Here is a 57,671-nt window from a genome sequence, read left to right as displayed (position 1 = left end):
AGTCACGATCGGAAGGAGCATGAGAATGCTTTCGATCCGAAGGACATAACCTAATACATAGCGAACGATCGCTGTATTCATAAAACGAACCTCGATAAAACGAAAACGGTATCAAATCCAAAGCCCTAGAAACTTGTGTATGCTTGCAGGGTTTTCATATAATCCGGGGCTTGGCTTCAATGGTAAAGCTGCCTATTCTGCAAGAATGTCATCCAGATCATTAAAGCAGGTATGGGTGGTTACAACCATGACGGTATCGCCAACCTGGATCTGATCAGAACCGCTGGGAAGAATAATCTCACCGCCCCGATTAATAAAGGCAATCATGAGAGAGTCCTTTAACTTCAGATCAGAGAGAGGAGCCATGGTTGCTTTGGACTCGGAATCCACTCGGAATTCGATGGCCTCGACCTTCTGGTCGTACATATGGTAGAGGGTCTCGATATTCGAACTATTGGAAGCACGTTTTGCCCGTGCATATGCAATAATGGCTTCTGAAGTGATATAGCGCGGATAGATAATGGATCCCAGATCCAGGTCGTTGATGACATCGTGGAAGTTGGAACGATTGACTTTGGTGATGACCTTGGTATCACTGACTCTTCTTGCGAATAAGGTCAGAAGAATATTCTGCTCATCGATCCCGGTCAGGGAGACAAAGGAATCCACCGATTCGATCCCCTCTTCCCGAAGCAGTTCTTCATCGGTGCCGTCGCCGTTAATAATGACAGCCTCCGGCAGCACCTCAGAGAGACGTTCGCATCGATTGGAATCCTTCTCTATGATCTTCACACTGACCCCCATATGGATCAGCTGCTTGGCAAGATAGTAAGTGCTCTTGCCTCCACCGATAATCATGCAGTCCTTTACGGTTGCATTGTTGATATTTAAAGCCTTGAGGAAGGATCTTCGATCACGGCGGGGCAGGACGAAGGAGACTACATCGCCTGCCTGGATCCGGAAGTTACCGTTTGGAATCGTGACATTTGCATTTCTCTCAATTGCGGTCACAAGCAGTCTCGTCTTACCGGGCCTGGACTGGGCAAATTCCGCCAGGGTGACCCCATCCAGAATACTGTTCTGAGGGATCCGGTATTTGACAAGCTCTGCCTGACCATGGGCAAAGGAGTTGACGTTCAAAGCACTGGGGAGATAGAAGAGTCTGGCCATCTCACGGGCAGACTCGAGTTCCGGATTGATGATCATGGACAGACCCAGTTTGTCGCGGAGATAGCTGATCTCATTGCTGTAATCCGGGTCCCGGACACGGGCGATGACAGAACAGTTACCTACTCTCTTGGCAACGGTACAGGTCAAAAGATTCAATTCATCCGAATCCGTAACAGCAATCAGAAGATCGGCATCGACAATATCAGCCTGAGCCTGGGCTGCATAGGTAGCACCATTTCCAACGATTCCCATGACATCATACATATTCGTGAGAGCTTCGATTTTCGATGCTTCCCGGTCAATGACAGTGATCTCATTGCCCTCCTGGGACAAGCGTTCTGCCAGGGTGCGGCCGACTTTGCCTGCTCCGACAATGATCACCTTCAAAGGTGGTTTGTCATGGTTCTTGTTGATTCCAAACATGATAGTTCCTCCTGAGGAAGAATAATAATTTCTATGAAATATAGACCGGCATACAATCGGAATACAGTAGAAATGGAAAGCCCCGACATTCGAGAAGAATTGCCGGTACTTTCCATTCTGCCTTTTCAAAAACTGGTCTTTTAAAACGTACTCACAGAGAATACGAAAAAAAGGAAGAAGCCTTAGAATCCGTGGTCTCTTAAAATACGGATACAATCTGCAAGATGAGAGGCCAGACTGACGCGCCCGGATTCTTCTTCAATGGTGATATCCTGATATTTCTCATAGAGCCTGGTGCGCTCTTGATAGAGATCCTTCAGTGTCTGATCCGGCCGGTGCACAACACCGCGGGCATCCAGATCGCCGATCCGGCGCTGGCATTCTTCGTAAGAGATCTTGAGGTAGACGATGGTTCCGATCTCTTTGAAGTGACGCATGGCATCCGCCCCATAGATCACGGATCCGCCGGTTGCCACGATGGTATGGTCTACATTTAAACCGGCATTGACTTCATTCTCGATCCGATTGAAGCCGTCGATTCCGTGGTCTCGGATCAACTCGGACAAAAGGTGACCGGTTTTCTCCTGGATGACCAGGTCACTATCGATAAAACGATAGTTCAAAGCCTTGGCCAGGAGAACGCCGAGCGTACTTTTGCCGCACGCAGGCATACCGATCAGGATGATATTGTTGGTCTTGTCTGCCTTTCCTGTCTCCAATGTGTTCTCTCCTATTTGGTACCGAAGATCCGGTCGCCGGCATCGCCGAGACCCGGACAGATATAAGCGTTCTCATTGAGTTCGCGATCCAGCTGGCCGACATAGAACTGCACATCCGGATGATCCGCGGAGATCTTCTTTAAGCCCTCAGGAGCTGCGATGATGCACATGAATTTGATCTTCTTGCCGCCGTGCTGCTTGATCAGGTTCAGGGCATCAGAGCCGGAACCGCCGGTTGCCAGCATAGGATCAACGACCAGAATGGTACGAAGCTCGATGGGATTGGGCAGCTTGCAGTAGTATTCGTGAGGCTCATGGGTCTCCGGGTCACGATACATGCCGATGTGTCCGACTTTGGCAGTCGGAACCAGATGCAGAACGCCGTCCACCATGCCAAGTCCGGCACGAAGGATCGGAACAATGGCAAGCTTCTTACCGGCAAGTACAGGTGTCATGCATTTCTCAATCGGAGTCTCCACTTCGATTTCCTTGGTCGGGAGGTCGCGGAGTGCCTCATACCCCTCTAGCATGGCGATCTCACTGACCAGAGCACGAAATTCGTTGGTACCGGTATTCTTATCCCGAAGCATGGAAATCTTGTGCTTGATCAGGGGATGTTCAAGAATATGTACGTTTTCTCCAAAATCCATAATAACCCTCTTTCTATCGAGTCCCGAAGAACCCACTCTAAATAGTCATCGCTATTGTAGTCAAAGGTATTCCAGAAGTCAATAAGGCCACCCCCGAAGGGATGGCCTTATCCAGGTACATGATCAATTTTCTTAATTTTCGCGCTTCAATTCGGAAACTTCTTCCTCATTAAAATCATAATCCTTATTCGGCAGGATGGCATTTAATACGATGCCGAAAATGGAGGCCAGGGCCAGGGAAGTCAGTGTGATGGTGACCTTCCCGATGGTGAAGGTGATGCCTTCGGAGAAGCCAAGACCGGTGACAAGGATCACTGCAGCTACGATCAGGTTCCGGGAATTCTTGAAGTCCACCCGATTCTCTACAACATTTCGAACACCGATGGCGGAGATCATTCCATAGAGGATGAAGGAGATACCGCCGATGATGGCAGAAGGCATGGTACCAATGAGCTCCGCAACCTTCGGGAAGAAGGAGAGAATGACAGCATAGATGGCTGCGATCCGGATGACCCGGGGATCATGAACCTTGGAAAGCTCCAGGACACCGGTATTTTCGCCATAGGTGGTATTGGCAGGACCGCCGATCAGACCGGCCATAGCAGTTGCAAGACCATCACCGAGAAGGGTACGGTTTAAGCCGGGATCTGTGATGAAGTCCTTGCCGCAGGTAGCGGAGATCGCAGAGATATCACCGATGTGTTCCATCATGGTCGCAATGGCGATCGGGGCCATGACGAAGATTGCGGTCGGATCAAATTTGCAGATCTGGAAAGGCTGGAAACTGACAATGGAGGCTTTGGCAATCTCACCGAATTCGATAATGGAGGAGCCGTCGGCATTGGTCATTCCCAAGAGCTGGAAAATGACTGCGCAGAGATAGGAGATGACGACGCCCATCAGGATCGGTATGATCTTGAACATGCCCTTGCCCCAGACATTGAAGATGACAACGGTTGCAAGCGCAATCAGGGCAAGAATCCAGTTGGTCTTGGCATTGCTGATGGCAGAGGGAGCAAGAGAAAGACCGATACAGATGATGATCGGGCCGGTGACGACCGGAGGCAGATATCGCATGACCTTCTTTACACCGACCAGCTTAATGACCAGAGCCAGAACCAGGTAGAGGAGTCCGGCCACAACGATGCCACCGCAGGCATAGGGGAGTTTCTCTCCCATGGTCATATTCTTATAGATACCGGTCTTCAGATTCGCTACGGTTGCAAATCCGCCAAGGAAGGCGAAGGAAGAACCGAGGAAAGCGGGAACTTTTCCCTTGGTCAAAAGATGAAACAGCAGGGTGCCCATACCTGCGCAGAAGAGGGTGACCTGGATATTGAGGCCCTCTCCCTTGAAATAGTTGTTGACCAGAATCGGGACGAGAATTGTCGCACCGAACATGGCGAACATGTGCTGCAGGCCCAGAAGAAGCATCTTCGGATAGCCCAGAACACGGGCATCATCGATTACATTTTTGTTCATAATACACTCCCATCTTACTACTTGTATGTGCCATTTGGCATGACTCCAATCGCTTAGTATACACGATACAAAGGTAAAATGAAATGCAGACCGGTAGAATTGGAAAATTCCCTATTTATTAAAGTGGATGGAAGAGCCACAAGGATGCCGAATGTGTCTTGGAAGCCTTGTGAATTAAAGTGGATGGAAGAACCACAAGGATGCCGAATGTGTCTTGGAAGCCTTGTGAAAAAGACGGCCTGTGTTTATAATAAGAAAAGTCAAACCGACAGATTACTAGAAAGCAGGGAATCATGCAGCAGGAGAAAGTCATCGTTATAGATTTCGGCGGCCAGTACAACCAGCTTGTCGCCCGCCGGGTCCGCGAAAATAATGTTTACTGCGAGATCTATTCTTATCGGACGCCTCTGGAAGAGATCCGTAAGATGAAGCCTCGGGGAATTATTCTGACCGGCGGCCCCAACAGCGTCTTCGAGGAGGGCAGCGCAACTGCTCCCAAGGAACTGTTCGAGCTTGGAATCCCTGTTTTGGGCCTCTGCTACGGCGCCCAGCTGATGATGCATGTCCTCGGCGGAAATGTAGACCACGCCCCGGAGCGCGAGTATGGGAAGACGCGGATCTCAGTGGATGATCCGACAAGTCCTCTTTTTGCAGGCGTGCCGGAAAGTTCCATTGTCTGGATGAGCCATAATGACTACATTAGTAAGGTCGCTCCCGGTTTTCATATCACAGCCCATACCGCAAATTGTCCGGTGGCAGCAGCAGAAAATCCGGAAAAGAAACTCTATGCTTTTCAGTATCATCCGGAAGTACTTCACAGTGAATTTGGTAAGGAAATGCTTAAGAACTTCGTATTAAATGTATGCGGATGTTCCGGTGACTGGAGGATGGAGGATTTCGCAGAGAGGACGATCAGCGAGCTTCGTGAGAAGATCGGAGACGGTAAAGTCCTTCTGGCCTTGTCCGGCGGTGTCGACTCTTCTGTTGCGGCAGGCCTTCTTTCCCGGGCCATCGGAAAGCAGCTGACCTGTGTTTTCGTAGACCACGGTCTTCTCCGAAAGGATGAGGGCGACCAGGTTGAGGCTGTCTTTGGTGAAGGCGGTCAGTTTGATCTGAACTTTATCCGGGTCAATGCCAAGGAACGTTATTATCAGAAACTCGCCGGTGTGACCGAGCCGGAGAAAAAACGAAAGATCATTGGTGAGGAATTTATTCGTGTCTTCGAAGAAGAAGCGAAGAAGATCGGCCGGGTCGACTATCTGGCTCAGGGCACCATCTATCCGGATGTTGTAGAATCCGGCCTGGGCGGGGAATCCGCCACCATAAAGTCCCATCATAATGTGGGCGGTCTGCCGGAACATGTTGATTTTAAGGAGATCATTGAGCCGCTCCGGAATCTCTTTAAGGATGAAGTTCGTCGGGTTGGTCTGCATTTGGGAATACCGGAAGAACTTGTGATGCGACAGCCCTTCCCGGGGCCGGGCCTTGGCATCCGGATCATCGGAGAGGTCACGGCGGAGAAGGTCAAGATCGTTCAGGACGCCGATGCCATTTTCCGCGAGGAGATGAAGAAAGCCGGTTTGAACAAGACCGCCGGCCAGTATTTCGCAGCACTGACCAATATGCGCTCTGTCGGCGTCATGGGTGACGAGCGGACCTATGACTATGCAATCGCGCTTCGCGCCGTCAATACTGTCGATTTCATGACGGCGGACATCGTTGAGATCCCTTATGAGGTGCTGAAGACAGTGACCAGTCGGATCATCAATGAAGTGAGCCATGTAAACAGGGTACTCTATGATATTACAAGTAAGCCGCCGGGAACAATTGAGCTGGAGTAACGGGTGAGTAGTTCCAAGTAGTTTGCAATTGCATAGAAAACCAGTAAGATCAAGGGCTGAGAGCATTTGCTCCCAGCTCTTTTTTGTAATGATTCTAATAGTGATTCTAAATTGATTCTATAAATGGCTTCCTTAAACCACACATTGCGTGCATGGAGCGGACATGATATAATCAAGAAAACGCAATGCGAGGAGAATGAAATGGATATTGCAAAGGTGATTAAAGAATTACGTGAGGGTGTGAAAATGAATCGAAAAGAATTCTCAGAGCACACTGGGATTTCGGTTCGAACACTTGAGGATTGGGAGGCTGGTCGTCGTACTCCTCCGGAGTACATACCAAGACTTATAGCATATCAGCTGAAATATGAGGAATTGGTGGGGAAAGGTGTTAAATATGGAGGGGCAAGTGGCGAAAACGGAGCAGATTCAGACAACGGATAATATACCGTTGAAAGTGGAAACTATAGATATTAGGAGTCAAATTCATATCGTACGTGGGAAGCAGGTTATGCTGGATAGTGATCTTGCTATGTTATACAAGGTCGAAACAGGAGCTCTGAACCGTGCGGTTAAGCGCAATAAGAAACGATTTCCTGAAGACTTTTGTTTCCAACTGTCGGAGGAAGAGTTTTTGAGATGCCAAAATGGCATCTCAAAGGATGATGACCCAGATGGACGCGGTGGCAGACGATAAAATGAACGAATTTGAGTTGTATACAATGATGTTTTTTTGGATAGATAATTATTATGCTGACTCTACCGATGACAGAATCAATAATTTGATAGGAGAAATGAATCCTTTTTTGTGGCAAGATATAGGTTCCGCTGATCCGGCTAATTATGATGAGTTTTGCCGATACATGAAAGGAAAAACCATAACTCTCGATAATAGCTTTGAATTAGCAAAAACCTTTGCAAAGACAATAGATTATGTTGATGTAACAGAGGCCTTTGAAGAATCTGATTATGACAAATGGAAGAATGGGTGCAAGAGATATATTGCCGAGGAACATAAGGGCGGTGAAGCCAGAGAAATCTGACAAAAGTCAGTTGCTTAAAATAGAACAATAGAATCACAATCCTTGATGAGTGATTCTAAAATGATTCTATTTTTCTGGAAAGCACAAGAAATATAGGGTGCTTTGGGGAAGATAAAAAAATAGAAACGCTGAATTTACCAGTATTTCACACGAGAAAAAGAGTTGAAACTGGGGAGCTGGAGTGACAAAGTGATAAATAATGTATCCGCAAGCCCTTGATTTTGCAGGGCTTGCGGATTTTTTATGCTCTTTTGTGACACCATTTTGATGTAAATCATGATCTTAGACACAGTCATGTGTCTTTATTAATTCATATGGGCTTTTCAGCAGTTGCTATCGGAAAGCGTGTTGGACACCAAAGTGAGAGGATTACATATTACTATGCACATCTTTTTCCCGGCGTGCAGGAGGAGATTGCAGATAGACTAGAAAAGGAAAGAATACAAGGGTGAACGTACTTTCCACGATAATTCAACTGCCACGTTGTGTTATGTGACGAGGAGAAATTGTGATATTAAATGGTTTACATACTGGAGATTTCGTGATATTCCTGATTATCTAAAAGGGAAGATAAAACTTCCTCAGAATGATGCTCAGATTAAACACATATTTGAAGAAAGGGAGGGGCACCTTGCGGATACTCCTGAAAATCGAGAGTTGTTGGTAAATCTTGCGAATGATTCTAACGCCTATATGGGTAAGGACAAATATGGGAATGATTGGAATGTCAAGATGAATGAAAACGGAACACAGGACTGGGTAAGAAGCCTGAATCAGACAATCAATGAAGGAGGAAGAAATCTAACGCCGAAAATATGGGATAGGGAGACTGGACTATATAGAAATCCAACAAAGAGGAAATAGATATGAATAGTTTTGAATTATTTACTATGATTTTTTTTACATTAGATGCATACTGGGACGAGCATAAAGGCGAAGAATTGGGAAATTTCTTAAGTGGCATGAACCCATTTTTGTTCGAGGGAGAAGGCTCTGCTATTTCAAATGTATATTCGGAATTTTGTGCTTTTTTGGATGATATGCCTATTACAAAAGAAAATAGCTACAGTATTGCGAAAGAATATGTTTATAGTTTGGATAAGGACTATGTCACAAGCGCTTTTGAGTGGATTGATAAGAAAAAATGGGATGACAGTTGTGAAGATTATCTGGCAGAACCACATAAGGGAGGCGAGGCAAGGAAATAATTGTAGTTATAGTATCACTGGAGACAGTATCGAAATTTGTCAACCTTATCAGGATTTAAAAATACTTTATCGATATTATCCCAGTTACGGATTGCACGACTATTCCAACGCTCTGGATGAGCTGTTTCTGCGAGAGCTTTTTCCTTTCGCTGAAGCTCCTTCCTGCGATATCTAAAATGATATCACACATAACTTCAAGCTTCACTGACATCTATTCTGGCACACGGGGGTATATTGAAGCGTTGAAACAATAAAAAGGATTTATTGAGTAGAGAATTGACAAAACGATTAATAAGGTGTATCTTTAAAGCAGAAGTACTAATGGAGAACAGAAGTAAATGATAGCGGAATGGCATGATAAAGAGGCCGAAAAAATATGGAATATGAATTTCTCGACGAAGCTGCCTCATGACATTCAGAAGACAGCGAGAAGAAAGCTTGTAATGATTCACTCGGCTGCAAGCATTAATGATTTGAGAATACCGCCTTCTAATCATCTTGAAGCATTCAAAGGCAATCGTGAAGGTCAGCATAGCATTAGAATAAACGATCAGTATAGAATATGTTTCCATTGGAATAACGGAAACGTAATTATTGAAGAAATTGGTGATTATCACTAAGGAGGTGACCTATATGATAGATTTAGGACCTGTATCACCTGGAGAAATATTACAGGAGGAGTTTTTGGAACCAATGAATGTAACAGCATATAGACTTGCCAAGGAGGTTCATATTCCTCAGTCGAGAATCAGTGATATTCTAAACGGAAAGAGAGGAATTACAGCTGACACTGCTATGAGATTCGCAATGTACTTTGGAACAACTCCTCAGTTTTGGCTTAACATTCAGAATCAGTATGATCTTGATATGCTTAAGGTAACAGGTAAGATTGTTGATATGTCAGATATCAGGCCTTACAATCTTATGCAAGGTTAATGGTTGCAAAAAATCGTAAAAAGCAAACGAATTGACGGACTGGCGGGGATTTTTCTATGTCCGATGGGTACGATTTAGGTGCAGATTATACAGACTGGAGGAGCGAGGATGCGGTACAGAAAGGAGATTAGATTAAGAGACGGCTATCAATGCCTGCTGAGAAGCGCATCCACTTCTGACGCGGAAGAGATTCTGGTACACTTCAACAAAACACATGGAGAGACGGAATATCTGCTGTCATACCCGGATGAAAAGAATATCACTATCGGCGAGGAAGCTGATTTTCTTCAGAACAAGGAATGCAGTCCTTTTGAAGCAGAAATCTGTGCCATCGTTGATGACAGAATCGTCGGCACGGCGGGGGTATATGCAATTGGGTTGAGAGAAAAAATCAGGCACCGCGCGTCGTGCGGGATCAGTATAGAAAAGGACTACTGGGGACTTGGAATTGGCAGGGCATTGATGACCGCGTGCATCGAATGTGCGAAACAGGCGGGATACAGCCAACTTGAACTGGAAGCGGTATCTGACAACGAGCGGGCAATTGGACTGTACAGAAGTCTTGGCTTCCTTGAATATGGACGCAACCCCAGAGGATTCAGGACAAGAGATTCCCAATGGCAGGAGTTGGTGCTGATGCGCCTGGAACTGGACTGATTCAGATGCCTTTTTCCAGAAGTTGGATCAAGCATGTTGAGGCGGCCCTGCGCATTCAAAGCAAGCGCATACAGAAGCATAGTCTTTCAAAGAAGTAAGCGGTAAATTAGGGGTGCCTCAGGAAGACACCTCATCAAAAGGAAAGTTTTATAAAACGATAGTTGCAGGGCATGTCGGTACAGGAACCAGGGATCTAGCAAATGATCGCTCATACCATGATGTTTATTATGATGGAGAGAGTCATTATTATATTGATAAAATTTCTAATCGGTAGAAAAGAAATATAATGCCGAAATATCGGGGGAGGGGGTAGAATCAAATAAACTTTACTTTACTGCAATATCAGGAAGAGCCCCGTGAGCAATCAGTACGGACTACCCAGGGGCTTTTCGTGATTGACAATGTAACTGCTTCAGGAAGCGGCAATCAAAGAAGCTTACTGCGTCTTTCCACACCGCGCCCTCCAGCGTGCAATCCCGTTCAGGATGCGTTCATCTTTAAGCGGCGAATAGTATGGATCAGCAATCATGTTTATGAGCTTTGCATGTGTCAGAATATTGATGGCCAGACTTTCAAAGAGTTCGCCGGCCTCGTCCCAGTATTGATCCATATCAACCCGGTAATAAAGATAACTGATGAAATCAATGGGGTCAGGGATTGGTTTATCACCGGCCTCATAATAAACATAAAGATTGACAAAATTAATTACTTTTGCCGGAGTATCGCAATAGCTGTGGAGATACTGTTTCCAAATGGGATAGATGTTCGCCCAGTCGTAGGCATCAAATAATTCCCAGGATGCTTTCAGGTGATCTTCATGATCCTCCGGATCAAAGGATTCATCCGTGAAAGTGCAATGAAAAAGATATTCCGTATAATCTTGAATCGATTTCTTCATTTTCAACGACCTCGTTTCTTTTTGAATACTGATTTTGGCAGCTTGCTAAACGCCTTGTCTGCGGCATCCATAGATTTTTTGTTGGGTTTATAATGACCACTTTGATTGTCATAAGATGCGATTTTGCCTCCCTGGATGTGGACAATACCTGCCATCTGAACCTGTGGATCGCGGCCGCCGATCAGAGTGGGATGCGGAGTCGGCGCTCCATTCCTACCGTTTTTGTTCCGCCTGCCAACAATGATATTACCATTCGTATCAATGACATAAGGCATATCGATATTGGTGTTCTTATTTCCAATGTAATTTCTATTGATTATATCATTAATGTTTTTTGCGGTCGGGTTCTTATCATAATGTCCGTCATGGTAAACGCCATTCGCGATATCTCGTGCATGCATATCTGAAGCGACATAATATGTCTGTGCATATGGCTGAGATCCACCGCCACTGCGGAGAAGGCTGGGGGACGGGCGTGAGTGCCAATGTTCCTCACGGTGGCACTCACGATGAAGGAAAAATAAGAGAATCCTATGAATCTGGCATTCTCTCAATGGTGAAGTCAAATAACAGAATTACCCGGAAAGAAATGGCGGAAAAGTTATCAATCAGTCTCCGTACTCTTCAAAGGATAATTAACGAAATGGATGAATTACATTACGTTGGAAGCGGAAATCACGGACATTGGGAGATCAAGCATGATCAATATTGACTTCGCGCAAGGTGACTGATGGGGCGACTGATTCAGACAAAGAAGCAAGTGGGTACAAGTGGATGCACCAGCCGCGAAGTAGTGTGAACTAAGAACAGCCGTGAGTACATTTTGAGTACACTTTGAATGCGATATAAATTAATGTGATCCCAATGCGTGATAAAACCGAGAAAAAGTAGTGGAGCAGCTAGATAAATTACGCAGATTTCTTTAGGGAGACTCGAGCTGGAATAAGAACGTAATAAGCCGTGAGACCTTTGAAATAACGGGTTTCACGGCTTTTGCTTTTTCTCAAAGTACTGTTGCCGTACTGTCTGATTAAAGCAACAATTGTGATGACATAGCATCTTGACATTGCTTGAATATGGAAGTAACATAACGTATATACGGATGTTGTACGAAAGAACGTATAAATGCAGAAAGATAGAGAGGAGGGCAAAAGTTATGGTGTGTCCGGAGATTTCTTCTAGAGAATTGATAGAAAAATTTGATTCAGATGATTTTTATAAGGTTTATGGAAATCCTGTCAAATGTAAAATATTTGATACAGATAGAATTCTTATGTCTTTTGATTTGTATGAGCGACTGTTCGGTAAGGTCGATTTAGATAAAGAGAATACAATAGAAATGGATGATTTTATCAGAGCGTTAGTATTGCAAAGGCTTCATGAAAACCCAGTTAGTGTAACAGATACGGAGGATGGGTATTCACTTTCTATGGAAAGCGAAGTTTACGATTTCTTAAATCGAAATGCATTGAAAGATTTTGGAATTACACTTGAGAAACTCGCCTCTTATTTCTTTGAGTGGATAGTTGCTTGCCCGGAGGAGTTTAAGTTATGGATAGCAGAAAGTGTAATGGAAAAGGGAGCGGAAAATGACAATAAGTGAACGCATTTTTAAATTGATTGAAGAACGTGAAATTACCCAGATGGACTTTTCGAAAGCTACAGGAATAGCACAGAGTACTATTAGTGATTGGAAACGAAAGAAAACGAACCCGTCTGCGGATAAAATAATGATTATTTGTAAGGTGTTAAATGTAACGCCATATGAATTGTTGCAGGACACGGTTCAATCTGTAGAGGAGTTGGATTATCGAGTGGTTACAAAAGGCACAGAGGAATATGATCTTTTGATTGAAATGGAAAGTCTTAAGAAATCGCAAAAAGATAGATTGTTGGGGTATATAGAGGCTTTAAAACAATCGGTCTGATGGCGTTGGAACTAGCCGAATTAATTGAAAAGATATTATCAGGAATTAAGCCGGATAGACAGTTTGTGGAAGAAATTAAAAAATGCGGAAAAAAGTAATATGCGCGGGAGGTGTTTTTAGTGAGGGAAAGTGAGATTATACTATTTGAAACATCTGATAAGGAAGTGACTTTGTCTGTGCCGATGGATGGAGATACGGTATGGCTTTCGCAAGCGCAGATGACAGAATTATTTAATGTGGATAGAACAGTAATTACGAGGCATGTAAATAATATTTTTAAGGAGAAAGAATTGATTCGAGAAAGAAATGTGCAAAAAATGCACATTGCAAATGCGGATCGACCAGTCCACTTTTATTCATTAGATGTCATCATATCTGTAGGTTATCGCGTTAAATCAAAACGAGGTATCGAATTTCGCCAATGGGCAAGTAAAATCTTAAAGCAGTACATGATTGATGGCTATGCAATAAATGAGAAACGCTTACATGCATTGCAAAAGACAGTTGATATTCAAACCAGAATGCTGGCGGATGCGTTAAATGTTGAGGAAAAAGATGTACTTCGTGCGGTTAATTTATATACAGACAGTTTGAATTTGTTAGACCAGTACGATCATCAAGCGATAGTAAAGCCTACGGGGGCAAAACCTATTTATAGGATTACCTATGACGACTGTATGAAAATGGTTTCGCACATGAAGGATTCATTTGAGACTGATGTGTTTGGAGTGGAAAAAGAAAAGGGAAAAGTAAACGGTATCATTTCCGCTATTTATCAAAGCGCATTTGGAGAAGATGCTTATCCTTCCATAGAAGAAAAGGCTTCAAATCTTTTATACTTTATGATCAAAGATCATCCGTTTGCGGATGGGTGTAAAAGAATAGCGGCTTCTTTGTTTTTGGAATTTTTGGAGAGAAATGATGCATTACTTAGAGACGGCAATAAACGTATTGGTGACGGAGAACTAGTCGCTATTACACTTATGATTGCAGAATCTAATCCAGAGGAAAAGGATGTTATGGTAAAGCTGGTTATGAATTTACTTAACATGTGATTTGATTAGAAGAGGGTGCTATATTTCTTTTATGTAGATCAGCGCATTATATTAACCAACGGGTTTGTCAAGAAAACGCAGAAAATACCACCAAGAGAGATTGAGCGCGCAAAGAAATACCGCGCAGATTATCTTAGTAGAAGGGAGGATCGGAAATGAGCGTGAAATTTGATGATTTTCTCAAGGAACAACTTCAGGATCCTGAATTCAAGAAAGAATATGAGGCTCTCCAGCCAGAGCGTGCCATCATTCAGGCAATTATTGATGCCAGGCAACAGTCCGGCTTAACGCAGAAGGAATTATCTGAACGGACAGGAATTACACAGAGTGACATCAGTAAGCTTGAAAGAGGCAATGCCAATCCGTCGATCCGTACATTACAGAGACTTGCTGCTGGGATGGGCATGAAGCTACGGTTGGAATTCCTTCCAGATGCTGCAAGAGTCGTATCTAAAGGGTGACCATTCTGGAGAGAATTGAAACATCGAGGAAATGGCTCTGGATACACTTTGAATACACCAGTAGCGCGGCGATATAGAATAAGTGCAAAAGCGCATCAAAATGATACGTTTTCATATGAAAAATCGCATATTTCAGGAGTTGCGGAACGAAGGAAGCTGAGATGAAATGATAAGCGAGAGGCTGTAGACCCTTATATTTAGTGGATTTACAGCCTCTCTTTCTGTGCGGTATCAATATTGTCGGCGACGACCTGCTCCTGCTATCGCCCCTTATGATATTTGCCCCATATGATGAATGGATTGTTGAAAATGAGTCAAGTCCAAATTTGTGTGTAAATTGATTCCCTTTTAGGTGCCGGTAGCACCGGGGGATGCCTTGCATCCCTTGGCTGCCACAAGCTCTCTTGATGGCGCCTGAAAGAGTGCTATGTCTTAGGCTGCCCGGAGTTTTTGTTGTTCCGCTGCCACGGAACATCCGGGAACACCTTGCTGATGGCGTTCTGGATGCCTTCATGGGTATCCACTGTAATCATCAGGAGATCCTTGAGACCGCGATTTTTCAGGCTCTGGAGGAAAGTATTCCAAGTAGGCTTCGATTCGTTATCGAACACGCCGAAGCCGAGAATTTCATGGTGTCCGTTCTGGTTTGTCCCATAGGCGATCAGAGCGGCTTCACTTCGGGAATAATTCTCGAAGACAAGAGTCTTGAACGGGACATTGCGATGCCTGGGCACCGTTCATGTGATCCGCCCTATCCGGGCCTTAAGTTCACGCTCCCGTGTGCCGTTGCGGCTGTCTGTACGCTCCTCTGAACGTTCATAGGGCTCTGCCTTCAGTTGGCAGTGGATTCCGCCATCAATATGCTGTTAAGACTGCTCTTCAGCAGCTCACGGAAAGCCTGTTCGTGATCTTTTGAAAGAAGTTGTAGAATTTCTTCCTGATTCAATGTAATATTGAGTTGAGCCATTGGTTTTCCTTTCGGTACTATGTTGAATGTCGCGATTCTCATTATACCTGAGGGCTGAGCCATTGGCTCTTTTGAATTATTGAATTTACACCATTATATGGACTCTATCAAGAAAAGGTGGAGATATGCAAGTGTTGATATTTAATATCGTTTATGCAGGTGTCATGATATTGATGGGCATCTATGTAAGAAAAACTAAGAATAAAGATATGGCTTTGTCATTTTTAACAGGAGATTATTCTGATCTAAATGCTAATAAAGTTTGTAAGATTATTGGAAAACGTTTTATTATTTTTGGAGTTTTATTGGGGTTGCTAATACCGGTAAGTTTATGGAAAAGTAAAGTTTCTTTTTTTTGTATTCTGTTCTTTACAATAATGTTAGTGGCATATGAAAATTGGGATTTTATAAAGAATAGGAATAAATACAAATAAGAAAGAATGGATTAGTGTATCGCTTGTGATGCATGGAGTTACCAATAATATCTATAAAATGTCTATTAAAATTCCAAAATAGTTGTAGATTGGGTGGAATAATTAGAGGAGTTATACTATATATTATGAATTAAATTATATAGACTCAATATATAGTGGTCAGTATAGAGCTGGAATAAATATTGGAAGTCCGGAACCCGGCATAAACACTGGGTGTTCGGACTTTTTCTATGCCTCGTGAGTACATTTTTCCAAAAAAGATTCGGCGTTTACCGACCACCCTTTTTGCCTGAAAACGGAACCACCTATTTACCTCCGTCTGTGAAGGTGAATAATTCCTCGACAGTAACGTCAAATACTCTTGCGATATCCATTGCCTTGAAAATTATAATTCGCAGTATGGAAATGACGATCAGCGAAATCATAATAACCCAGCCCATGAAAGATGCAGTATTAGCTACATGCCCCAATGTGCCGCCAATAAATGCAGTCAAAACCATTGTTGCTGCAAATATTTTCAGACAGATGGAGTCACATCTTTTTAAAAGGATTACAGGAAGTTGCAAATTATAAGAGCGCAAAAAGACATTATTATATGCGGGTTACGCGATTAACCTATTGTGGAATGAGCTTTTGTTAAATACTATGAAATAAAAGCGTAAAGGAGAAACCCCATGTCAGATAAAAGATTTTTACAAGATGTGCTGCGCATCTCTATACCGGTGGCATTACAATCCATGCTGCAGTCTTCCTTTTCCATGGTCGATCAGATCATGGTCGGTCAGCTTGGAAATAAAAGTGTTGCTGCGGTTGAAATTGCCGGAAAGCCCAGTTTTATTTATGCGTTTGTCATTGGAGCAATCAGTACGATCACAGGAATCATGATCTCGCAGTACATTGGCAACCACAACAGAGAAGCAGAGGAAAAGAGCATCTGTATCAATTTTCTGGTGATGATATTAACCGGGCTTACCTTTCTATCTGTTTTCAGCCTTTTCCAGAATCCGTTCGTGGGAATGTTTACGGAAGAAGAGCAGGTAATCGCAGAGGGCAGCACTTATCTCGGGATTATCTCATGGACATTCATTCCGCTGGGGATCTGTAACATTCTGGGGACGGCACTGCGATGCCGGGACAAATCAACCTGGCCGCTTTATATCGGCATTTTTTCTGCTTTGCTCAATACAGTTTTAAACTACTGCTTTATATTTGGAAATTTTGGCGCGCCGCGTCTTGGAATAGCAGGCGCCGCATATGCGAGTGTCATATCCCAGGCAGCAGGAGCACTGATTTCCATCCTGTGTTTTTGCAGATTATATGGGCGGATTCGTATTTCGTTAAGCCTTGGAAAGGCAGGATATTCGCAGTACTTTCTGATGCTTCTGCCGATTGTTTTGAATGAGTTTTTCTGGTCCGTGGGACAAAGCGTATACACATATGTTTATGGGCATATGGGGACTAATGAACTGGCAGGAATGTCGTTGACGGGCGCTGTTCAAGGCCTGACCATGGGAGCATTAAGCGGCCTGTCTCAGGCAGCCGGGATTCTGATCGGCAAAAGGCTGGGCAGCAGGGAATATGATGCTGCTTATGAGGATTCCAAAAAGCTATGCGGTCTTGGAGTGGTCGGATCACTGGTCTTCACGCTGTTATTGATTTTGATCAGAAATCCGTATGTTCAGCTGTTCAACGTATCAGGAGATGTTCGCACAATTGGCGCAGATATTATGGCAGCATTTGCGATCCTGATGCCTGTGAAGGTACAGAATATGATACTGGGAGGCGGAATCATCCGAAGCGGCGGAAAAACAAAGTATGTCATGATGATTGACATGATGGGAACCTGGCTGATCGGCGTACCTCTGGCACTGCTTACAGGACTGTATTTAAAGCTGCCGGTTATCTGGGTCTACTTTGTTTTATCGCAGGAAGAACTGGTCCGTCTGATCGTATCTGTTATTATGTTCAGAAGCAGAAAATGGATGCATACGCTACAATAACTGGTGATGAATATGTGGGATGAAAAGAAGATCCGGATTATTGATATTGCGGATGAATTGGGCGTCAGTACAGCGACGGTTTCCAATGTTATCCACGGCAAAACAAAAAAGATATCCGACGCAACTGTCAGACGGGTGCAGGAAAAACTCGTTGAAAGGGGATATATTCCGAATATGGCCGCGACGCTCCTTTCGCAGAACAATTCGAGGATTGTCGGAGTGGTCGTAAATAATCATCCGAAATATGAAGGACATGTTCTGGAAGACCCGTTCGTCAGCAGCGCGGTCAATGCGTTATCCGATGCGCTGGAAAGCCATGGGTATTTTTTAATGCTGAAGAAGACAAACAATATTATGGATATTGTCCCCTTCGCATCCATGTGGAATATGGATGGAATGGTAATCATGGGTTTCTGCGAAGATGAGTATCAGAAACTTCGTGACCGCATCAGAATACCATTTGTTGTATATGACGGCTTTTTTCAGAATAACAGAAACATCTGCAATCTGATGCTGGATGATTATGACGGAGGAAGGCAGGTCGGCGCGTTCTTCAGGGAAAACGGCAGAGAGAAGATATTATTTATCGCGGATAACCGGCTGAAACCGGATTTTGACAGATATGAGGGGCTTTGCTCCGGTTATGGAAGAACAGTTGATTTTCTGGAAGTGCCTATGAGTAAAAAAGAAAGACAGGCACATTATCGGGATATCTTACCGGTATTTCAGGATTATGATGCGGTGTTTGCCGCCTCGGATTATTATGCGGTTGAAATCATGTACTTTCTGATTCACGCAGGGATAAGTGTCCCGGAAGATATTTGGGTTGTTGGCTTTGACGACATGGAGTTATGCAGAAATGTCATGCCGCAGTTATCCTCTGTCCGGCAGGATGTGTTTTTGCGCGCGGGAAAAGCAGTGGAGTATCTGGATCGGATGAAAACAGACAGAAGTTATTCGGTAACGGATAAAATTCCGGTACAGTTCGTTCCGCGGATGAGCTGTGGGAGAAGGAATTGATTCGAGAAAGCAATGTGCAAAAAATGCACATTGCAAATGCGGATAGACCAGTCCAGTTTTACGCATTAGATGTCATCATATCTGTATGCTATCGCGTAAAATCAAATCGGTCGTCGAATTTCGTCAGTGGGCCAGTTAAATTTTGAAGCAATATATGATCGACGGTTATTGCTGTCTTGGATTATAGCAGATCCGATGGGTCAATCATATTGCAGTATGATGTGCCAGTGCCTGGATCATGCGGTCTGTGCCTTTACCTGTGCCAGCGCCTGCTCAACGCCTCTGGCCAGCTGATCTGCACAGGATGTGGGGCGGGATCCGCATTTGTTTCCTTTAAGAAGATCGACTGCCCGCTGTGCGTCTGTCCCTTCAAGGAGTTTGCCGATTGCGGCTGTATTGCCGGGACATCCGCCAATGAACTGGACATTATAAAGCTTTCCATTCTCAAGTCCGAAAAGGATCTCTGAGGAACATGTCCCCTGTGTCTTTACTCTGTAATTCTCCACTGTTTCCTGCCTCCAATCAAAATGCATCTTTCATATTGCTGCTCTGATTTCTGAGTTTCTGCCTATTATGATGTTTTTATTACGGTTTAGCACCACATCTCGAATTGCTCCAAAATACGCCGCAATTTATAACCTGAGTAGCCTTTTTCAGAGCAAATTAAAGATCCTTTGCTATCTCGTTAAGGATTTTCCTGTCGCAGTGAAACGGGGCGAGAGCCATCTTGGATTCCTGGAGCTCATCGACGGCACGGGAGAGAACCTCATCGCTTACGGTGAGCTGCTCACTTACTTCAGAATAAAATTCGCGCCAGTCGTCGAGATCCTTGAATCCGGCGAGGGAGAGAGCCTTATCTCGGAGATCCTTATCTGCGTGAGACAGATAGCCGGCCTCAAAATATCCGCATGCCTGTCCGTGAGGGATACCGGCGTTTAAGGTGAGCGCGTAGGAAAGACCGTGAGGAATCGTGGTCCCGACCTGGGCAATCGACATTCCTCCCAGGACAGATGCGGTCATTAGGTTCGAAAAATCCCTATCGGACGCCCGGACCATTCCGGAGAGAATATCTCTGTTCAATGACCATGCCTTCAGGCCGGCTTCCGCCGTCATGTTGCTGTAGCTGTCAGAATGTGCGTTGATCAGGCTCTCCCACAGATGAGCCAGCGCGTCGACAGCGGTATTTCTCAGTATGGATAGAGGAAGTGATTTGAGATATCCCGGATCAGTAAGGCCAAGCGACGGAAAAATCTTGTATGGAATGGAGCCTTTGGTATTGGTCTTATGGTTCGTAAGGACAGATACTGCCGTGACCTCTGAGCCGGTTCCGCATGTGGTGGGAACTTCAATGACGGGAATGGTATCGACAGGGTTTCCTTTTTCGTAGAGATAATCGATTCCCTTGTCGTGGTTTTTGATCATCAGCGCTGCGGCCTTTGCCGCGTCAAGCGAGGAGCCGCCGCCGATGCCGATACAGAGATCGGCGCCGAAATCCACGGCCTGATCCCGGATTTTCATCACGGTATCGGTCGAAGGATTCTGTTCAACACCATCAAAAAGTGTGTAGGGGATTCCAGAATCATTGAGAACACCTTCAACATCTGAGAGCGATCCGTTCTTCTTGGAAGAGCTGCCGCCGGTAACGAGGACAGCCCTGCTGCCCAGCGAGGCTATTTCTGATGCGTGATTCCTTACGCAATTCACTTCCTGATAAAGTTTTACGGGCATATAAAATTTCATAACATACACCTTTCCATATAAAAAAAAGAACCAAGACTAAACAGTTAAAAAAGGTTATATTCCCTGATCCTTTCCAAGATTAAGCAATGTTCGTGCATGATCTTCCTCATCGGTGGTAATGGCGAGATGATAGATCATCTCGTTTCGCGGCCGGATTACCGGCTTTATCCCGCTCCAGTCCGCGGGCCGCATCTGTTATCCACCTTCGGAACTGAAACATGGCATGTTCTCCTTTGTTCTATTATACGTTGCAGGGGATGCTGCAACAAGAATAAATAGACAAGACAAGCATGAAGAAACATTACATCAACTGTAAGTGGTATATGAGGCGGACCATCATTACAATGGTCTTATGAAAGGATGGTGGTGACTATTATGAGTAATATTTTACAGGTGGACCGTCTGAAAAAGACATAAGGAAAGGTATATCAGCTTTTCGCGAAAAGGAACTTGCCGCTTACAGGGGAAAACGATGGGGGTGCGGACAATAGTCCGTGAGATCTTTTTTTTGACCTCTTCGCCACAACAGTTGATTCTGTGATATTCTAATACAAAAGCACATCAACGCCGAGGAAGGGGATATCCATCGATATGAACAACTTAGAGCCTGCTGTTACTGAACAAAGGCGTCAGACAAGAAATAGGATCTATCGATATATTCTGGAGAGTGAAGAGCCGGTCTCCAAACATCAGATGGTTCTGAATCTGGGCTATTCTCTCCCCACCATCTATCAGAACGTTCAGGAACTTTCGGATGCCGGATTGATCCGGATCGGGGCGGTGCAGAAATCCACAGGCGGGAGACCGCCGCAGGCTTATGAAGCAGTGGCGGATGCCAGATATGCGATCGGGGTCTCTATTTCATCCAATCACATCAGAATGCTTGCTTTGGATCTGAAAGGTAGACCAATCGCATATAAAAGCACCCGTGTCGAAAATGATCTGCATTTTGATGAAAGGGTTTCCGAGGAAAGCAAGTTATTTATTCAAGAGAACCATCTGCTTTCAGAGAAAATACTCGGGATCGGTATCACCATACCGGGGGTTTTTGATACCAAAAACGACAGAATCGTAAGTTCGCCAACGGTTCGTTTGTCAGATTTCAGCATGAAAAGGATCAGGGAGTCGTGTGATTATCCTTTGTATATTGTAAACGACTCGAAAGCGGCGGGGCTGGCCGAACTGCTTCTTCGCCCTGCAGAGATAAGAAAGAGACCCTTTGCTTATCTTCTTCTTGAGAATGGGGTTGGCGGAGCCCTGGCTTTCGGAGGACATATTCTGAAGGGAGACAACAACAGGTGTGCTGAATTCGGACATATGTGCGTAGAGCCGGGAGGACGAAAGTGCAATTGCGGAAGAAATGGATGTCTGGAGGCTTATTGCAGCGCCAACCGATTTACAAGGGATATCGGCTTGTCAGCTGAGGAGTTTTTTGAAAAACTTGCGTCCGGCGACAGGAATCTGGAGAACCTATGGGAGGATGTGCTTTTGCACCTGTCGATTGGAATCGTCAATATCCGGATGAGCTTTGACTGCGACATTATTTTAGGTGGCTTCGTGGCGGAATTTATGGAGGACTATCTGCCGCATTTGAAAGAACTGGTGGCAGAAAGAGATCCCTTCTCGCAACATGCGGATTATTTATCGATTGGAAAACAGAAACGTGCCGGAATGGTTGGTGCAGCCTGGCATTTCAATGAGAAGTTTGTCAACAAGATTTAATCATTTGCTTATACGAGCGGAAACTTTCACAAAGTTCCCGCTCCATTTTTTTGCACTATCACTAAATACATCTGGCTGTATTGACATTGAAAATAGAAAGAAATAGTATAAAGATACTTTTAGAAACAATATTTATAAAAGTTGCATAACAAGTTGTATCTGTACATATGAGTCGTAAGAATGAGTCGTAAGAAGGGTAGTGTATAAGCTTTCAAAGTTAGAAAAGGAATAGAAGGCTTTTACGAAAAAAGAAACGGCTTCGTTGCATCAAATTACAGATAGAAAGGGGAAGTATATGTATGATATCGGCATTGATCTCGGTACAAGCGCTGTCAAGCTTCTTCTGATGGAAGAGACTGGCACGATCGCGAAGATCGTATCCAGAGAGTATCCTTTGTCTTTCCCGCATCCCGGCTGGTCCGAGCAGGATCCTTTGGATTGGTGGAATGCAGTAAAGGGTGGTCTGAAGGAACTCCTCGATGGGATCCCTTCAGAGCAGGTCGGTGCGATCGGAGTCGCAGGGCAGATGCATGGTCTTGTGATCCTGGATGAAAAGGACAGGGTCATTCGCCCGGCAATTTTATGGAATGACGGACGAACCCAGAAGGAAACCGATGATTTGAATCAGGAGATCGGAAAAGACAAGCTTCGTGAATACACCGGAAATATTGCATTCGCAGGCTTTACAGCGCCGAAGATCCTCTGGGTCAAGAATAAGGAACCGGAGAATTATAGACGGATTTGTAAGATCATGCTCCCAAAGGATTATATCAATTATCGATTGACCGGGACTTTCTGCACGGATTATTCCGATGCCTCCGGAACGCTGCTTCTCGATGTGAAGAATAAATGCTGGTCAAAAGAAATGCTTGATATTTGCGGACTCAGACAAGACCAGTTACCAGAACTATTCGAGTCTTATGATCCGGTTGGTACTCTTCTTCCAGAGACAGCAGAGGAACTTGGTCTTCCCGCCAATGTCCTGGTTGCTGCGGGCGCAGGAGATAATGCTGCAGCGGCTGTTGGAACGGGAACCGTAGGAGATGGGAAATGCAATATTTCTCTTGGAACCTCCGGAACGCTTTTCCTTTCCAATCGGACCTTTATGCTCCCCTCGGAAGGGATCCATTCCTTTGCTCATGCGGATGGCAGTTTTCATTTAATGGGCTGTATGCTGAGTGCTGCCTCCTGCAATAAATGGCTGATGGAGGAAATCTTTCATACCAAGGATTATGATGCGGAGAGTTCACAGATCAAAGATGAAATGCTGGGCCGAAATCAGGTATTTTTCCTGCCATATCTCATGGGCGAAAGGGCTCCCCACAATGACCCCAGTGCAAGAAGCTGTTTCATCGGTATGAGTATGGACAGCATCCGAACAGACCTTGTTTTGGCTATGATGGAAGGCGTTGCTTTTGGTATGCGGGATTCTCTGGAAGAAGCAAAAAAGGCGGGGGCTTCTGTCAGCTCGTCGATGATCTGTGGAGGGGGATCGAAGAGCCCGATCTGGAGAAAAATCGTATGTAACGTGATGAATATCGAGCTTACCATGCCGAAGACAGAACAGGGACCGGGATACGGCGGAGCAATCCTGGCTGCGGTTGCAGATGGACGCTATCCATCGGTCGAAGATGCCTGCCGTAAGTTGATTTCGATAAAGGGAAAAATAGAGCCCGATCCGGAAATTGCCGAGCGATATGAGGAACGCTATCGTATCTTTCATGAACTATATCCGGCTTTGAAAAACATTTTTCCTAAGTTGTAATAAGTTGTAGGTTGTAATAAGAAGGTTAGAAAAGGAGATCGAAATGACAAATAATATTCCTGAAGTAAAAATTGGTATTGTTGCAGTATCCAGAGACTGCTTCCCTGCTCCTCTTGCAGTCAACCGCAGAAAAGCTGTGGTAAAAGCATATGAGAAAAAGTACGGAACAGATGATATCTATGAGTGCCCGATCACAATCGTTGAGTCAGAGATCGATATGGTTCATGCCCTGGAAGATGTGAAGAAGGCCGGATGCAATGCATTATGTGTATATCTGGGAAATTTCGGACCGGAGATTTCCGAAACCCTTCTTGCAAAGCACTTTGATGGTCCTGTGATGTTCTGTGCCGCAGCAGAGGAAGGAAAAAATACACTTGGTATTGAAGGAAGAGGCGATGCTTACTGCGGAATGCTGAATGCGTCCTATAACCTTAATATCCGTAATACCAAGGCATGGATTCCGGAATATCCGGTGGGAGATGCAGAAGACTGTGCAGATATGATCCATGAATTTATCCCGGTTGCCCGCGTCAGAATCGGACTGGATGGCTTGAAAATTATTTCTTTCGGCCCCAGACCGCAGAACTTTTTGGCCTGCAACGCACCCATCCGTCAGCTCTATAATTTAAATGTCGAGATCGAAGAGGAGTCTGAGCTGGATCTCTTTGAAGCATATGAAAAGCACTATTGCCCGGAGAAATATCATCTGCCTTCGGAGGTCATTGAGAAACAAAATATACGCATTGCTGAAATCAAGGCAGATATGATGAAGGAGCTTCATTTTGAAGCATCTTCCATGACAAAGGCTCAGTCCGACATGCTGGATAAATTTGCCGCTTATGAGGCAACGCTCCTTGACTGGATCGATGAACATATCGGATATCGGAAATATGTAGCTTTGACTTCCAAGTGCTGGCCGGCTTTTGAGGATATGTTCAAATTTGTTCCCTGTTATGTCAACAGCCGCCTCACCGGGCGTGGAATACCGGTTTCCTGCGAGGTCGATATTTATGGAACACTGTCTGAATACATCGGCTGGTGCGTATCCGGTCAGCCTGTAACCCTTCTGGACATCAATAATTCCGTTCCGAAGGATATGTACGAGGAAGAGATCAAGGGTAAATTCGACTATGACTGGAAGCACACAGATACCTTTATGGGCTTCCATTGTGGTAATACCTGTTCCGGACATCTGACGAATCCTCATATCGGATATCAGAAGATCATGGCCAATACCCATCCGAAGGAATGGTGTGACGGCACCATGGAGGGCGATATTATGCCTGGAGAAATCACATTTTATCGACTTCAATCGACTGCAGATGCGGATCTTCGTGCATATGCTGCAGAGGGAGAGGTCCTTCCGGTTGCTACGAGATCCTTCGGATCCATCGGTGTATTTGCCATTCCCGAAATGGGACGTTTCTATCGCTACTGCCTGATCGAGGAGCATTTCCCTCATCATGGTGCAGTCATGTTCGGACATTACGGAAAGGCACTCTATGATGCATTGAAATTCATCGGAGTAAGTCCTGACAAGATCGGTTACAATCATCCGGCAGGAAGACTCTACAAAACGGAGAATCCCTGGGGAACCATCTGATTCGAATGGAAAGTGTGAAAAGAGGAGCGGGAGAGCAGATGAGGAAATTGATCGGATTTCAAAAGGGCGTCAATCTGGGCGGCTGGATCTCCCAGTTCGACCATTATGACAGAGAGCATTTCGATACATTTATTACGGAAAAAGATCTTCAAAAGATTAAGGAGATGGGATTTGACCATGTAAGAGTTCCTGTGGATTATAACGTTTTACAGGAAGAGGATGGTAGAATCAAAGAGAGCGGATTCACCTATCTGGAAAATTGCAGACAGTGGTGTGAGCATTTGGGACTCAAGATGCTGATTGATTTACATGAGTGCTATGGCTACTCTTTTGATCCCTTGAAGAAGAATATGGATCGGAGGATCTTCTTCTATGACGCTGCATTACAGGAGCGCTTTCTGGAATTGTGGAAAGAAATAGCCAGTCGTTTTCAGGATCATACGGATATGGTTGCTTTTGAACCCTTGAATGAAGTGGTTCTTCCGGATGTGGCAGACGCCTGGAATCAACTGCTGGCCAGGTATATCGGGCTTATGCGGGAGATCGTTCCGAACGCATATTTGATTATTGGAGGAGTATGTTATAACAACGTTTTGTCTGTTCCACTGATCGATGTGCCTGTGGATGATAAGATCGTTTATAACTTCCACTGCTATGAGCCCATGGTGTTCACACATCAGGGGGCCTATTGGGTAGAAGGAATGCCGACCGATTTTCGAATCGGCTATCCGAAGACGCTCCGGGAATACCGCGAGGCAGGAGATGCTCTTTCCGCGGATCTGGCAGGGGCTGTTTATAAGCCGGGAATTCGTGAAATCGGCCAGGGCTTCTTTGAAGACATCTTCGCTCCGGCCATTGAAAAAGCAGAAAAAGATCAGGCCATGCTCTATTGTGGTGAATATGGCGTGATCGATCGCGCAGCAGAGGAAGACCGGAAGAGATGGATAGAAGACATCGATTCCGTATTTGATAAATATGGAATCGGACATGCCCTCTGGAATTATAAAGAGAAGGATTTCGGACTGGTGCCATCGCATTCATAGGAATATGTATTCCGATATGATAAGATGAAGTGGGTGTCATTTGACACCCACTTCATAATATGTACAAGGCATATTTCATTGAAATATAGGGCAGGAGTGTTTCTGATTTTAGTCCAGGGGTCCCACCATCATGAAAAATAAAAGTATACACAGTAAGACAAAATCTGCAATATCGGCAGTTCTTGCAATTGCACTGCTTTATGGATCCTTGTTCTCTGTGGGGATCACCTGTCCCATCAAATTTCTGACAGGGATATCCTGCCCGGGCTGCGGTATGACCAGGGCAATACTGGCATTTCTGCGGGGGGATCTGAAGCAGGCTTTCTACTATCATCCCTTGTTTATTCTGCCCTTTGTGGCCATTCCTGTTTATCTGTTCAGGAATGTGGTGCCTGGAATAATAAAAAAATATTTTCTAGTAGGCATAGTGATTGCTTTTATGATAGTATTTTTTTGGAGAATGATTTTCGTGGCTCAGGATATTGTTGTATTCGATCCCGAGAACGGATTCATTTTTAAGGCAGCGGATTTTTTGCTACAAAAAATCCAGTCACTGACGTGATCCTATGATGGGGGAGGTATGGAATGTATTGTACAAATTGTGGGGAACAAAACGAGGATGGCATGAAGTTTTGCAAAAAATGCGGTCATCCGCTTTACCAGGAGGGGGGAGAAGAAAACCGGCAAGATCAGAGGAATCAGCAGGATCAATGGAGTCGGCAGGATCAGCAAGGCCAGTGGACTCAGCAGAATCAATGGAACCAGCAGAATCAGTGGAATCAGAATGGATCAGGAAGTCAGAAGTCCTATCAGCCGATCCAGATTTTTGCCATTGTGATGTGTGTTATTTTGGGATGGTTCTTTCTTCAAAATGGAGTTCCATCGGTATATCATATCATCACTTCGTTTTTTCGCGACCTGTTTGACGGGTTCCATTTCTTAGGATTTGGAAGCTTATTGGGGGCCAACCTGTTACGGCTTCTTCAGGCCGCTTCTTTTGCCCTGATGGCAGCAGTTATGTTCACGGTCTTTACGAGATGGAAGGATGAGAAGGCCTCGGAATTTATCCTGACCACGATCATTTCCGGTGCTCTGGCTGCTGTGGTTGGTCTGATCCGGTTTTTGATTTTTACTTTACCTTATATGAAATATGGATATACCAATCTGACTTGGTTGATTTGGATTTTTGTCATGGCAGGTATATCGATTGGTGGAATCATCGGTTTTACGGCATCGATGGGACTTCCTGTCTCCCCGGTGAGAATGGGAGAGGCCTTTTCTGATGCGGTGAAGGATTCCTTCCATTTCGTCTCTACGGAATTTCTTGATGAGCTGAGAGAACTTCAGGAAAAGAATGCAAATAAAAACAAAAATACAAACTTCAATGGGAATGAAACTGCAGGTGGGCCGCAGTACGGAGCCGGACAAAATATGTATTATGTCGGACCGCTCAAAACGAATTACAGTTTCCTTGCCTATCTGTTTCTCGGATGGATCACATGTGGGATCTATGATCTGTATTTGATCTATTGCATCAGCAGGGATATCAATATCACCGGACAGGGCGATGGCGAGAATACGCCGGGACTGCTTGCTTTTATCCTTCTTTCCTGGGTGACATGCGGAATTTACCAGTACATCTATTTCTACAAGTTAGGAAACAGGATTCAGAGAACAGGAAATCGATACGGACTTATGGTTCAGGAAAATGGTACGACGATCCTTCTCTGGTATCTCTTGGGTATTCTGACCTGTAGTATCGGAATTTATATTGCAATATATATCGTCTTCAGTAATATGAATAAAGTGAATGATGCATATAACAGAAGTATGGGAATGCAATAAGGCCATAGCGCATCTGTGATGAAAAAGCCTATCTGTCGAATGATTGACAGATAGGCTTTTTTACTTATATATACGATTTATACGCATTGTGGCAGGACATACTTCATTCACATCCGCGCCTGTCCGCTCTCACTCTTTCGTTTGTTTTCATACATCAAAGCATCCGCCCGTTTATAGAGAGCTTCATTGGATTCGCCCTCGCTTCGGATCGCTATGCCATAAGCAAAATCCAAGGGGAAATCGCCGAAAGCCGAATTGGATCTCTCCATCTCCTGCAGCCTGTCAATGACGGCCTGGATCCCTTTCGGATCATCATAGGAAATCAGGCAGAATTCATCGCCACCGACACGGTAAAGCTTACCATAGGGCTTTAATTCTTTCTGAGCGGTCATGGCAAAAGCAAAGAGATACTGATCTCCTGTGCTATGTCCCATATTATCATTAAAGTTTTTCAGATGATTCAGATCAAAGGATACCAGAACCGGCGCTAACTTCTTTTTCTTTCGGAAGAAGGCCAGGGTAAAAGCATTGCGATTGGGAATGCCGGTCACCTGATCGGTCTTATCGAAGATACGGACAAAAGTAAGAAACAGTAAGAGATAGACAATAGAAACGCATTCCCAGACCGATACGACATCGCCGTCGAAATAACAGCCGGCTGAGCCAAGTGCTGCAATCAAGGCAGTGAAAATGACCATGATGCGGTTTTCTACATCAATATCATGAGATAAGAGGATATCATGCGTAAGAATAAAGCAAAAGAGGAGGACAATCCCCGGATAGATCCATTTTGCCGCAGGGGCGTTGACCATATAAAGACCCTTGGTGGTTTTTGCATACGTAGGAATCCAGATATTTAAAAGATTTAGAATCAGAAGACCGGCGTCTGCTGCCAGGGCAAGGGTGTCTCCGAGATCCCACTGGTCTCTGTGATACATAAGAAGAAAAAAGAAGATCACAGGGATACATAGGAATTCCAGGCTTGATATGGTATTCAGTAAATGCCGGGAAGCCTTGGACAGATCGGAGATCTCATAGAAATATTCCCAGATATGATCCAGGACCAGAGTGACGAATATAGTGATCCCGATATTTCGAAACAGGTGTACTGCTTTTGTTTCTAAAGTGGGATTGGCATAGATCCGGATCCACACATATAGAACGATGGAGGCACTGATCAAATCAGCATATACGATGGGAAACAGTTTCATTGTGCTCCTTTATTTCGAGAAGGTGTAAATGTTTAAAATCACCAACAGTATAGCATAAATTTCTATTCGTGACTGGTTTCAACAAGAATTTCGTTACTTTCGTTTGTTTCGTTTTTTTACGAAAAAACTCCTGCAGCAAGCACTGCAGGAGTAGATTCGTTCTGCTATTTGTCAGAAGGATCTTTCCTTACCATTTCGCATACGATGATGGTCAGAACACTTACCCTTTGCTGCCAGGAATGCGACAATGGTCAGACCGCTTTCAGCTTACCATCCTCCATTCGATAGATCTTATCGACCAGATCCAGAACGCGTTCATCGTGGGTCACCATAATTGCGGCCTTATTTCTCTTATGAACTTCCATCTGAATCATTTCGACTGCATGTCTGCCACGCTGAGAATCCAGGGAGGCCGTCGGCTCATCCGCAAGGATCAGCTTGGCATTGGTCGCGAAGGCTCTGGCGATGGCAACCCGCTGCCGTTCTCCACCGGAGAGCTTGGCCGGATACTGGTCAATGATATTTTCAATTTCAAGTTCCCGGAAGAGCTGCTCGACTTCCTGCCGCTTGGTCTTCAGAAGCACCGAGAGCTGTTCTCCGGCCTTGAGATAGGGCAGAAGCTGGTGATTTTGAAAGATAAAACCGATCTCTTCTTTCCGGATTTTCGTCCATTTTCTACCGGGAAGCGAAGTGACATTATTTCCGCAGAGATCCACTTCTCCCTGGTCCGGCGAAAGCATCATGCCGGCAATATTTAAAAGGGTACTCTTTCCGCATCCGGAAGGACCGACAATGGCAACAAATTCGCCCTCATGGACAGTCAGGTCTACATGATTTAAAATCGTCCGCTTCGCCTGCCCGTCCTGATAGGATTTTTCGATATTTTTCAGACTTAAAACTTCTTTTGTCATTGAAAGTCACCTCCGATAATGCGGGCCGGGTCTATCTTTGCCACTCGAATAACGGTAGCTAAACTGCCGAGAATGGAAATGAGAATAAAGGCTGCAAGTACAATCACTGCCTGGGAGGCCTGGAGATAGAATGGCATGGTTGCCGGCAGAACGGCACTCATTGCTAGGACAAGACCAGCTGCAAGCAGTGCACCAAAGACCGCAATGAAGCACACCTGGGAAACGATCTGTCCGACAAGGCTTCCCATGCCGGTGCCAATTGCTTTCAGAACGCCGAATTCTTTTTCTTTCTGGAGGTTGATGACAAAGAAGAAAATGCCGATCACCAGCGCTGTGATGACTACCAGGAGCCATTCGATCATTGTTATGGTCATCTGCTCTGCCTGATATCCCGGGATTGCCTGAATGATCTCGGCCTTGGTGTAGTGGTCCGTGCCCTCGATCTTCGCTTTTACATTTCCCTGCACGACAGCAGCATGAACGGTTTCCTGATAGGCCGGATTTACTGCTTTCATGATCTTTTGATAAGTATCTGTGGAAATATAGGCAATCGAAGTATGCCCATACATGGCATCTTTGGTAAAGCCGGAAACTTTGAGCTTGATGCCGGAGGCCGTGTCAATGATTGTATCACCGACCCGGATGCCCTCGCTTGCATAGTCATCATCCAGAACAACCTGATCTTCTTTCGAAGACAAGGCCTTGCCTTGGTATACGTCCGGATTCAGAAAACTGTCCGGGTCGATTGCAAAGTAGGTCACGTTTTCTTTCTCTGCATCCTTATTCTTCTGAAAGTACATTCTTTGTATGTCAAGGGGAGCAGCCTTGTCCTGGTATTCCTTTTGGATCTCTTCATATTGTTCTTTGGAAAGGCTGGAGAGCGTGATTAGCTTCTCCGAATCTTCTTTTAATATAAAGTGATCTGCCTGCATATTTTCGATGCCGGACGACACTGCTCGTCCCAGCCCCTTGACCAGACCGGACAGAAACAGCACCATGAACATCATCAGGGAAACAATGATCTCGATTAGCAAATATTTCTTCCAGTTGTGCCGGAGTTCTCTGAATCCTAATTTCATACCAGTCATCCTTTTATTCTTATCAGCTATCCGCGGAATAGTTTGCTGCATTAGCCTGCATTAGTCATAGCTTGTTTTCTTTTAATTGAATTAAATATAATTTTAATAAACCTATTAAGGGATTATAGTCTATCATCGAGAAAAAGCCAGCCTGTGAAGCAGGAACCTCCCCAGCAACCGCAGACTTTTAGCATCGAAGATGCGGCAAGCGCGCGTAAGCGCGGTTGGTCTGCGGTCTGATTGGGGAGGTGCCGTGAATAGTAACAGAAAGGAAGGAGCCTGTCAGCTTTCCCGGACAGGAGAAGGAAATCCAAAGATCTGGCGATAGAAGGTCAGATCTGATTTTGGATCAGAGCCAGATGGCAATAAGAAAGCAGGCCTGGGAAAAGGAATTTACGGCCTGTTCTTTCCAGTTCGCCTTTGCACTTCTGTTATTCTGGTGTTTGCCTAACCAGATCAGACAGAATATGCCAAGGATAGCGAGTAGAAAAAATAAAAGGGACGGCATCCGGGTCACATGACGGAGGACAGCGGCAATGGACCAGCGGTCCCTGTCGATGATCAGAGCCAGAAGCATAAGAAGGAAACCGATCGGCATGAGATAACGCATCTGTCGGTTCAGGAAAGGAAGATCCTTATGGCCGAGTGCAATGACGAATTTCCAACCGGCCTTCATGGATCCTGCCAGAATAACAAGCAGTATGCCCAAACGAAAGGGGATACTGTGGAAACGATAGGCCAGAATGCCGGATGCCAGGCTGAAAAAAAGAACAGGCAGGCAGTCCATGATTGCCATGGCAAGGGTGAACCCCTCCGGCAGAGGCTGGGAAGAAGGGAAACGTGTTTGTTTTGAATGTATTTGTTTTGAATGTATTTTTTCTGAATGTATTTTTTCCGGGGACATGGTATTTCCACCTCTTGTTTCCTTCGTACTTTCGTCGCTATGCTACAAGCCACTTATATTTCTTCACAGAATAGAGGGGAAGGAAAGGAATCATGATTGGTGTCTTAGCCTTGTAGGCCTGATATTCTTTGTCGTCGCCGTAATTTTTATCCTGACGGATCTCCAGTCTTCTGGCACCGCCGAACATGACATAGATAATTCCGCCATAACCCAGAATAGCGAGGAGCCACTCAAGCAGGGTTTGGTATACATTTAATCCGGACAGAAAGACCCCGGTCCAGAAGATCATTTCGCCGAAATAGTTGGGGCAGAGAACCAGACGGAAGAGGCCGGTGTCGACAAAACGGCGCGGATTCTTCTTCTTGGCTCTGTTTTTCTGCAGGTCCGCAGCACTTTCAAGAAGCAAACCAAAGATGGAAACGAGGAGGCCGATGATGGTGAAGGCGTCAGTTTTGCGACCCTTCATCAGGCGGAAGGTGACGGGAGAGGTCTGCAGTACATAGAGCAGGGCCGCAGTGATCCAGATGCCGAGTTTCCCGCCGAAAGGAATGCCGTCATTGGTCTTTACTTCGCCCTTCATGCGGCGTTTGTAGGCGGTTTTTCTCTCGCGGTAGAGGAGATAGCCGGAAAGCCGGCAGCCGTAGATGATGAAGAGGGCACATTGGAGGATCGTCCCGATGGTCAGAGCATGCGGGAAGAGGAAATACAGACCGAGGCCAATCAGTCCTACGGCAGCGCCATAACCTACGGAAATGAACCAGACATACTGGTAGAAACCTAAGGAGCTTGCCAGAAGTGCCAGGGCCAGGATGATGAGAAATATCTTCATAAAAAACTCCATTCTGCCACATGGTGTGGATATTTCAACTGTTTTCGATTCGATTGACAGTTGTTGACTTGATGAAACATCATCTATCATAACGACAATTGACATTTTATTCAATAGGGTTGACGGATAGGATCGGTGAATGGGAAGACTTTTTCGGCTCTCTCATGACATACAGGAGACTCCGGAGGAGATGGCAGAGGCTGCGGTAGCTATGCAGCATGGACGAATATTCGATATATGAAATCTTTTTGAAATCATGCGTGTTTAGGCCTTCTGAAAGCTATGTAGAATGGGCGAATATTCGATATATGAATTCTTTTTGAAATCATGCGTGTTTAGGCCTTCTGAAAGCTATGTAGAATGGGCAAATATTCGATATATGAAATCTTTTGAATTTGATGCGTGTTTTTAGGACATTTTTATAGCATGAATCCAAAAAGATTTCATATATTGAATATTTGCCCCTTGAAAGCCCCTGTTTTCAGCATAAAACACGCATGATTTTAAAAAGATTTCATATATCGAATTCTTGATTTCCAAACAAGCCGCATCTGGTAGAGTCAGGTGTTTATCGTAGGTCAGGGATCCGTTCATAAAGCTGATGATTGATCGGTATTCCGTAAAATCATGTGTTTGCTTAGAGCAAATTTACATAGAAATATGAATTTGCTCAAAGTCTGTTAAAGTGCATATCTATCATCAAGAGGCCCTGATTTTATCAGGGCCTTCTTTGATAGCGTACCCATGAATGAAGACTGACCGATGAAGTCTCATCGGCCCTTTTCCGTTCCGACCTTTGATTTCGTACCCATGAATGAGGACTGGCACAAAACCTATGATAGATACAGGATCCGGCAAGCAGAGACATGTGATAGGTCACACCCATCACAAGATATCAATATACTCCCCGGCCAGAGCTTTATTCATGCTTCTGACTGCGCAGAATTTTCCGCACATACTGCAGGTATCACTGTGGTCATCTTCCGGGAGCCGGTCATCACGGATGGCTTTGGCGGTTGCAGGATCCAGGGCACAGGCAAATTGTGCATCCCAGTCGAGCTTTCTTCTGGCATCCGCCATGCGGTCATCGATGTCTCTGGCACCGGGGATTCCCTTTGCGATGTCAGCGGCATGAGCTGCGATCTTTGAAGCAATGATGCCTTGCTTTACGTCATCCAAATTGGGCAATGCCAGGTGTTCTGCCGGTGTTACATAACAAAGGAAGGCCGCGCCGCTCATTGCAGCTACAGCGCCGCCGATGGCAGCAGTTATGTGGTCATAGCCTGGTGCAATATCCGTAACCAGAGGCCCCAGGACATAGAAGGGTGCTTCCATACAGATACTCTGCTGCACCTTCATATTTGCCGCAATCTGATCCAGGGGCACATGTCCCGGCCCTTCCACCATGACCGAAACATTGTGATCCCAAGCTCGCTTGGTCAGTTCACCCAGCCGGACCAGTTCCTCGATCTGGCATACATCGGTTGCATCCGCCAGACATCCCGGACGGCAGGCATCTCCCAGAGAAATGGTGACATCATGCTCCTCACAGATATCCAGGATCTCATCAAAGTATTCATAGAAGGGATTTTCCTGGCCAGTCATACACATCCAGGCAAAGACAAGACTGCCGCCGCGGCTGACGATATTCATTTTCCTCTTGTGATTCCGAATCTGATCGATTGTTTTTCTCGTGATACCGCAATGTAGTGTTACGAAATCTACACCGTCCTCGGCATGAAGTCTTACCACGTCAATGAAATCCTTTGCAGTCAATGTGGCAAGGTCTCTCTGATAATGGATTACACTGTCATAAACAGGAACCGTTCCGATCATGACAGGACATTCGGATGTGAGTTTCTGTCGAAAAGGCTGGGTGTTGCCGTGACTGGACAGATCCATGATGGCTTCAGCACCCAGATCAACGGCACTCATGACCTTCTCCATCTCGACATTGTAATCCTTGCAATCCCGGGAAACGCCGAGGTTTACATTGATCTTGGTGCGAAGCATACTGCCGATGCCCTCCGGGTTCAGGCAGGTGTGATGCTTGTTTGATGGAATCGCAACCTTCCCCTCTGCTACAAGCTGCATCAGCTTGTCGACCGGCATATGCTCCTTTTCGGCAACGGTCTTGATTTGTTTTGTGATGATTCCCTTTCGCGCTGCATCCATTTGAGTGGTATAGTTCGACTCTGCAGCGCCTGCGCTTTTCATTGCGTTCGTTGTCATGTGGTTTCCTCCTTTAAACACATCTGTCAACAACTTTTGTAAGGCGACAGAAGGTGGTGCTCCCAATCTGCCGCCGACAAGCAAATCCTGTTCTGTTTTCCGCACAGAAAAAACACGTCTGGACCTGCCAAACGTGTTTTGATTCAAAGCTTTTGATCCCTACGTTGGCATTATCCAAATCAGGTCATGGGTCGAAACGTATTCGTTTCCTCTCAGCCAACTTCAGTCAGCTCCCCGTTTTTTGTTTATCGATAACATGGTAGCACTTTCCGATGTTTTTGCAAGGCAGGGGATCTGTGATTGGGGTAGGAATTGTCAAGGAAAGTAAAATGCTTATCCCGAAAAAGCATAAAGAGGAGTAAACTAAAAAAATACAATATATTCTACAAGTAAACAGGGAGGGGTTAGAATGAAAAAGAAATTTTTGCTAATGGTTGTGCTTTCGGTAATGGCAGTAGGCTTATTGGCCTGTGGAAAGGCTGATAAAGCGGCTTCTGGAAACCAAGAGAAAACGGAAGTAAAAGAAGAGGCAAAGGAATCGACAGCAGCAAAATCATCAGAAGAGAAGAAAGCTGAGGCTGAGAAGGCATACATCGCCGGCCTGAAAAAGCTTGGAGGAACCAGCTTTAAGATGACCATTGTTTTTAGCATGGATAGTGGTTTAACCGCTACTATTCAAGGTGAGGATGGCATACTGTTCTGGGTGAAGCCAAAGAAGACAAGTAATTTGGTTACTGTAGGTTATGACTGCAGCAAAAATCAACTTAATATCAATTCTATCACATTCAATGATGCGGGTGAGGCACAGACAGTATCTAATGTTCCGGTGGATAACTTTATTGAGGCTGCCGACAATTGCAGGTATCTCTTATCATCTGCCAATACGAAAGACGGCAAAGAGGTTTTGACGGTTGAAGGAAGAGATGTCGCTCAAAGCTTTGGTGATGGGATGCATGTCTCCATGCGAATGATTGAAATCAAGGATGATGGAACTCTGGAACTTGTTTTTGATGATGGAGCAAATGGTTCATCGGCTGAAGATATCACCTTGGATTACAGAAATCACTATAATGCTTTTATGGGAACGAACGATACGCAAAATGAGTTTGATGACCTGTTTTACAATGGAAAGTTCCTGACAGAGAAGATGAACCAGCCGATTTATGCTACAATTTCTTTTCAATCTTATGCTGGAAAGATCATTGCGGATGGTGGAGATTATAGTAAAGTTGACGAAATTACATCAAAACTGTATGGTCCCGATTCTAAAGGTGGTGTTTCGGTCGACTGGGGAGAAGGTACTTTTGAAACAGATCCGAGCTTTCGATAATTCTTCCTTTGTCATCGCCAGAAAACAGGTTTTTCTCTTCTGATGATACCTTTGATACCTTCCAATTCTCGATGCAGTGTTCCCTGTCAAGTTGTAGAGGGAAGATTGGAGTTTCCGGAGCAAGAAGATGTTCGCCGGCTGGGCCATGAAGAGCTAGATCGCATGGACGGGCTGTCGGCGGATCATGATTTTGCCAATGAATTATGCTTGATAGGATTTGAGATCTATTGTTACAATTGAGAAAAGATTTCTTCGGAGGATTTTTCTCATGTCGATTCTGGCAGTTTTGCTTGTGATTCTCCCATTTTTTATTGGTTTATATTATGAATGGGCCGTATCGATTTCAGTGATATGTCTGACAGGCCTTTTGGCTTGGACGATAAAAAGAAAAAGGCGGATCGATCTGTATCTATCCACAGGTTCGGTCTGCCTTTTGGTGGTCTTCCTTGGAGCGCTTGTCTCTCTTTTTTCCGGCATTGCTGCCGGGACCGGGGTTTACGGTGTCCTTCGTATGGTCGGGGTCATGGAGCTTATGCTGCTTCTGATGCAGGATGAGACTGAGAAAGCTGCCGGTTCAGCGGAAGGTGAGCTGCATGTGGAGCATTTGGCGAATGATGGGCCAAAGATGCCGGTGGATAGGAGTGAGAAGAAAACGACGCGACGGGCACTCATAACTTACCTGCCCTGGGCAGGCCTTCTCTATTTTCTGGTCAGCCTGCTCTTTTATTTCTTGCCGGGAGGACGCGGATATGTCTATATCGATGGCCGTTTTGCCGGTCTCATGGGTTATGCCAACGTGACGGCAGCCTTCTTTCTCATCAGCCTGATTTGTGAAAATGAAAAGCCAATGCTTCCGGGAAGATGGGCCGGCAAGTTCTTAGCGGTTCTGCAGCCACTTCTTATGGGCTTCGGGATCCTCTGGACCGGCAGCCGCTTGACGGCCGTTCTTCTTCTCCTTTTCTGGCTTTACATCCTGATTCAAAACCGGTCCAAACGCCTCCGAAACTTTCTGATGGGTGCTGGCAGCATGGCACTTGTCGCAATCTATCTGGCAAATATAGACCATTACTCTGCTTTGGGCCGTTTTCGAGAGCTTTTTTTGGCAAACGCAAGCTCCATGATCCGCCCGGCCTACTGGTTGGATGCCATTCGGGCGCTGGTAAAGAGACCATTGGGGTTTGGCTATGAGGGATTCTTTATCAGTCAGGGTGCCATTCAAAGCGGACCCTATTATGTCCGCTGGCTTCACAATGGTTTTCTGGAGTGTGCCTATTCCTTCGGCTGGATCGCAGGGATTGCTGCAGTTGTTCTTGCAATATGGAGCATTGGGAAAGCGGAAGGGATAGAAAGGCTTCTGCTTTTGATTTTCGCGATCCGTTTCTTCCTGGATTTTGATATGCAGTTTCTGGCCATGGTTTATATTTGCCTGGCCTGCATGGACTGGAAAGAGGGGAGAAAGTATACGATTGGTTGGGATTCCAGGTTTTTCTTCGGCCTGGTTTATGGAATAGGAGCTTTGATTCTTGCCTTTTCCTTCTGGATCGGCTCAGCGAATTTGTCTTACTACAGGGGCGATGTCCGGGTGGCTTCGAAGATCTATCCTTATGATTGGGAATACCAGCTGCAGCTGATGGAGATGGATGAAAAGAAGGAGAAGACCGCAGAGAAAGTGGTGTCCCTGAATCCCTATTGCAGTGCGGCCTGGCTGGCCCTCAGTGATGCAGCCGGGGAGCGGGGGGACTTCAGAAAGGCGGTTTCGGATGCTGTGCGGGCGGCCCGCTATGACAGCGCAAGACCGGCCAAGATGGAGAATGCATATCGATTGATCCAGTTTGCAAGCTGGGCCGGCCAGGATGGGGCCTTATCCGGAGTATCAGGGGAGTCGAAAGCTTCGGACAGGTCAATGGACTGGTATGCCGGACAATTAGAAGAAGTCATAAGATTGGCAGAAGAAGTGATGGCCCGGAAGAATCCTTTCTGTGTGAGGGCGGGATATACGGTTGATGAAAGTGGGCTTCTTTTGCAAATGAAGCAAAGCCTGTCAAAGATGCAGTAGAGCATAGCAGATATGGATCGAGTAACTTTGAGCTTTCCGGTTTTTTTCACAAATTCGGAAAGCTTTTTTTGTGCATATCTCCCTGTTGTTGCTGAAAGGGTGGTCTGATAAAATAGAGGAAACCAAAAAGCGGAAATTGGTTTCCGTTAGTACTCTGAAATAGTACTCTGAAACCGTAACAGGGAATGCAACATTGTAACCTGACAACTTTTCATTTATTTTAAGGGGGTATGTATGGAGAAAAAGAGAAATCTTACAGGTAGAGAAAAAGCCGGCTATGGTCTTGGCGCAGTAGCTAAGGACATGGTCTATATGCTCTCTGCCAGTTATGTCCTTTATTATTGCCAGGACATCATGGGAGTCAACGCCTTCGCTATGGGCGTGATTCTTCTGGTGGCACGTATTTTCGATGCATTCAATGACCCGATCATGGGTGTTATAGTAGCGAAAACGAGGACCAGGATGGGAAAATTTCGTCCCTGGCTTCTGATTGGTACAATGACGAATGCAGTTGTCTTGTATCTCATGTTTGCCTGTCCGCCTGCATTGGACGGATCCGGATTGATTGCTTATGCGGCAGTGACCTATATTCTCTGGGGTGTGACCTATACCATGATGGATATCCCCTTCTGGTCGATGATTCCTGCATTTACCAGAGGCGGAAAGGAGCGTGAGAATCTTACAACATTGGCGCGTTCCTGCTCCGGCGTCGGCTCGGCCCTGGTTTCTATTTTCACGGTAATGATCGTTCATGCACTCGGCACTATGGCGGGAGCTTCCGGCGCGACGGAAGTGGAGCGGCTTGGTTTCCGTTATTTCTCTTTGATCGTAGCAGTCATTTTTGTTGTCTTCATCATTATCACAGTGACATCGATCAAGGAAAACCCGACCACCAATATGGAGACAGCATCCATTGGCGATATGTTCCGGTCTCTGGTCAGAAATGATCAGGCTATGGCCATTGTTGTAACGATTGTTCTTGTAGATGTGGCAATGTATATCACATCCAACCTTGTGATCTACTTCTTCAAATATGACCTCGGCGGAACCGGCTGGTACAATGGTTATACACTGTTCAACACGGTTGCCGGCGCCGCTCAGATCCTTTCCATGATGATCCTCTATCCTCTTTTAAGACAGGGATTAAAGATTGCAAATACCACGATATTCTATGCGGGACTTGTTATGTCCATGGTGGGGTATGGTATCCTTCTGGCCTTTTCAGCAGGTGGAGCAAAGAATCTCTTGTTCTTCCTGATCCCCGGTGTTCTGATCATGGCAGCTTCCGGTATGAACAATGTCCTGATTACGATTTTCCTTGCGAATACAGTTGATTATGGGGAAATCAAAAACCATAGAAGAGATGAGTCCGTCATCTTTTCCATGCAGACTTTTGTCGTAAAACTTTCCTCCGGCATCGCTGCCCTGGTGGCATCGATAACGCTCGGAGTCTTGAAACTTTCCAATAAGGCAACGACAGCTGCAGATCAGGTGGTAGACTTCTCTCAGAGTGTCAATACAGCCCAGAAGATGGGACTTCGGCTGGTCATGACACTGATTCCGGCTGCGGTTCTTGTGATTGCCTTTGCCTGGTTTCGAAAGAGATATAAGCTGAATGATAAGAAGGTCCTGGAGCTTGCTGATCAAGTGGCAAAGCTGCATGAGGCAGAAGGAAAAAAGGAAGATTGAATCATCAAAAATGAGTGGCACGTGCCACTCATTTTTTTGTGCCTGATTTTGGAATCATTGGATAAATATGACCTGCACTAGCACCATATAGAGAATTGTTCCTGCAGCCATGGACAGGATCATCTGCTTCTTCCATCGGTAGATGAGAAGGGTCAGGATCGAGGCCGAGATCTCCGGGATACCATGACTTCCGCCATTAGAAAAGGATCGGATCAGGTCTGTATTTCTCAGGCAATAAACCACAAGAAGACCGAAGACGGCAGGACCCAGGACCTTGCCGAGATATTGGATGATCTTCGGAACCGGCTTTCCTTCCGGAAAAATGAGATAGGGGAGAAAGCGGGTGAGGACTGTACCGAGCCAGATCAGAAGGAAGGTGAGGATCAGTTCTTGCTTTGTCATTTTTCACCAACGCCGCAGGGCAGGAAGCCCCGACTTCTGTAAGTCGTGGGAGGAATGCCCGTTTTAGCGGCGTATTTTCTTTATGTAACATTGCTCTTCGCCAAAATATATGATACAATAATTTTGGCGAAGAAAGTAGGCATTGTATATGGAGCAGACAATTACAGCAAAACTTCAGATTTTAGTAAATCCTTTTGATAAGCAGATACTCTGCGATACCATGAAGGCTTATTCTGATGCTTGTAATTATGTGTCTGAATACATATACAAAACACATAACCTTAGTCGTTATAGTGTACAGAAAGATACTTACTATCAAGTCCGTGAAATTTATGGTCTCCGTTCTCAGATGGCAGTTTCTTGTGTACGAACAGTTATTGCTAAATACAAGACCATTCTCGAAAATCAGAAAGAGTGGATAAAGCCTGTATTTAGACTTCCTCAATTAGACCTTGCATGGAACAGGGATTATTCGCTTAATACAAAAAACGATATATTTTCTGTTAATACATTGAATGGTCGTATCAAGGTTGCTTTCTATAAAAATGGCTTTGAACAATATTTTTCTGATAACTGTAAGTTTGGCACTGCGAAGCTTGTGAATAAACATAATAAGTTTTATTTGCATATACCTGTAACATACGAAATTACCGAACTTAAAAAATCAGAAGTTTCTAATGTTGTTGGGATAGACCGTGGAATCAGGTTTCTTGCTGCAACATATGATAGTAATGGAAAATCTGTATTTTATGATGGTAATGTCGTTAAACAAAAACGTGCTCATTATAAGTCTTTGCGTAAGCAGTTACAGCAGGTCGGCACTTCATCATCCCGTAGACGAATGAAAGCTATCGGTCAACGAGAAAACCGTTGGATGCAGGATGTAAACCATTGTGTATCAAAGGCACTCGTTGAGAATAATCCCGTTGGTACTTTGTTTGTCATTGAAGATTTAAGTGGTATCCGTTCTGCTACTGAAAGAGTTAAGGTGAAAGACCGTTATGTTTCCATATCATGGTCTTACTATGATTTAGAACAGAAACTATCTTACAAAGCCTTAAAGCATCATCAGCTTGTAGAAAAGGTTAATCCTGCTTATACAAGCCAAACTTGTCCTAAATGTGGTCATACAGCAAAGACTAACCGCGACAAGAAAATACATCTTTTCTGTTGTAAAAACTGTGGTTATAAATCGAACGATGACCGCATTGGAGCTATGAATCTGCATCGTATGGGAATAGAACTATTAGTACCTGATGCAGTTGCTACGGAGTAAATCTCTGTAGTACAGGTACGTGTCAACGTGCCTACGATGTAACGCCACTTTTAGCAGTAATGTTAAACGACTAAATGTGGGAGGATTTATCCGCTATACCACAGGGCAGTTACAAGCTCCGACCTCAAAGCGATAGCTTAGGTCGGGGTAGTTGACCTCCTTCGATAAAAGGCCGTAAGGCAATGAAAAGGATAAGAATCAGGATCATGGCCGGCACAATAAAGCGATCCGGACCGAACAGAACCAGACAGAGAAGGGATGCCAGGAATCCCAAAAGTTCAGGCAGATGGACCTTGATGCGGAGGATCGCCGTATGCAACCTTAGAACTCGTTATAAATGGAGCTGTAAAATCCCACAAAATTCTGCTTTCATTCTTATAAAAATTGCCCTATTGTTTGGCAATCCCGTGGATGTTACTCTAAAATGGAAACCAAAAGCATAAATACGGTTTCCTCCATCTGAAACGAACTCAGCTGAGAAAACATAAGAGTAAGAGGAAACAATAAAAGCAATCATAGGAAGAGGGAGTTTATGACAGAGAAATTTTACCTGGACAGAAACTGGAAATTCCAACCGGAATTCTCCGATGCATATGTAAATAGGCCGATGGAAAATGGGGAAGAGATCATGCTGCCGCATACCGTAAAGATCCTTCCCTATGACTATTTTGATGAAAATTCCTATCAGATGCTTTCCTGTTATCAGCGACAGATCATCTATCGGAGCGACTGGCAGAATAAGAGACTGATTCTTACCTTCGACGGCTGTGCGCATCAAAGCCAATTCTATCTGAACGGGGAGAAAATTGGCGAGCATCACTGCGGTTATACGGCATATTCCATCGACATTTCCGGGAAACTGAAGGAAGGATCCAATCTTCTGACGGTTCGGCTGGATTCCCGGGAGAATTTAAACCAACCTCCCTTTGGCTATGTCATTGATTATATGACCTATGGCGGAATTTACAGAGATGTATATCTGACCGTGACAGAGAAGGAAGCCCTGACGGATGTCTTCTTTCAGCCTTCCCTTACATCGGACGGCAGGGGCAGTCTTCGGACCTCAATTTCTGTAACAAAAGAAGCAGAATCTATGATCTGGGAAGGGAAGGCCTCGATCCTGATCCGTCTGGATGGAAAGGAGATCCTGCGGGAGAAGATCGATCCCTCGAAAAGAGAGGCAGGAAGAGATCTCTCAGAGGATCTCGTGGGCTTAAGTACAAGTGACACTTATTCCTTCGACAGTGATCCATTACATATTAAGAAATGGGATATCGATGATCCGGCCCTTTATCAGGCAGAGGTCCTTCTTCTCATCGATGGGGAGGTCAGAGATCAGAAGACGGAAAGCATAGGTTTCCGCACCATGGAATGGAAGGCAGACGGTTTCTATCTGAATGGAAGAAAGGTGAAGATCCGGGGCTTGAACCGGCATCAGAGCTACCCTTATGTCGGCTATGCCATGCCGGAAAGTATGCAGAGGATGGATGCCAGGATCCTGAAGGAGGAACTGGGAGTCAATACCGTAAGAACTTCACACTATCCCCAGTCCCAGTATTTTATTGATGAGTGTGACCGGCTCGGGCTTTTGGTTTTCACCGAGATCCCCGGCTGGCAGCATATCGGAGAAGGCGTCTGGAAGGACCAGGCAGTTTTAAATGTCAGAGATATGATCCTTCAGTATCGGAATCATCCTTCTATTATGATCTGGGGCGTCCGGATCAATGAATCGAAGGACGATGATCCTTTTTATGCAAGAACCAATGCGGTTGCCCATGCATTCGATGGAAGCCGGGCGACCGGCGGCGTCCGTTGCAGAACTGCAGATAAGAATACCAGGATCCAGGAAGATGTCTTCACTTACAATGACTTCTTTCATAATGGGAAGAACAAGGGCTGTCTGAAAAAGAAAAAGGCGACGAATGATCTGTCCAAGGCTTATCTCGTAACGGAGCACAATGGCCATATGTATCCGACCAAGGCCTTCGACTGGGAAGAACACCGGCAGTCTCAGGCGATAAGGCATGCCAGGGTCATTTCTGATGTCGGTTTGGAAAGTGATATTGCAGGTAGTATCGGTTGGTGTATGTTTGACTACAACACCCATAAGGACTTCGGAAGCGGCGACCGAATCTGCTATCACGGTGTCTGTGATATGTACCGGAATCCAAAGCTTGCTGCCTTCGTCTATGCGGCAGAGGGGAGAAAGCAGCCGGTTCTCGAGATTTCTTCCACCATGGATATCGGAGAGCATCCGGAGTCCAATCGTGGCAGGTGCTATATCATCACGAATGCGGATTCAGTCGATATGTATAAGAATGGCAGGCTTTTGAAGGAATACTCCCCTTCGGACTCCGCTTTCCGCGGGATGAAACATGGACCGATCCTGATCGATGACTATATTGGCAAAGATTTGGAAACGATCGAGGGTATGACTGCGGATCAGGCCAGGACGGCAAGTGATCTTCTGAATTCTTTCTCTCTGAACCAGGGGAAAATGACCGGGAAGATGATCTTAGAAGCCGTAAAGCTCATTGTGAGATACCATATGAATCCAGCAGATGCCATCGGCCTCTATCAGAAATATATCGGAAACTGGGGCGAGAAATCGACCGAGTATGAATTCATTGCGAAAAAGGATGGACAAGTTGTAAGCGATCGAAAGATCTCTCCTATGACAAAGCGACAGATGGATGTCCGCCTGTCTTCGGATCGTCTGGTTTTTGACAAGACTTATGATGTTCTTGCCATTCGTCTTTCCATGCGGGATGAGCATGGGAATCTCTTATCCTTCTGTAATGAACCGGTGGAAATCGAGATCGACGGGCCGGCTTCCGTCATCGGACCCAAGGTAACCACTCTTCGTGGAGGCATGGGCGGCTTTTATTTAAAGTCTGTGGATCAGGAAGGCGAAGTACATATTACGATTCGAAGCGAAAACGCAGAAGACAAGACTTTTGTTGTGGAGGCGAGAGAAAAAAGGGAGTAGAATGATAAAGGAATGGCAAAAGGTACTTTTGCACTCATATCATTGAATTTTTGCGAATTTTTGCATTGAGGAGAGCCCGGTCCAATGAATTTTTTACATTTGAAAAAGAAAGCAAGCCTTTTTTCTCTGTTTCTTATTGGGATTCTGGTATTTTCCCTATGCGCATGCAGCGGAGAGAATAGCCGGGCATCATCGAAACAGGCATCATCGAAAGGGGCAGCAGAGAAGCTGATGAAAACGGAGGATTCGGGGAAAAAGACTTCGGAGCAGAAGGATGTGAAGGACAATAATCAGGGAAAGGATACATCCGGCCAGGAACAGGCAAATCCGCCGTCTGCTCCATCTGTAGGGGCCAACCAACCGGAAGAAGGGACCGCAAGCAAAGAAAGTCATACGTCCGCTCCAGCTGCTTCGTCCACTCCATCTGGTCCGGCTGCTCCATCTGCAGGGACCAGCCAACCGGTTGCAGGGAGAAAACTGGTCTGCATTGATGCCGGTCATCAGGCGCACGGAAATAGTGCCAGAGAGCCGATCGGCCCCGGTGCCAGCCAGACCAAGGCCAAGGTCTCCGGCGGCACCAGAGGTGTTTCGACCGGACTTCCGGAATATGAGCTGACCCTTCAGGTCTCTTTGAAATTACAGCAGGAGCTGGAGGCAAGAGGTTATCAGGTCATCATGGTAAGGACAAGCAATGATGTCGATATTTCCAATTCGGAAAGAGCGGCGATTGCGAATCAGGCTAATGTATCTGCTTTTATTCGAATTCATGCCAATGGAGTCCAAAATTCTTCAGTCAATGGAGCCATGACCATCTGTCAGACTCGGTCTAATCCCTACAATGCGAAACTCCATGACCAGAGCTATGCTCTGTCGAAGGATGTTCTGGACAATCTCGTGGCTTCGACCGGCTGCCGGAAGGAATACGTCTGGGAGACCGATAGCATGAGTGGGATCAACTGGTGTCAGGTACCGGTCACGATCGTAGAAATGGGTTATATGACCAATCCGGCTGAGGATCAGAGGATGGCTTCTCAGGACTATCAGGCCAAGATCGTCACGGGCATTGCAAATGGTATCGATGCCTTCCTTTCCGGCCGCTAAGGGTAATATTTCTATCTGTCAGTTGGAAAAACAACAGACTTATTCAACATCTGTGTGATATAATAATTCAAACTTATTGGGACACCTTTAACAACCTTTCAGAAAAGGAGGCGTAAAAGGAATGGGATACATCGCAGACCGGGAACAGTTTGAGAAGCTGTTTTCCTATTGGCAGAAGGAGTATGAGATCTGGGCTCCGAAGAGATTTCAGGGGGGCGGACGGTTTTCCGATACGGATGCTGTCCGGTATGCAGTTGCGAAAAGCCCGGATGAGATCGAATTTCAGGAGAAATCCGCTTATTCCTGGAAGGAGGCAGTCCTGCCGCCTTCTGAAACCCTGTTTTATTTCTCTCAGTCTCATATCGAAGAGACCGAGGCACCGAAAAAGAAGAGACTGGTATTCTTAAGAAGCTGTGATCTCGCAGCCGTCAAGAGAATGGATCAGATCTATCTGAAGAATGGTGCTCCCGATTATTATTACGAGAGGAAACGAAAAGATCAGGCCTATGTCATGATCGGTTGTCCGGTAAGCTGTGAGAACGGATTCTGTGTCAGCATGAATTCCAATCTGTCCGACAACTATGACATGAGCGTGGATCTTATGAACGGGACCTATCATCTGGATTGCAAGAGAGAGGATTGGGATAGGGTCCTTCAGGAGAGCGGAGCAGAGAAGGCGGATGTAAGTCCGGCCCGCGTGACCGAAAATAAAGTCAAGGTCAAGGTACCGGAGAATCTGACCTATGAAGTCGGGAAGAGCAGTATGTGGGATCAGTATGACAAACGCTGCATCAACTGCGGCCGCTGTAACTTTGTCTGTCCGACCTGTACCTGTTTTTCCATGCAGGATCTCTATTATGATGCCAATGGCAAGGTCGGCGAAAGACGCCGTGTACAGGCCTCCTGTATGGTAGACGGTTATACCGATGTAGCGGGCGGTGCTAGTTATCGGAAGAAGAATGGCGAACGGATGCGCTTTAAGACCTTACACAAGGTTTTGGATTTTAAGGAGCGTTTCGGTTATCAGATGTGCGTCGGATGCGGCAGATGCGATGATATCTGTCCGGAGTATATTTCCTTCTCCAATATTATCAATCATCTGGAAGAAGGTATGAAGGAGGTAGCGAACAATGGCAGTGAGAAATGATTATGTTCCTTTTCCTTCGAAAATTGAGAAGGTCATTCGTCATACCAAAACGGAATATACCTTCCGTATGCATTTCGACAATGCCTTGGAACGGGTAAAACCCGGCCAGTTCTTTGAAATTTCCATGCCGAAGTATGGAGAGGCACCGATTTCTGTCAGTGGTATTGGTGAAGATACGATCGATTTCACCATCCGCCGGGTCGGAGTGGTCACCAATGAAGTGTTTGAGCGGTATGAGGGCCAGGAGCTTCTGATCCGCGGACCTTATGGAAATGGCTTCGAGTTCAGCGATTATGACGGATCGGAATTGATCGTTGTTGCCGGAGGAACCGGTGTATCTCCGGTTCGCGGAGTGATCGATCATTATGCTCATCATCCGGAAAAGGTCAACGGCATCACGGCAATCGTCGGATTTAAATCGCCGGATGATATCCTCTTTCGCGACGATCTGAAATACTGGGACGAGCATATCGACCTTCGAATGACTCTGGACAGCGCCAAGGGTCAGCCCGGTTATCGGGAGGGCTTTGTTACGGCGGTTGTTCCGGAACTTACCCCCAAGGATCTCTCGAATACCAAGGCAATCGTTGTAGGACCGCCTCCCATGATGCGCTTTACAATTGCAGGCCTTCTGAAACTGGGTATTCCGGAAGAGAATGTCTGGCTGTCTCAGGAAAGAAAGATGTGCTGCGGACTTGGAAAATGCGGACATTGTAAGATCGGAAATGTCTATGTCTGCATCGATGGGCCGGTATTCCCTTATGTAAAGAGTAAAACAATGGTTGATTGATGGAGGTGGACATGGATATCAATACAAAAGATCTGAAAAAGAATGCATTCCGTGTCACCAAAGTACGCGGAGTAACATCATCCAGAATTCGTGTACCGGGAGGCCTTTTGAAGGCAGAGTATCTCGGAAAGATTCAAGAAATCGCAGAGACCTATGGAAACGGAACGGTCAATTTGACCTCTCGCCAGGGATTTGAAATTCCGGGCATTCCTTTCGAGAAGATTCCCGAGGTCAATCAGGCTCTGCAGGAAATTATTGACGGCACCGGGGTCAATCAGACCGGAAGAGAACGTGGAGAGGGATATCCGGCTTCAGGTACCAGAAATGTCTCTGCCTGCGTCGGAAACCGTGTATGTCCTTATGCCTGCTATGATACTACGGCTCTGGCTCAGAAGATCGAGAAGGTCATCTTCCCGGACGATCTGCATGTGAAGATCGTTCTGACCGGATGTCCCAATGACTGCCAGAAGGTTCGTATGGGTGATATCGGTATCATGGGTATGACCGAACCCCAGCTGGATCCGGAACGCTGTATCAGCTGCGGCGCCTGCATCAAGGCCTGCCGTTCCAAGTCTGTGGACGCTCTGACCAAGGTGCATTTCCGTCCGGAACGTGACAGTTATAAGTGCATCGGCTGTGGCGAATGTATCAATGCCTGCCCGAACCTTGCCTGGACCAGAAGTGATAAGAAGTACTTTCGAATCACTCTTCTCGGCAGGACAGGTAAGAAGAATCCCCGGATGGGTGTGGATTTCATCAAATGGGCGGATGAAGACAGTGTCATCCAGATCATTAAGAACACCTATGAGTATGTCCGCCATTATATCAATCCGGATTCTCCCGGTGGTAAGGAGCATATCGGTTATATCGTTGATCGGACCGGTACGGAAGAATACCTGCGCTGGGCATTAAAGGATGTCCATCTTCCTGAGATCGCGGAGGTTTATACGCCTTTGAACTGGAATGGTATCGAATATGCTCATAATAAGTATTTTGGAAATCAGAAGTATCATGCAGACGGCACGATCGTAACTGACTTTTCCAAGCAGGATCCGAAGAAATAAAAAATATCTCGGAGGAGAGAACAATGTGTGTATAATAAAACAGCGCAAGGCAGCTCTTGCGCTGTTTTTAAACATAAGCATTGCTGCATTAGAATATGGATGAGTGAAAAAGGAGTAATGAGAAATGCAAGGCAAAGCAGCAAAAAGTAAATTTGGAACCAGGGATCTGAGCTATTGTGCCATGTTTGTTGCATTGATGTTTGTTGGCGCTAAGATCAATATTGTGCTTCCAATCGGAAGTGGTGTTACCATATCGCTTCAGATCATGTTTGCGGTGATCACAGGTCTTTTACTCGGACCGAGGAACGGCTTGATCAGTCTCCTGGTATATCTCTTCCTGGGCCTTCTTGGTGTCCCCGTTTATGCTCATGGCGGCGGGATGGCATACATCCTGCGTCCGACCTATGGCTTTCTGCTTGGTTTTGCTTCGACAGCCTGGCTGTCCGGGACCATTCTCAACCATTTTCGAAAAAAAGATCTGAAGGCTTATCTGATAGCCGGTGAGATCGGAATGCTGTCCTATTATTTCTTCGGCCTTCTGTATTTTGCTCTGCTTAGCAATGTCCTTTTAAAGAGTGCACAGCCAATCGGCTTCAAGGAACTGATGTCCGTCTGGTTTCTCAGTACTGCCTGGGTTGATGCGGTGATTGCCGGTGTGGGATCTTATGTGGCTTGTAAAGTGGCTCCTTTGTTTTCCAGGATGAAAGAGAGCATGCGTTGAAATTATTTCCTTTTTTTTATGATATTACAGAGATGCGCTTCCTTGTGATAGGAGGCGGAGAAGTGGCGGCCGGTAAGATTAGCCGCCTTACTTCGTTTACAGATCAAATTACAGTTGTGGCTCCGAAGGCTTTGATTTATATTTCTAAAATGGCAGAGGAAGGACGAATCCGATATGAAAAAAGACCCTTCGAGGATCAGGACCTCGATCAGTACGATTGTGTGATTTCGGCGACCGGCAATCGGGAGTTGAACCGTCATGTCAGTCTTCTCTGCCGGAAGAAAGGGATCCCGGTCAATGCTGTCGATGACCCTGAGAACTGTACCTTCTTCTTTCCGGCGATTCTGAAAAGAGGGCATCTTACGGTAGCGATCTCGACCGACGGCGCATCGCCAAGTTATGCTGCCATGCTGAAAAATGAGATCGATCGGAACTTGCCGGACCATATTGAAGAAATTCTGGACATTATGCTCGCGGCGCGAAAGACCCTGCCATCCCTTTATCCGGACTTTGGACAGAAAGAAAGGGCAAGAGTCTATCGGAAATTACTGGCGGACCTCCTTTCTTTTCAGGAGATCCCAAAGCAGGAGGAAGTTACGGATCTGGTCAGGAAGATCTGTCAGGAGGAAATCGAATGATCATAGCTTCGAGAGGAAGCAGGCTGTCTCTAAGGCAGGATGAAATCGTATCGGAAAAATTACAGGAGGAAGGAATCTCGACAGAAGTTCAGGTGATCCATACGCGCGGCGACCTGGATCAGTCCAGGGCTTTGAAGGAGATCGGCGGAAGCGGCCTCTTCATTCGCGAAATCGAAGAAGTTCTCGCACGAAAACAGGCCGAGATCGCTGTCCATAGTGCAAAGGATCTCCCCTATGATCTGCGGGAAGGTATGGTGATCGGCGCCGTTATGCCGGCTGCGGATCCGGCAGACCTTCTGGTTATGAGAAAGGACAGACCGCTTGTTATCGGCACCGGCAGTGCCAGACGGGAGGCTGAGTTAAGGCGGCTTTTCCCGAATGCCAAGATCAAAGGCTTACGGGGAAATGTAGAGACCAGGCTTCAGAAACTAAAAGACGGGGAATATGACGCCATCGTTATTGCCAAAGCCGGAATTGACCGCCTGGGGATCAGTCTTACTTCTTTCCGGGTAAAAAAGCTGTCGGCAGAGGAAATGGTGCCGGCCTGCGGCCAGGGCATCATTGCCATGGAATGCCGGGAAGATGACAAAGAGACCCGGGAGATACTGGCTCATATCAATGATGAGGACACGATGAAGCGGTTTCTTCCGGAACGATATCTCTTCGGCCTTCTTCGGGCGGATTGCTCCATGCCGGTTGGCGCTCATGCGATCATCGATGGGGATCGGATCACTTTATACGCGCTCTATCTTACGAAAAAGGAGAAGATCAGCGGATATTATAAGGACTATCCGAAACTTTGTAAGAGACTGGCAGATCGGGTCATGAGGTTTTAACTATGAAAAAAGGGCAGGTATATCTGGTTGGCGCCGGCTGCGGGAAGGGACTGATCACGCTTCGCGGTCTGGATTTGATCCGACAGGCGGATGCCATCCTCTATGACGATCTGATCGACGAGGACTTGCTTTCTTATGCGAAAGATTCCTGCAGACTCATCTATATGGGGAAGAGATGCGGACGAAGAAGTGCAAGTCAGGAAGAGATCAATCAAAAACTGTATGAGCTGGCCGGTCAAGGCCTTTCGGTAGTTCGCCTGAAGGGAGGAGATCCCTTTGTCTTCGGCCGGGGCGGAGAGGAATATCTCTATCTAAAGGAGCGGGGGATTTCCTGTACGGCAGTGCCCGGCGTCAGTTCCTGTATTGCCGTTCCGGAATCGGTCGGGATCCCGGTCACTCATCGGGGGAGTGCAGATTCTTTTACGGTGATCACCGGACATAGGGCAGAGGGTAATGAAGTCGATTATTCCTCATTGGCAGATTTGCGGGGAACGCTGATTTTTCTTATGGGACTTGGATCTTGCCGGGAAATCACAGGACAATTGATCAAATATGGGAAAGACCCGGAAACGCCGGCTTCCATTGTGTCCAGAGGCTTTACAAAGGATGAGAAAAGGATTGACGGAACACTTTCTGATATTGCAGATAAGGCAAGCCAGGCGGAGACGCCGGCGGTCCTTGTGATTGGGGAAAATGCGGCCTATGCCTTTTCGGATGGGGAGGAGAGCCTTTTGGACCGGATCGATCCGTCGGATGCAGGAAAATTCAAAATTTCTCCCTTGTCCGGAAAATCCGTGGCTGTTCTTGGTAGTCTGTCTTTCACAGAAAAAGTCAGAGATCAATTGATGGATCTCGGCTGCCGGGTGGATACATATCCTGTTTTGAAGATTCGGAAAAGAGAAATCAGGCTTCCGGATCTTTCTCGCTATAGTCATATCGTTTTCACGAGTTCCAACGGTGTCCGGATCTTTTTCCAGATGTTAATGGACGAAGATCGCGATATCCGGGAAATGATGTCTGCTAAGTTTTCGGTCATCGGAAGCGGGACGGCCCGGACCCTGCATTCCTTTGGAATCCGGGCGGATCTGATTCCGGATGATTTTACTTCCCGGTCTCTGGCAGAGAAATTGGTGGACGATATTCAGAGAAAAGATATTGATGAAACTGATTTTTCTGAGAAGGGTAGGAAGAAAAAAGACCTTCCTGGAAGACCGGCTCGCCTTCTGATCTTACGTGCCCGGGAAGGCTCCAGGGATCTGAACCGTATCCTGGAAGAACACGGGATCCCATATGATGATCCGGGAATCTATGAAACGGTAGTTGATGAAAGTCAGATACCCAAAGACCGGGATTATTCTTATGTGATCTTCGGAAGCTCCGCCTCGGTTCGTGCCTTTTTTTCAAATGTAGAAAATGTAGATCAAGAGAAGGAAGAAAGCCGATTCATCTGTATTGGAAAAGTGACTGCCAAGACCTTTCGAAGTCTTTCCAAAGAAGCTATAATCATGGCAGATACCTATACGGTAGAGGGCATTGTTCGTGCCCTGGTTCGCGATGCAGGGGAATGATCCCCTTGGAAAGGAGCAGATGATGTGTACTTGTGCAACGTATCAGACCAAAGATCACTATTTCGGCCGCAATCTGGATCTGGAGTTTTCCTATCAGGAGTCGGTAACGATCATGCCGCGGAATTTTCCGATTCCCTTTCGGAAAGAGAAGACCCTAAACAGTCATTATTCCATGATCGGCATGGCTTTTGTCTGCGACAATTTCCCGCTCTACTATGATGCGACGAATGAATATGGTCTTTCCATGGCCGGTTTAAATTTCCCCGGCAACGGATACTTCCCGGAGCCGGTTTCGGATGGGAAGGATCATATTGCTCCTTTCGAGTTCATTGCCTGGATCCTCTCGCAATGTAAGGATCTGAAAGAGGCGAGGACCCTTCTGGACCGGATCTGCATTGTCAATATTCCTTTCAGTAAGGACCTTCCCATTACCCCGCTTCACTGGATGATCGCGGATCAGACGGGATCGCTTGTTGTGGAGTCGGTGCGTGACGGCTTGCATATTTATGAAAATCCGGTGGGCGTCATGACCAATAATCCGACCTTTGACAAGCAGCTCTTTCGCTTGAATGATTATCGCAGCGTCTCAGCCGGCCCTTCTATGAATACGTTTGCCAAGGGACTAGAGCTTTCTCCCTACAGCCGTGGCATGGGCGGTATCGGTCTCCCGGGAGATCTCTCCTCCGGATCGCGCTTTGTCAAGGTTGCTTTTACCAAGCTGAACTCTGTTTCTCCAGAGGATGAAGACTCCTCTGTCAGTCAGTTTTTCCACATCTTAGGCTCGGTTGAGCAGCAGAGAGGCTGCTGCGACCTGGGAGATGGGAAATATGAGATCACGATCTATTCTTCCTGCTGTAATATGGACCGCGGTATCTACTATTACCGTACCTATGACAACAGCCAGATCAATGCGGTCGATATGCATCACGAGAATCTGGATGGAGATAGGCTGGCTTCTTATCCCCTGGCCACAAAGCAGGCCATTCATCGGGTCAACTGAGCCACTTTTTCTATGGCAATCAGCCGGCTCTTCGTGTAGAATGTGTTCTGTAAGCATGGTTTATATTTCTGCGTTATCAGATATAATGCGGAGAAAAGCACCATGTTACTGACAGCTGATCTACATCTTACACAGTATAGGAGGTGTGCTATGTATCCAAATGTAACGATTATCGGGGGCGGTGTTCTTGGTACGCAGATCGGTCTGATGGCGGCTTATACCGGTCATCATGTAACTTTCTGGCTTCGAAGCGAGGGCTCGATTGGACGAACTCAGCCCAAACTCGACCATTACAGCCAGGAGATGACAAAGGCTCTGGATCAGGCCAAAGCATTACTCGGAAATCCCATGGGCGCTTATCTCTATCCGAGAGGACTGGTAACTGACTGGAAATCCGCAACTGCTGAGAGCATCGATGCATGTAAGGCTCAGTGGGAGAAGAATCAGAAGGAACTCTTGCATATCACCTTGGATATGGCAGAGGCTCTGAAGAATGCGGATATTGTGATCGAGGCAATGACAGAGGATCCTGCACAGAAGATCGATATCTTCACCAGGATGAAGGATCTGATGCCGGAGAAGACCATTCTCTGCACCAATTCCTCGACCCTTCTGCCCAGCATGTTTGCCAAGTATACCGGCCGGCCGGAGAAGTTCTGCTCTCTTCATTTTGCCAATGAGATCTGGAAGTCCAACACAGCAGAAATCATGGGACATCCGGGAACGGCCAAGGAGACGATAGAAGCGGTTGTTGCTTTTGCAAAGGATATCAATATGATTCCTCTGGTTCTACATAAGGAGCAGCCGGGCTATATCTTAAATTCCATGCTGGTTCCTTTCCTGGAATCTGCAGAGATGCTCTGGGCCAAAGGCGTAGCTGATCCGGAAACCATAGATCTCACATGGAAGCTTGCCACCAGTGCACCGGCAGGACCTTTCCAGATCATGGATATCGTGGGCTTGAAGACCTGCTATGACATTGTTTCGATGAAACCCGAGGCCAAGGATGAAAATTCCGTTTATTATAAGATCAGCACCATGCTGAAGGAAAAGCTCGACAAGGGCGAAGGCGGAGTCAACAGCGGCAAGGGGTTCTACGATTACACGAAGAAATAATGACTCGAAAATCTGCCAGACTGTGAATCAATCCAAGAAAGGAAACGTCGGAGGGCTGCCACCGGGTAGTCCTCCAGAAGGGCGTCATCTTTTTCCGTCAGGTCTTAGAAGGAAGAAGAGGCGCTCTTTTTTTGTGATTTTTTAATAAAAACAGACCTCGCAGACAAAGTTGATATAGCGGCAGAAAACCATGACAGAGGAAAGAAAGGTGCAAAAAGAAAATGTCCAATATGCCAATCAGAGATTCCACGCCGCCGTCCGTGATAAAAGCCACGCTGATATAGAAGCGCTCGCAATTCAGAAGCTTAAATCTTAAGAAAAACTTAATCCAGACCCGGTGGCATTTTACAGCCAGGAGGTTATAATAAAAACGCAGGCTGTCCTGTACCTGATCAATCAGGAAAGGGAACGGGCCCTGCGGAAACTGACATTATTATTTTCTGCCGGCACTAGGCCGGTCAAAGGAGGAAATCTATGTTGGATCAGAAAGTAAAAGACTTAATTAACACACAGATCAATAAGGAATTCTATTCCGCATATCTGTATCTGGATTTTTCCAATTATTATAACGATCTGGGATTGGACGGATTCGCCCACTGGTATGACATCCAGGCTCAGGAAGAGCGCGATCATGCTATGCTGATGCGTCAGTATCTGATTAACAACGGCGAGCATGTAAGCTTTACCGCTGTCGATCAGCCGGATGCCGTTTACGAGGATGCAGAAAGCCCTTTAAAGCTTGGCTTAAAGCATGAGCAGTATGTTACTTCCCTGATCAATACCATTTATAAGGCTGCAAATGACGTTCATGACTATCGTACCATGCAGTGCTTTGACTGGTTTGTTAAGGAGCAGGGCGAGGAAGAGAAGAACGCCGATGACCTGATCAAGAAATATGAGCTCTTCGGCAAGGATCCAAAGGGTCTCTATGCACTGAACCAGGAGCTTCTGGCCAGAGTCTATACTGCACCGAGCCTGGTACTCTAACGCATTCAGGCTCTGTCAAATCTGCTGATCATTAATAAATGAGAATACAACAGCCTCCCAATTGAGGAATCCATGGGGATTCTTCTGATCGGGAGGCTGTTTTTATATCTGATATATCGTTCCGGAGGGAAATATAGACCTCAGCGATTCACTGGCAGAGGCATTCTTTTCTTTACTCAAGAGTCAGAAGCAGAGCCATCTTGAACTTCTTCGTGGCCTTGACGGAATGCAAACCGCCCTTGGCAAAATGGAAGTTTTCGCCTGCCGTGATCGGATGATCGACACCCTCATATCCGATCACGCCTTCGCCGTCCAGTGCGAAGATGATTGCTTCGCCGGGTGCCGCATGCTCAGAAAGGCCGGCACCTTCTTTTTTTGGAATGATTCTGTAGTCAGCCATAGCAGATCTGTCAAAAAACTTTTGTATGCTAAAGCGGCCGGAAAGCCTGAAAAATGACCATTTGTACAGGTTTTCTGATTGTTCCTGATTCAGAACGTCCGGAAGCTTTTTGCGTCCTGAAAAGTACAGAAATTCGATTGACGAAGCCTTGTTCCATCACGTATGATACTTACGGGAGAGTTAGTTAGATGCTTCTAACTTTCGGGCAGGACATGCCATTACCAACCAAATCAACCCACTTTTACGATTGGAGGTCGTGATGACAAATTTTGATGCATGGGAGGGCTTTACAGCCGGCCACTGGAATGACGAAGTGAATGTTCGTGATTTCATCCAGAAGAACTACACTCCGTATGATGGAGACGAGAGTTTCCTTGAGGGACCGACAGAGCGCACCAACAGACTCTGGGGAAAGCTGCAGGAACTGCAGAAGGCAGAGCGTGCAAAGGGCGGCGTTCTGGATATGGAGACCGACGTTGTTTCCGATATCGACGCTTATGGCCCGGCTTATATTGATGATTCCATGAAGGATGATGAGCAGGTTGTCGGACTTCAGACCGATAAGCCTCTGAAGCGTGCCTTCATGCCGTATGGTGGTATCCGTATGGCAGAGGAAGCTCTGACCACTTATGGTTATACACCGAATCCGGCTCTTCATGAGATTTTTACAAAATATCACAAGACACACAACGAGGCAGTATTCGATGCCTACACACCGGAGATGATTACAGCACGTCACTGCCACATTGTAACCGGACTTCCGGATACCTACGGCAGAGGACGTA

Annotated in this window: 56 protein-coding genes and 4 pseudogenes (2 of these 60 cut by a window edge); 42 read left to right on the top strand and 18 right to left on the bottom strand. The window is 45.9% G+C overall.

Annotated features, from left to right (window positions below; genetic code table 11):
• The 5 genes from ACKX2L_RS04850 to ACKX2L_RS04830 form a co-directional block, all read right to left on the bottom strand.
• Window positions 1-81 carry the beginning of a TrkH family potassium uptake protein gene (locus tag ACKX2L_RS04850; protein WP_497550489.1) on the bottom strand. 1,437 nt of this gene lie to the left of the window's left edge, so only the first 81 of its 1,518 coding nucleotides appear in the window; it begins with the start codon at window positions 79-81; the stop codon falls past the left edge of the window.
• Window positions 82-192: 111 nt separating this feature from the next.
• Window positions 193-1,593 carry a Trk system potassium transporter TrkA gene (trkA, locus tag ACKX2L_RS04845; protein WP_497550488.1) on the bottom strand — a complete coding sequence of 467 codons (1,401 nt, stop codon included), beginning with the start codon at window positions 1,591-1,593 and terminating at the stop codon, window positions 193-195.
• A gap of 182 nt (window positions 1,594-1,775) precedes the next feature.
• Window positions 1,776-2,312: a shikimate kinase gene (locus tag ACKX2L_RS04840; protein WP_497550487.1), complete on the bottom strand. Its 537-nt coding sequence runs from the start codon at window positions 2,310-2,312 to the stop codon at window positions 1,776-1,778.
• A gap of 11 nt (window positions 2,313-2,323) precedes the next feature.
• Window positions 2,324-2,962: a uracil phosphoribosyltransferase gene (gene upp / locus ACKX2L_RS04835; RefSeq protein ID WP_497550486.1), complete on the bottom strand. Its 639-nt coding sequence runs from the start codon at window positions 2,960-2,962 to the stop codon at window positions 2,324-2,326.
• 132 nt (window positions 2,963-3,094) lie between these two features.
• Window positions 3,095-4,444 (bottom strand): uracil-xanthine permease family protein, encoded by a 1,350-nt coding sequence (locus tag ACKX2L_RS04830; protein ID WP_497552750.1) that lies wholly within the window; start codon window positions 4,442-4,444, stop codon window positions 3,095-3,097.
• Window positions 4,445-4,737: 293 nt separating this feature from the next.
• Here ACKX2L_RS04830 and guaA point away from each other — a divergent pair, with 293 nt between their 5' ends.
• The 10 genes and pseudogenes from guaA (at window position 4,738) to ACKX2L_RS04780 (ending at window position 10,129) form a co-directional block, all read left to right on the top strand.
• Complete coding sequence (gene guaA / locus ACKX2L_RS04825) at window positions 4,738-6,285, top strand: glutamine-hydrolyzing GMP synthase (RefSeq protein ID WP_497552749.1); 1,548 nt, start codon at window positions 4,738-4,740, stop codon at window positions 6,283-6,285.
• A gap of 201 nt (window positions 6,286-6,486) precedes the next feature.
• A complete protein-coding gene (locus ACKX2L_RS04820) occupies window positions 6,487-6,729 on the top strand; it encodes a helix-turn-helix domain-containing protein (protein ID WP_497550483.1) in 243 nt (80 codons plus the stop codon).
• Complete coding sequence (locus ACKX2L_RS04815) at window positions 6,653-6,982, top strand: ORF6N domain-containing protein (RefSeq protein ID WP_497550482.1); 330 nt, start codon at window positions 6,653-6,655, stop codon at window positions 6,980-6,982. The genes ACKX2L_RS04820 and ACKX2L_RS04815 overlap by 77 nt, the downstream gene beginning before the upstream one ends.
• Complete coding sequence (locus ACKX2L_RS04810) at window positions 6,969-7,328, top strand: hypothetical protein (protein WP_497552748.1); 360 nt, start codon at window positions 6,969-6,971, stop codon at window positions 7,326-7,328. The genes ACKX2L_RS04815 and ACKX2L_RS04810 overlap by 14 nt, the downstream gene beginning before the upstream one ends.
• Window positions 7,329-7,603: 275 nt before the next feature.
• Window positions 7,604-7,780 (top strand): annotated as a pseudogene (locus tag ACKX2L_RS04805) (site-specific integrase); the annotation flags it as partial.
• Between the two features lie 40 nt (window positions 7,781-7,820).
• A complete protein-coding gene (locus tag ACKX2L_RS04800) occupies window positions 7,821-8,192 on the top strand; it encodes a hypothetical protein (RefSeq protein ID WP_497550480.1) in 372 nt (123 codons plus the stop codon).
• A 2-nt stretch (window positions 8,193-8,194) separates the two neighbouring features.
• Window positions 8,195-8,536 carry a hypothetical protein gene (locus ACKX2L_RS04795; protein ID WP_497550479.1) on the top strand — a complete coding sequence of 114 codons (342 nt, stop codon included), beginning with the start codon at window positions 8,195-8,197 and terminating at the stop codon, window positions 8,534-8,536.
• 338 nt (window positions 8,537-8,874) lie between these two features.
• Window positions 8,875-9,156, top strand: coding sequence for a type II toxin-antitoxin system RelE/ParE family toxin (locus ACKX2L_RS04790; protein ID WP_497552747.1), 282 nt, complete (start codon window positions 8,875-8,877; stop codon window positions 9,154-9,156).
• Between the two features lie 13 nt (window positions 9,157-9,169).
• The gene (locus ACKX2L_RS04785; RefSeq protein ID WP_022750486.1) at window positions 9,170-9,472 is read left to right on the top strand and encodes a HigA family addiction module antitoxin; all 303 of its coding nucleotides are present in this window, start codon (window positions 9,170-9,172) and stop codon (window positions 9,470-9,472) included.
• Between the two features lie 108 nt (window positions 9,473-9,580).
• Complete coding sequence (locus tag ACKX2L_RS04780; protein ID WP_497550477.1) at window positions 9,581-10,129, top strand: GNAT family N-acetyltransferase; 549 nt, start codon at window positions 9,581-9,583, stop codon at window positions 10,127-10,129.
• 436 nt (window positions 10,130-10,565) lie between these two features.
• Here ACKX2L_RS04780 and ACKX2L_RS04775 read toward each other — a convergent pair whose 3' ends face one another.
• Window positions 10,566-11,027 carry a hypothetical protein gene (locus tag ACKX2L_RS04775; protein WP_497550476.1) on the bottom strand — a complete coding sequence of 154 codons (462 nt, stop codon included), beginning with the start codon at window positions 11,025-11,027 and terminating at the stop codon, window positions 10,566-10,568.
• 2 nt (window positions 11,028-11,029) lie between these two features.
• A complete protein-coding gene (locus ACKX2L_RS04770; RefSeq protein WP_497550475.1) occupies window positions 11,030-11,428 on the bottom strand; it encodes a hypothetical protein in 399 nt (132 codons plus the stop codon).
• Window positions 11,429-11,502: 74 nt separating this feature from the next.
• Between ACKX2L_RS04770 and ACKX2L_RS04765 the strand changes: the two genes are divergently transcribed.
• The 6 genes and pseudogenes from ACKX2L_RS04765 to ACKX2L_RS04740 all read left to right on the top strand — a co-directional run bounded on the left by ACKX2L_RS04765 (window position 11,503) and on the right by ACKX2L_RS04740 (window position 14,471).
• On the top strand, window positions 11,503-11,739 hold the full coding sequence (locus ACKX2L_RS04765; protein ID WP_497550474.1) for a winged helix-turn-helix transcriptional regulator: 237 nt from the start codon (window positions 11,503-11,505) through the stop codon (window positions 11,737-11,739).
• Window positions 11,740-12,183: 444 nt separating this feature from the next.
• Window positions 12,184-12,630, top strand: coding sequence for a hypothetical protein (locus tag ACKX2L_RS04760; protein ID WP_497550473.1), 447 nt, complete (start codon window positions 12,184-12,186; stop codon window positions 12,628-12,630).
• Entirely contained in the window at window positions 12,617-12,955 is a 339-nt protein-coding gene (locus tag ACKX2L_RS04755; protein WP_497550472.1) for a helix-turn-helix domain-containing protein, read from the top strand. Before ACKX2L_RS04760 ends, ACKX2L_RS04755 begins: the two co-directional genes overlap by 14 nt.
• A gap of 119 nt (window positions 12,956-13,074) precedes the next feature.
• Complete coding sequence (locus ACKX2L_RS04750; protein WP_497550471.1) at window positions 13,075-14,010, top strand: virulence RhuM family protein/type II toxin-antitoxin system death-on-curing family toxin; 936 nt, start codon at window positions 13,075-13,077, stop codon at window positions 14,008-14,010.
• Window positions 14,011-14,022: 12 nt separating this feature from the next.
• A pseudogene (locus tag ACKX2L_RS04745) lies at window positions 14,023-14,169 on the top strand (type II toxin-antitoxin system RelE/ParE family toxin); the annotation flags it as partial.
• Window positions 14,166-14,471: a helix-turn-helix domain-containing protein gene (locus ACKX2L_RS04740; protein WP_497550470.1), complete on the top strand. Its 306-nt coding sequence runs from the start codon at window positions 14,166-14,168 to the stop codon at window positions 14,469-14,471. The pseudogene ACKX2L_RS04745 and the gene ACKX2L_RS04740, both read left to right, overlap by 4 nt.
• Before the next feature lie 458 nt (window positions 14,472-14,929).
• Here ACKX2L_RS04740 and ACKX2L_RS04735 read toward each other — a convergent pair.
• Window positions 14,930-15,438 (bottom strand): annotated as a pseudogene (locus ACKX2L_RS04735) (transposase); the annotation flags it as partial.
• A gap of 131 nt (window positions 15,439-15,569) precedes the next feature.
• Between ACKX2L_RS04735 and ACKX2L_RS04730 the strand changes: the two are divergent.
• The 3 genes from ACKX2L_RS04730 to ACKX2L_RS04720 all read left to right on the top strand — a co-directional run bounded on the left by ACKX2L_RS04730 (window position 15,570) and on the right by ACKX2L_RS04720 (window position 18,892).
• Window positions 15,570-15,872: a hypothetical protein gene (locus ACKX2L_RS04730; protein ID WP_497552746.1), complete on the top strand. Its 303-nt coding sequence runs from the start codon at window positions 15,570-15,572 to the stop codon at window positions 15,870-15,872.
• 674 nt (window positions 15,873-16,546) lie between these two features.
• Window positions 16,547-17,872: an MATE family efflux transporter gene (locus ACKX2L_RS04725; protein WP_497552745.1), complete on the top strand. Its 1,326-nt coding sequence runs from the start codon at window positions 16,547-16,549 to the stop codon at window positions 17,870-17,872.
• A 12-nt stretch (window positions 17,873-17,884) separates the two neighbouring features.
• A complete protein-coding gene (locus ACKX2L_RS04720) occupies window positions 17,885-18,892 on the top strand; it encodes a LacI family DNA-binding transcriptional regulator (RefSeq protein ID WP_497552744.1) in 1,008 nt (335 codons plus the stop codon).
• 236 nt (window positions 18,893-19,128) lie between these two features.
• On the opposite strand, the gene ACKX2L_RS04715 is transcribed toward ACKX2L_RS04720, so the two are convergent.
• Both ACKX2L_RS04715 and ACKX2L_RS04710 read right to left on the bottom strand, forming a co-directional pair.
• Complete coding sequence (locus tag ACKX2L_RS04715; protein WP_497550466.1) at window positions 19,129-19,398, bottom strand: TIGR03905 family TSCPD domain-containing protein; 270 nt, start codon at window positions 19,396-19,398, stop codon at window positions 19,129-19,131.
• A gap of 157 nt (window positions 19,399-19,555) precedes the next feature.
• On the bottom strand, window positions 19,556-20,632 hold the full coding sequence (locus ACKX2L_RS04710) for an iron-containing alcohol dehydrogenase family protein (protein ID WP_497552743.1): 1,077 nt from the start codon (window positions 20,630-20,632) through the stop codon (window positions 19,556-19,558).
• Between the two features lie 591 nt (window positions 20,633-21,223).
• Between ACKX2L_RS04710 and ACKX2L_RS04705 the strand changes: the two genes are divergently transcribed.
• From ACKX2L_RS04705 to ACKX2L_RS04680, 6 genes are all read left to right on the top strand, one after another.
• Window positions 21,224-22,354 (top strand): ROK family transcriptional regulator, encoded by a 1,131-nt coding sequence (locus ACKX2L_RS04705; protein WP_497552742.1) that lies wholly within the window; start codon window positions 21,224-21,226, stop codon window positions 22,352-22,354.
• 295 nt (window positions 22,355-22,649) lie between these two features.
• Window positions 22,650-24,119 carry a xylulokinase gene (xylB, locus tag ACKX2L_RS04700; protein WP_497552741.1) on the top strand — a complete coding sequence of 490 codons (1,470 nt, stop codon included), beginning with the start codon at window positions 22,650-22,652 and terminating at the stop codon, window positions 24,117-24,119.
• Window positions 24,120-24,162: 43 nt separating this feature from the next.
• Window positions 24,163-25,722, top strand: a complete 1,560-nt coding sequence (locus ACKX2L_RS04695; protein WP_497552740.1) for an L-fucose/L-arabinose isomerase family protein — start codon at window positions 24,163-24,165, stop codon at window positions 25,720-25,722.
• Window positions 25,723-25,727: 5 nt separating this feature from the next.
• Window positions 25,728-26,765 carry a glycoside hydrolase family 5 protein gene (locus ACKX2L_RS04690; RefSeq protein WP_497552739.1) on the top strand — a complete coding sequence of 346 codons (1,038 nt, stop codon included), beginning with the start codon at window positions 25,728-25,730 and terminating at the stop codon, window positions 26,763-26,765.
• Between the two features lie 130 nt (window positions 26,766-26,895).
• Entirely contained in the window at window positions 26,896-27,327 is a 432-nt protein-coding gene (locus tag ACKX2L_RS04685) for a DUF2752 domain-containing protein (protein WP_497550460.1), read from the top strand.
• Between the two features lie 23 nt (window positions 27,328-27,350).
• Window positions 27,351-28,610, top strand: a complete 1,260-nt coding sequence (locus tag ACKX2L_RS04680; RefSeq protein ID WP_497550459.1) for a DUF4234 domain-containing protein — start codon at window positions 27,351-27,353, stop codon at window positions 28,608-28,610.
• Between the two features lie 107 nt (window positions 28,611-28,717).
• On the opposite strand, the gene ACKX2L_RS04675 is transcribed toward ACKX2L_RS04680, so the two are convergent.
• The 6 genes from ACKX2L_RS04675 to thiC form a co-directional block, all read right to left on the bottom strand.
• Complete coding sequence (locus ACKX2L_RS04675) at window positions 28,718-29,821, bottom strand: GGDEF domain-containing protein (protein WP_497552738.1); 1,104 nt, start codon at window positions 29,819-29,821, stop codon at window positions 28,718-28,720.
• Between the two features lie 251 nt (window positions 29,822-30,072).
• On the bottom strand, window positions 30,073-30,732 hold the full coding sequence (locus ACKX2L_RS04670) for an ABC transporter ATP-binding protein (RefSeq protein ID WP_497552737.1): 660 nt from the start codon (window positions 30,730-30,732) through the stop codon (window positions 30,073-30,075).
• Complete coding sequence (locus ACKX2L_RS04665; RefSeq protein WP_497552736.1) at window positions 30,729-31,811, bottom strand: ABC transporter permease; 1,083 nt, start codon at window positions 31,809-31,811, stop codon at window positions 30,729-30,731. The genes ACKX2L_RS04670 and ACKX2L_RS04665 overlap by 4 nt, the downstream gene beginning before the upstream one ends.
• A 349-nt stretch (window positions 31,812-32,160) precedes the next feature.
• Window positions 32,161-32,607: a hypothetical protein gene (locus tag ACKX2L_RS04660; RefSeq protein WP_497552735.1), complete on the bottom strand. Its 447-nt coding sequence runs from the start codon at window positions 32,605-32,607 to the stop codon at window positions 32,161-32,163.
• Window positions 32,608-32,752: 145 nt separating this feature from the next.
• A complete protein-coding gene (locus ACKX2L_RS04655; protein WP_497552734.1) occupies window positions 32,753-33,544 on the bottom strand; it encodes a DUF1295 domain-containing protein in 792 nt (263 codons plus the stop codon).
• A gap of 885 nt (window positions 33,545-34,429) precedes the next feature.
• Window positions 34,430-35,776 (bottom strand): phosphomethylpyrimidine synthase ThiC, encoded by a 1,347-nt coding sequence (thiC, locus tag ACKX2L_RS04650; RefSeq protein ID WP_497552733.1) that lies wholly within the window; start codon window positions 35,774-35,776, stop codon window positions 34,430-34,432.
• A gap of 409 nt (window positions 35,777-36,185) precedes the next feature.
• Here thiC and ACKX2L_RS04645 point away from each other — a divergent pair, with 409 nt between their 5' ends.
• The 3 genes from ACKX2L_RS04645 to ACKX2L_RS04635 all read left to right on the top strand — a co-directional run bounded on the left by ACKX2L_RS04645 (window position 36,186) and on the right by ACKX2L_RS04635 (window position 40,851).
• Window positions 36,186-37,106: a hypothetical protein gene (locus ACKX2L_RS04645; RefSeq protein ID WP_497552732.1), complete on the top strand. Its 921-nt coding sequence runs from the start codon at window positions 36,186-36,188 to the stop codon at window positions 37,104-37,106.
• Window positions 37,107-37,473: 367 nt separating this feature from the next.
• Window positions 37,474-39,162 (top strand): O-antigen ligase family protein, encoded by a 1,689-nt coding sequence (locus ACKX2L_RS04640; RefSeq protein WP_497552731.1) that lies wholly within the window; start codon window positions 37,474-37,476, stop codon window positions 39,160-39,162.
• Between the two features lie 234 nt (window positions 39,163-39,396).
• The gene (locus tag ACKX2L_RS04635) at window positions 39,397-40,851 is read left to right on the top strand and encodes a glycoside-pentoside-hexuronide (GPH):cation symporter (protein ID WP_497552730.1); all 1,455 of its coding nucleotides are present in this window, start codon (window positions 39,397-39,399) and stop codon (window positions 40,849-40,851) included.
• Between the two features lie 54 nt (window positions 40,852-40,905).
• On the opposite strand, the gene ACKX2L_RS04630 is transcribed toward ACKX2L_RS04635, so the two are convergent.
• Entirely contained in the window at window positions 40,906-41,253 is a 348-nt protein-coding gene (locus ACKX2L_RS04630) for a branched-chain amino acid transporter permease (protein WP_497552729.1), read from the bottom strand.
• 148 nt (window positions 41,254-41,401) lie between these two features.
• Here ACKX2L_RS04630 and ACKX2L_RS04625 point away from each other — a divergent pair, with 148 nt between their 5' ends.
• From ACKX2L_RS04625 to ACKX2L_RS04565, 13 genes are all read left to right on the top strand, one after another.
• On the top strand, window positions 41,402-42,529 hold the full coding sequence (locus tag ACKX2L_RS04625) for an RNA-guided endonuclease TnpB family protein (protein WP_497552728.1): 1,128 nt from the start codon (window positions 41,402-41,404) through the stop codon (window positions 42,527-42,529).
• Window positions 42,530-43,061: 532 nt separating this feature from the next.
• Window positions 43,062-45,518, top strand: coding sequence for a glycoside hydrolase family 2 protein (locus ACKX2L_RS04620; protein WP_497552727.1), 2,457 nt, complete (start codon window positions 43,062-43,064; stop codon window positions 45,516-45,518).
• A gap of 231 nt (window positions 45,519-45,749) precedes the next feature.
• Window positions 45,750-46,619 (top strand): N-acetylmuramoyl-L-alanine amidase, encoded by an 870-nt coding sequence (locus ACKX2L_RS04615; RefSeq protein ID WP_497552726.1) that lies wholly within the window; start codon window positions 45,750-45,752, stop codon window positions 46,617-46,619.
• Between the two features lie 121 nt (window positions 46,620-46,740).
• Complete coding sequence (gene asrA, locus ACKX2L_RS04610; RefSeq protein ID WP_497552725.1) at window positions 46,741-47,766, top strand: anaerobic sulfite reductase subunit AsrA; 1,026 nt, start codon at window positions 46,741-46,743, stop codon at window positions 47,764-47,766.
• Window positions 47,750-48,556 carry an anaerobic sulfite reductase subunit AsrB gene (gene asrB / locus ACKX2L_RS04605; protein WP_497552724.1) on the top strand — a complete coding sequence of 269 codons (807 nt, stop codon included), beginning with the start codon at window positions 47,750-47,752 and terminating at the stop codon, window positions 48,554-48,556. The genes asrA and asrB overlap by 17 nt, the downstream gene beginning before the upstream one ends.
• 11 nt (window positions 48,557-48,567) lie before the next feature.
• Window positions 48,568-49,620, top strand: a complete 1,053-nt coding sequence (gene asrC, locus ACKX2L_RS04600; RefSeq protein WP_497552723.1) for a sulfite reductase subunit C — start codon at window positions 48,568-48,570, stop codon at window positions 49,618-49,620.
• Window positions 49,621-49,744: 124 nt separating this feature from the next.
• Window positions 49,745-50,341 carry a biotin transporter BioY gene (locus ACKX2L_RS04595; RefSeq protein ID WP_497552722.1) on the top strand — a complete coding sequence of 199 codons (597 nt, stop codon included), beginning with the start codon at window positions 49,745-49,747 and terminating at the stop codon, window positions 50,339-50,341.
• The gene (locus tag ACKX2L_RS04590; protein WP_497552721.1) at window positions 50,338-50,979 is read left to right on the top strand and encodes a precorrin-2 dehydrogenase/sirohydrochlorin ferrochelatase family protein; all 642 of its coding nucleotides are present in this window, start codon (window positions 50,338-50,340) and stop codon (window positions 50,977-50,979) included. Before ACKX2L_RS04595 ends, ACKX2L_RS04590 begins: the two co-directional genes overlap by 4 nt.
• Window positions 50,976-51,815 carry a hydroxymethylbilane synthase gene (gene hemC / locus ACKX2L_RS04585; protein WP_497552720.1) on the top strand — a complete coding sequence of 280 codons (840 nt, stop codon included), beginning with the start codon at window positions 50,976-50,978 and terminating at the stop codon, window positions 51,813-51,815. Before ACKX2L_RS04590 ends, hemC begins: the two co-directional genes overlap by 4 nt.
• A 2-nt stretch (window positions 51,816-51,817) precedes the next feature.
• Window positions 51,818-53,383, top strand: a complete 1,566-nt coding sequence (gene cobA, locus ACKX2L_RS04580) for a uroporphyrinogen-III C-methyltransferase (protein WP_497552719.1) — start codon at window positions 51,818-51,820, stop codon at window positions 53,381-53,383.
• 22 nt (window positions 53,384-53,405) lie between these two features.
• Window positions 53,406-54,383, top strand: a complete 978-nt coding sequence (bsh, locus tag ACKX2L_RS04575) for a choloylglycine hydrolase (RefSeq protein WP_497552758.1) — start codon at window positions 53,406-53,408, stop codon at window positions 54,381-54,383.
• A 150-nt stretch (window positions 54,384-54,533) separates the two neighbouring features.
• Complete coding sequence (locus tag ACKX2L_RS04570; protein WP_497552718.1) at window positions 54,534-55,499, top strand: 3-hydroxyacyl-CoA dehydrogenase; 966 nt, start codon at window positions 54,534-54,536, stop codon at window positions 55,497-55,499.
• 474 nt (window positions 55,500-55,973) lie between these two features.
• Window positions 55,974-56,486 (top strand): ferritin, encoded by a 513-nt coding sequence (locus ACKX2L_RS04565; protein WP_497550436.1) that lies wholly within the window; start codon window positions 55,974-55,976, stop codon window positions 56,484-56,486.
• A 172-nt stretch (window positions 56,487-56,658) separates the two neighbouring features.
• Here ACKX2L_RS04565 and ACKX2L_RS04560 read toward each other — a convergent pair.
• Window positions 56,659-56,856 (bottom strand): annotated as a pseudogene (locus ACKX2L_RS04560) (cupin domain-containing protein); the annotation flags it as partial.
• A gap of 289 nt (window positions 56,857-57,145) precedes the next feature.
• Between ACKX2L_RS04560 and pflB the strand changes: the two are divergent.
• Window positions 57,146-57,671: the beginning of a formate C-acetyltransferase gene (pflB, locus tag ACKX2L_RS04555; RefSeq protein ID WP_497552717.1), read on the top strand. The gene runs 1,748 nt beyond the window's last position; the window shows 526 of its 2,274 coding nt (coding positions 1-526); its start codon is at window positions 57,146-57,148; its stop codon lies beyond the right edge, outside the window.

The sequence above is a fragment of the Porcibacter vitabionis genome (assembly GCF_046263795.1).
Classification (GTDB): Bacteria; Bacillota; Clostridia; order Lachnospirales; family Lachnospiraceae; genus Lachnocurva.
This window is presented reverse-complemented; position numbering and strand designations above follow the sequence as displayed.

What these genes read in the sequence shown, in the direction of transcription:
- ACKX2L_RS04710 (WP_497552743.1), bottom strand. Translation starts at nt 20,632, where the DNA reads ATGAAATTTTATATGCCCGTAAAACTTTATCAGGAAGTGAATTGCGTA.
- ACKX2L_RS04685 (WP_497550460.1), top strand. Translation starts at nt 26,896, where the DNA reads ATGAAAAATAAAAGTATACACAGTAAGACAAAATCTGCAATATCGGCA.
- ACKX2L_RS04740 (WP_497550470.1), top strand. Translation starts at nt 14,166, where the DNA reads ATGAGCGTGAAATTTGATGATTTTCTCAAGGAACAACTTCAGGATCCT.
- ACKX2L_RS04625 (WP_497552728.1), top strand. Translation starts at nt 41,402, where the DNA reads ATGGAGCAGACAATTACAGCAAAACTTCAGATTTTAGTAAATCCTTTT.
- ACKX2L_RS04635 (WP_497552730.1), top strand. Translation starts at nt 39,397, where the DNA reads ATGGAGAAAAAGAGAAATCTTACAGGTAGAGAAAAAGCCGGCTATGGT.
- xylB (WP_497552741.1), top strand. Translation starts at nt 22,650, where the DNA reads ATGTATGATATCGGCATTGATCTCGGTACAAGCGCTGTCAAGCTTCTT.
- ACKX2L_RS04790 (WP_497552747.1), top strand. Translation starts at nt 8,875, where the DNA reads ATGATAGCGGAATGGCATGATAAAGAGGCCGAAAAAATATGGAATATG.
- ACKX2L_RS04680 (WP_497550459.1), top strand. Translation starts at nt 27,351, where the DNA reads ATGTATTGTACAAATTGTGGGGAACAAAACGAGGATGGCATGAAGTTT.
- bsh (WP_497552758.1), top strand. Translation starts at nt 53,406, where the DNA reads ATGTGTACTTGTGCAACGTATCAGACCAAAGATCACTATTTCGGCCGC.
- ACKX2L_RS04670 (WP_497552737.1), bottom strand. Translation starts at nt 30,732, where the DNA reads ATGACAAAAGAAGTTTTAAGTCTGAAAAATATCGAAAAATCCTATCAG.
- ACKX2L_RS04690 (WP_497552739.1), top strand. Translation starts at nt 25,728, where the DNA reads ATGGAAAGTGTGAAAAGAGGAGCGGGAGAGCAGATGAGGAAATTGATC.
- ACKX2L_RS04630 (WP_497552729.1), bottom strand. Translation starts at nt 41,253, where the DNA reads ATGACAAAGCAAGAACTGATCCTCACCTTCCTTCTGATCTGGCTCGGT.
- ACKX2L_RS04615 (WP_497552726.1), top strand. Translation starts at nt 45,750, where the DNA reads ATGAAAACGGAGGATTCGGGGAAAAAGACTTCGGAGCAGAAGGATGTG.
- ACKX2L_RS04665 (WP_497552736.1), bottom strand. Translation starts at nt 31,811, where the DNA reads ATGAAATTAGGATTCAGAGAACTCCGGCACAACTGGAAGAAATATTTG.
- ACKX2L_RS04775 (WP_497550476.1), bottom strand. Translation starts at nt 11,027, where the DNA reads ATGAAGAAATCGATTCAAGATTATACGGAATATCTTTTTCATTGCACT.
- ACKX2L_RS04785 (WP_022750486.1), top strand. Translation starts at nt 9,170, where the DNA reads ATGATAGATTTAGGACCTGTATCACCTGGAGAAATATTACAGGAGGAG.
- guaA (WP_497552749.1), top strand. Translation starts at nt 4,738, where the DNA reads ATGCAGCAGGAGAAAGTCATCGTTATAGATTTCGGCGGCCAGTACAAC.
- ACKX2L_RS04660 (WP_497552735.1), bottom strand. Translation starts at nt 32,607, where the DNA reads ATGGCAATCATGGACTGCCTGCCTGTTCTTTTTTTCAGCCTGGCATCC.
- ACKX2L_RS04570 (WP_497552718.1), top strand. Translation starts at nt 54,534, where the DNA reads ATGTATCCAAATGTAACGATTATCGGGGGCGGTGTTCTTGGTACGCAG.
- ACKX2L_RS04695 (WP_497552740.1), top strand. Translation starts at nt 24,163, where the DNA reads ATGACAAATAATATTCCTGAAGTAAAAATTGGTATTGTTGCAGTATCC.
- ACKX2L_RS04755 (WP_497550472.1), top strand. Translation starts at nt 12,617, where the DNA reads ATGACAATAAGTGAACGCATTTTTAAATTGATTGAAGAACGTGAAATT.
- thiC (WP_497552733.1), bottom strand. Translation starts at nt 35,776, where the DNA reads ATGACAACGAACGCAATGAAAAGCGCAGGCGCTGCAGAGTCGAACTAT.
- ACKX2L_RS04645 (WP_497552732.1), top strand. Translation starts at nt 36,186, where the DNA reads ATGAAAAAGAAATTTTTGCTAATGGTTGTGCTTTCGGTAATGGCAGTA.
- hemC (WP_497552720.1), top strand. Translation starts at nt 50,976, where the DNA reads ATGATCATAGCTTCGAGAGGAAGCAGGCTGTCTCTAAGGCAGGATGAA.
- asrC (WP_497552723.1), top strand. Translation starts at nt 48,568, where the DNA reads ATGGATATCAATACAAAAGATCTGAAAAAGAATGCATTCCGTGTCACC.
- ACKX2L_RS04620 (WP_497552727.1), top strand. Translation starts at nt 43,062, where the DNA reads ATGACAGAGAAATTTTACCTGGACAGAAACTGGAAATTCCAACCGGAA.
- asrB (WP_497552724.1), top strand. Translation starts at nt 47,750, where the DNA reads ATGGCAGTGAGAAATGATTATGTTCCTTTTCCTTCGAAAATTGAGAAG.
- ACKX2L_RS04780 (WP_497550477.1), top strand. Translation starts at nt 9,581, where the DNA reads ATGCGGTACAGAAAGGAGATTAGATTAAGAGACGGCTATCAATGCCTG.
- ACKX2L_RS04830 (WP_497552750.1), bottom strand. Translation starts at nt 4,444, where the DNA reads ATGAACAAAAATGTAATCGATGATGCCCGTGTTCTGGGCTATCCGAAG.
- ACKX2L_RS04705 (WP_497552742.1), top strand. Translation starts at nt 21,224, where the DNA reads ATGAACAACTTAGAGCCTGCTGTTACTGAACAAAGGCGTCAGACAAGA.
- upp (WP_497550486.1), bottom strand. Translation starts at nt 2,962, where the DNA reads ATGGATTTTGGAGAAAACGTACATATTCTTGAACATCCCCTGATCAAG.
- ACKX2L_RS04565 (WP_497550436.1), top strand. Translation starts at nt 55,974, where the DNA reads ATGTTGGATCAGAAAGTAAAAGACTTAATTAACACACAGATCAATAAG.
- cobA (WP_497552719.1), top strand. Translation starts at nt 51,818, where the DNA reads ATGAAAAAAGGGCAGGTATATCTGGTTGGCGCCGGCTGCGGGAAGGGA.
- ACKX2L_RS04760 (WP_497550473.1), top strand. Translation starts at nt 12,184, where the DNA reads ATGGTGTGTCCGGAGATTTCTTCTAGAGAATTGATAGAAAAATTTGAT.
- ACKX2L_RS04770 (WP_497550475.1), bottom strand. Translation starts at nt 11,428, where the DNA reads ATGCATGCACGAGATATCGCGAATGGCGTTTACCATGACGGACATTAT.
- ACKX2L_RS04725 (WP_497552745.1), top strand. Translation starts at nt 16,547, where the DNA reads ATGTCAGATAAAAGATTTTTACAAGATGTGCTGCGCATCTCTATACCG.
- ACKX2L_RS04655 (WP_497552734.1), bottom strand. Translation starts at nt 33,544, where the DNA reads ATGAAGATATTTCTCATCATCCTGGCCCTGGCACTTCTGGCAAGCTCC.
- ACKX2L_RS04595 (WP_497552722.1), top strand. Translation starts at nt 49,745, where the DNA reads ATGCAAGGCAAAGCAGCAAAAAGTAAATTTGGAACCAGGGATCTGAGC.
- asrA (WP_497552725.1), top strand. Translation starts at nt 46,741, where the DNA reads ATGGGATACATCGCAGACCGGGAACAGTTTGAGAAGCTGTTTTCCTAT.
- ACKX2L_RS04795 (WP_497550479.1), top strand. Translation starts at nt 8,195, where the DNA reads ATGAATAGTTTTGAATTATTTACTATGATTTTTTTTACATTAGATGCA.
- ACKX2L_RS04815 (WP_497550482.1), top strand. Translation starts at nt 6,653, where the DNA reads ATGAGGAATTGGTGGGGAAAGGTGTTAAATATGGAGGGGCAAGTGGCG.
- ACKX2L_RS04820 (WP_497550483.1), top strand. Translation starts at nt 6,487, where the DNA reads ATGGATATTGCAAAGGTGATTAAAGAATTACGTGAGGGTGTGAAAATG.
- ACKX2L_RS04720 (WP_497552744.1), top strand. Translation starts at nt 17,885, where the DNA reads ATGTGGGATGAAAAGAAGATCCGGATTATTGATATTGCGGATGAATTG.
- ACKX2L_RS04675 (WP_497552738.1), bottom strand. Translation starts at nt 29,821, where the DNA reads ATGAAACTGTTTCCCATCGTATATGCTGATTTGATCAGTGCCTCCATC.
- trkA (WP_497550488.1), bottom strand. Translation starts at nt 1,593, where the DNA reads ATGTTTGGAATCAACAAGAACCATGACAAACCACCTTTGAAGGTGATC.